Origin of the sequence: Streptomyces sp. NPDC002680, assembly GCF_042889145.1 — a bacterium.
Lineage (GTDB): Bacteria > Actinomycetota > Actinomycetes > Streptomycetales > Streptomycetaceae > Streptomyces > Streptomyces adonidis.
Genome location: NZ_JBIAQP010000021.1, coordinates 1 through 57671 on the forward strand (window position 1 = coordinate 1; position 57671 = coordinate 57671).

Consider the following 57671-nt stretch of genomic DNA (forward strand, 5'->3'; position numbering starts at 1 on the left):
CTGACTATCCAGCCCGTCCGGCGTTTGAGGACAAAGGGGGGTCTGGGGGCGCAGCCCCCAGAAGGATGGGAACGGGTAGGGGCGGCGGGGGCGAAACAAACCCGCCCCCAGCCCCACCCCTCAGGACGGCCCAGCCAACCGCAACGTCTTGACCCCACCCCCGGTGAGCAGCTCGACCACACGCTCACCGGCAGGCTTACGGACAGTGACATCACAGTCGGGACAGGTGAACGAGTAGAAGGTCGTCCGACTGCTGGCCCCGATGGCCAGCCGCAGCGCACTGGCGGTCAGCTCGAAATTCCCACGACAGTCCGGGCAGGCGGCCCGGAACACCACGGGCGCCACTCTCCTCATCCCCGCGAAGGCAGCCGCAACCGTCATGTCCCGCACACCTGACATCGGAGACTCGCTCAACGCTCCTGCTCCCGTCCGCCGTACAGCCCGTCCTGAACCCCGTGCACCCCGACGACACCCTGCGGCGGTACGTCGTACGCCGCCAGCGCCTCCTGGGCCGCCCGCCGGGCACTGTCCGCGAGCCCCTGCGGCGAGACGATGCGCCCGTCCCGCCCCAGCCGCAGCGCCAGCCGCCGCAGCGACGCCGGATCGGGGGTGCGCAAAGTGATACGCAGCCCGCCGTCGGGAAGCTCATCGGCACTGTCGTGCGGGTAGTACTCCGCGACCCAGCGCCCGCCGGGCCCGACCTCGACGACCACCTCCGGGTCCTCGGCGGCGGGCTGCACCAGTCCCTCCGACAGGTCCCGCAGTTCTATCTCGGGCGGCACGGACGGCTCGTCCAGGATCTCGATCTCGGCGACCCGGTCCAGCCGGAAGGTACGGCGCGCCTCGGAGCGCCGGCACCAGGCCTCGACGTACGTGTGCCCGACACTGACCAGCCGGATCGGGTCGATCTCCCGCTCGGTGACCTCGTCGCGCGCGGGCGAGTAGTAGCGGATCCGCAGCCGACGGCGCTCGGAGATCGCCCGGTCGACGTCCGCGAAGACCCCGCCCTCCGACTCGAAGGTCACCGACAGCCGGGTGCTGGCCCCGGCGGCCTCACCGGCGGCCGTCTCCACCTTGGCGGTGGCCCGCAGCAGCGCCTGCCGGTCGCCCTCGCGCAGCCCGGGCAGCGTGGACACCGCGCGGGCGGCGACCAGCAGCGCGGTCGCCTCGTCGGCGGCCAGCCGCAGCGGTTCGGCGGCCTCCTCCCCGAGGGCGGCGGGGTTGTGCCACCAGATCCGCTCGCCGTCGGTGTCGATGTCGAGCAGGTCGCCACCCCGGAAGCTGGTGCCGCACATGGGCAGCACGTCCAAGTCGGAGACCAGCTCGTCCTCGGTGATCCCGAACGCGCGGGCGACATCGCCGACGCGCGCGCCGGGCCGCTCACGCAGATAGGTCACCAGGGACAGCATCCGCCGCGTCTGGTCGATGGCGTTCACGGGCCTGGCCGGTTTGCCTGCCACTTGCTTGTGCTCCCCCTCAGCCCTTGGCCACGGCGCGCAGCCGGTCGACCACATCGGCCCGCAGCTCCGCCGGCTCCAGGACCACCACGTCCGGCCCGAACTCCACCAGCCAGGCGTCCAGCCCGTGCCCGTACGGAATCTCCAACTCGTCCCAGCCGTCGCCGAGTTCCCGGACCTGGGCCGCCTTCGCCCGGAGGGGGTAACCGGCGCCCGTCCGCAGCCGGATCAGCGCGGACCGGTCGGCGGTCTCCCCCGCCCAGCTGGCGACGGTCTCGCGGACCGTGACGACATCGGGCACCTCGGCGGTGAACTTCGCGCCCCGGCTGCGGACCTTGCCGGTGATCCGCGACAGCCGGAACACGCGTTCGGCGCTCCGGTCGCGGTCCCAGCCCGCCAGATACCAGTGGCCGCGCCAGCACTCCAGCGCCCACGGCTCCACATGACGGGGCTCCGGGCGGGCTGCGGTGGCCTTGCGGTAGTCGAAGAGGACCGGGCGGCGGTCCCGGCAGGCCAGCATCAGCGGCTCGAAGGCCGCCTCGTGCACCGGAATACGCGGCTCGAGGGCGCCATGGGCCTCGTACGGGTCGACATCCTCGGGCAGTCCGGCCGCGCGCAGCTTCTGCAGCGCGCCACTGGCCGCACCGGCCAGCCTCGCCTGCTGCCAGACCTTCGCGGCCAGGCCCAGGGCGGCGGCCTCCTCGGCGTCGAGGGTGATGGGCGGCAGCCGGTTGCTGTCACGCCCGGCGCGGTAGCCGACCTCGCCGTCGAGATTCTCCACCGTCTCGATCACGAGCCCGAGTTCGCGCAGATCGTCCTTGTCCCGCTCGAACATCCGGTTGAAGGAGTCGTCGCTGCCCGCCTCAAGGTAGGCCTCGATGGAGTCACGCAGCTCGCGTTTGCTCAGCGGCCTGCGCGTCCCGAGCAGACACAGCGCCAGATTCATCAGCCGCTCTGCCTTGGCAATCGCCATCGACGCCCTTCGCCTTCCCTATGGTGCTTACGACGGATGACCGTACCGCTCCGAAGTGGCGCGGCAAAAGCCGAGGGTCCATGCCCGGACAGGCATGGACCCCAGATGATCAAGTCCGGTCGAACCTCGTACCTGTGTCGTACGACGATCCGACCTGATCCCGATCCCATTCGACTGTCGTACGACGATCGGACCGGAGGACGGTCAGACCGCGATCAGGTCCACCACGAAGATCAGCGTCTCGCCCGGCTTGATCGCCGGCGTCGGGCTCTGGTTGCCGTAGGCGAGGTGGGCCGGGATGGTCAGCTCGCGACGGCCGCCGACCTTCATGCCCTGGACACCCTGGTCCCAGCCCTTGATGACCCGGCCGCCACCCAGCGGGAACTTGAACGGGTTGCCCCGGTTCCAGCTGGCGTCGAACTCCTCGCCCGTGCTGAAGGCGACGCCCACGTAGTGGACCGTGACGTTCTGACCCGCCACCGCCTCGGCGCCGTCGCCCTCCCAGATGTCCTTGATCTGGAGGTCCGCCGGCGGCTCGCCCTCGGGGAAGTCGATCTCGGGCTTCTCGATGCTCACGTCTCTGGCTCCTGCTGGTGAATGAACAAAGGCAACACGGACAGTCTTTCATCCCCGGCGGGCAGACGCCCGCGCCAGGCCGACTCCCCTGTACAAGTCCCCTCAAGGGCTCACATCTTCGCGAGGATGTCCACGGAGAACACCAGCACCGAGTCCTTCTCGATACCGCTGCCCTGCGGCGGGTTGTCGCCGTAGCCCAGGGCCGGCGGGATGGAGATCATCACGCGGCTGCCGACCTTCTTGCCCGTCAGCCCCTGCGCCCACCCCTTGACGACCTGCGACAGCCCGAACGAGACCAACTGCCCGTTCTTGTACGACGAGTCGAACTCCTTGCCCGTGTCCCACAGCACGCCCTTGTACTGCACGAGGACCGAATCGGTCTCCTTGACCACCTCGCCATCGCCCTCGATGACATAGTTCGCCACCAGCTTCGTGGGCGCGGTCGCCTTCGGGACCTCGATCGAGGGAGCCTCACCGTCGGTGTTCGTACCGACCTTCGGCAGAGCCGCGTCGTCCTGGGCGACGACCTTGCCCTTCGCCGAACTCTTCGCGTTGAACGTGTCCTTGACGTCCACCACGAACACCAGCGTGTCGGTGCCCTTGATACCCGCCTGCGAGTTGCCGGACGTGCCGTAACCCCAGGTCGGCGGGACGGCCATCTCGACCCGGCTACCGGCCTTCTTGCCCGTCAGCGCATACCGCCAGCCGTCGATGATGCTGCCCTGCGCGAGCTGGATGACCAGCGCGGTCCCCCGGTCGTACGAATTGTCGAAGACCTTCGCCGAATCCCAGATCTGGCCCAGGTAGTCCGCCACGACGTAGTCGTTCTCCACGACCGTCTTGCCGTTGCCCGCGATCAGCGTCTTCACCGCGAGGTCCTTCGACGGCTCACCGCTGCCCTTGGCCACGGTCGGCTTCTCACCGAACTTCGCCCCCGCGGTGACCGCCGGCAGCGGACCGTCGACGATCTTCGGCGCCGGCGCGGTGGACGAACCCGAGTCCGAGGCCGAAGGGGACGGGCTGTCACTGGCCTTGCTCGAGTCGGACTCGTCGTCACCGCATCCGGCGAGCGTGACAAGTCCGGCAGGTACGGCAAGGAGAACTGAGCGTCGGCGCACGGTGAAAGCCTCGTATCGGTGTCGATCTTGTGTTGCTGGCGTGCGCGCAACTCTACGGCGTGCGAAGGGCGCCGTACGGGAAACGTACGGCGCCCGCGTTGCGTTCCGGAAACATACCCGGCCGCAAATCTCACATATCGGAGACCGATCCACCGGCGACTCACATACCGGCGATCAGCTTCTCCACCCGGTCGTCGACACTGCGGAACGGGTCCTTGCACAACACCGTGCGCTGCGCCTGGTCGTTGAGCTTCAGATGCACCCAGTCGACCGTGAAATCACGGCGCTGCTCCTGAGCCCGCCGAATGAAGTCACCGCGCAGCCGCGCACGAGTGGTCTGCGGCGGAACCGACTTGCCCTCGAAGATCTTCAAGTCGTTGCAGATCCGCGCGGCTTGGTTCTTCCTCTCCAGCAGGTAGTAAAGACCCCGCCTGCGGTGAATGTCGTGATAGGCGAGGTCTATCTGAGCGACGCGCGGATGCGACATCGTCATATTGTGCTTCGCCCGGTACCGCTCGATGAGCTGGTACTTCATCACCCAGTCGATCTCGGTGCCGATCCGGTCCAGATCCTCGGCCTCGATCGAGTCGAGCACCCGGCCCCACAGCTCCAGCACCTGCTCGACCGTGCCCGTACGGATACCCCGTCGCTCGACGAAGTCCACGGCCTTCTCGTAGTACTCGCGCTGCACATCCAGCGCCGAGGCCTCCCGGCCGCTGGCCAGCCGCACCTTGCGACGGCCCGTGATGTCATGGCTGACCTCGCGGATCGCCCGGATCGGGTTCTCCAGGGTCAGGTCCCGCATCACCGTGCCCGCCTCGATCATGCGCAGCACGAGGTCGGTGGCACCGACCTTGAGGAGCATCGTCGTCTCGGACATGTTCGAGTCACCGACGATGACATGCAGCCGACGGTAACGCTCGGCGTCCGCGTGCGGTTCGTCACGCGTGTTGATGATCGGCCGGGACCGGGTCGTCGCCGAGGAGACGCCCTCCCAGATGTGCTCGGCCCGCTGACTCACGCAGTAGACAGCACCACGCGGAGTCTGCAGCACCTTGCCCGCACCGCACAGGAGCTGGCGGGTGACGAGGAACGGAATGAGGATGTCCGCGAGCCGGGAGAACTCCCCGTGCCGGGCCACCAGATAGTTCTCGTGGCAACCGTAAGAGTTGCCCGCCGAGTCCGTGTTGTTCTTGAAGAGGTAGACGTCGCCCGCGATTCCTTCCTCGTGCAGGCGTCGTTCGGCGTCCACCAGGAGTCCTTCGAGAATGCGCTCGCCGGCCTTGTCGTGGGTGACGAGTTCCGTCACGTTGTCACATTCCGGCGTTGCGTATTCCGGATGTGATCCCACGTCAAGATAGAGGCGGGCGCCGTTTCGCAGAAAGACGTTGCTGCTCCGGCCCCATGACACGACACGGCGGAAGAGGTACCGAGCCACCTCGTCGGGAGACAGACGCCGCTGTCCCCTGAACGTACACGTGACGCCGTACTCGTTCTCCAGCCCGAAAATGCGGCGGTCCATGACTGAACATTACGCCCGATCCCCCGACCTGAAACGGGATCCGGCAGCACGGTTTGGATCATTTTCCGATGAGACCGCAACCACCGCACCCCCCGCGGGCACCGCCAGCACCCGCCCGGTGACCAGCAGAACCAGCAACGACACGGCCCCCGCACCCCCCGGCACGACGAACCCCCACACCGTTCCGCCCCACTCCACAACCGGTCCCGCCAGGCCCGTCCCCAGCGACGCACCCACCGTGAACGTCGTCACAAGCCAGGAGAAAGCCTCGGTGACCGTCCCCCGCGGCGCATGCCGATCCACCAGCACGAACACACACGCGAGCGCCGGCGCCAGAAACACCCCGGCAAGCACCATCAGCAACGTCATCGCCACCGCACCCGGCATCAGAGTCAACGGCAGATAACTCACCGCCAGCAGCCCCACCAGCACCGTCAGCCGCCGCTCCGCAGGACCGCTCCACTGCCGCGCCCCGTACACCGACCCGCCCAGCAGCGCACCCAGCCCGATGGCCGCCATCAGCCAGCCGTACACCGTGTCACCACCGTTGTCGTCCGCGTACGACACCGACGCGACCGTGATCGACCCCAGCGCGATCCCCACGAACAGGAACGCCCCCAGCATCACCAGCAGCCCCGGCGACCGCAGCGCACCCAGCCAGTGCGCCTCGCGCGGCGCCGAACGCCACGCGCGCGAGGGCGGCGACAACACCACGGACAACGCCCCCAGGACCCCGATCACATTCAGCACCAGCAGCGCGGCCTGCGCCGACCACAGCGACGCGCACAGCGTCACCAGCAACGGCCCCACGGTGAACATGACTTCCTGCGCCACCGCGTCCATCGCGTACGCCGTGTGCACCTGGTCCTCCTTACGGAGGACAGAGGGCCACAGCGCCCGCAGACCGCCCTCCAATGGAGGCGTGAAAAGCCCGGCGACCACCACCGCGGCATACGCGAGCGGCAGCGGATCGGTGCCCGCGAACGCGAACACTCCCATACCGAACGCCGACACGAGCGCGCCCGACAACTGGATCCGCGGCTGCCCGCACAGGTCCACCAGCCGCCCCAGCAGCGGCTGCCCCACGGCGTTCGCCACCCCGTACGCCGCCGCGAGCCCGCCGGCGAGGCTGTACGTACCGCCCTCGGCACGCACGAACAGCACGATCGCGATCGCCGCCGTGGCGTTCGGCAACCGGCCCACCAGGGTGCCCACGAGCAGCCGCACCGCGTGCCGCGCCCTGAGGATCTCCAGGTATCCCGATGCCATGACCAGCCCTTCCCGTCAACCGCGACGCCGGAGGTGTTACGTATAACGTCGCCTGCCATACGTACCATGTGCGCTGTCCGCACGTCCACACGAAGGAGCAGGCCCACGGTGGCACGAGGCAGCACCCGACCCACCAGCCGTGACGTCGCCCAGGCCGCCGGCGTCTCCCAGGCCGCCGTCTCCCTCGTCCTCGGCGACAAATGGCGCGGCCGCGTCTCCGAGACCACCGCCGAACGCGTCCGCGAAGCCGCCCGCGAACTCGGCTACCGCCCCAACCTCGCCGCCCGCAACCTCCGCCTCGGCCACACCCGCACCGTCCTCCTCGTCGTCCCCGCCCTCACCACCGAGTTCTTCGCCGGCGTCTACACCGGAGCCGCCCGCATCGCCGCCGAACACGGCTTCGGCGTGGTCCTCTACCCCTCCCCCGAAGGCATCGGCCCCGCCCGCGACCCCTTCCACTCCGCCCAGGCCGCCCTCGACGGCGTCCTCGCCTCCTCCATGGCCGCCGACGCCCTCACCGCCATCCGCGGCGACCAGCTCCCCCTCGTCATGCTCGACAGCGACCCACAAGGAAGCCTCGGCGCCGCCACCGTCAACCTCGACATCGCCGACGGCGCACGCCAGGTCGCCGACCACCTCCTCGGCCTCGGCCACCGCCACTTCCTCCACCTCGCGGCCGACATCCCCTCCTGGACCTTCGCCGTACGCGCCCACGAACTCGCCACACGCCTCGCCACCGTCCCCGACACGCATGTACGCACCATCCACGCCCCCATCTCCATCGAGGGCGCCCAGCAGGCCACCACAGCCGCTCTGACGGCCCCCGGCCCCCACCCCACCGCCCTCGTCTGCGACGACGACAAACTCGCCGCCGGCGCCTACAAGGCCATCCGCCGCCTCGGCCTGCGCATCCCCGACGACCTCTCCGTCACCGGCCTCGACGACCTCGCCCTCGCCACCGCCATCGACCCCGAACTGACGACCGTACGACTCGACGCCGAACTCTTCGGCGAACGCGGCATGCAAGCCCTCCTCGCCGTCCTCGACGGCCGCACCCCCACCCAGGGCGACATCCCCGTCCAACTCGTCGTACGAGACTCCACAGCACCGCCCCGCAGCCCCTGAACCCCCACCAACGCCCGCACCCCGGCCGCCAAAGGCAACCGGGGTGCGAATCAAGCAAGAAAAAACAAGCGGGCGGCTACTCCTCCTCGACGGCGCTCTCCGCCTCCGTGGTCGCCCCGTCGGCCTCCAGCAACCGACCCAGCTGACGACCGAGAATCCGCTTGAACTTCCGCTTCTGCGGACGCGTACGGTCCAGCACCGCGACCTCCAGCCGCTCCGCCGGAATCTCCCGCTCCGTACCGTTCGTATCGCGCGACAGCGCCTGAACCGCCAACTTCAGCGCCTCGGCCAACGACATGCCGTCCTGATGACGCTGATCCAGATACGTGCTGATCTGCTCGGCGTTACCACCGACCGCCACCGAACCGTGCTCATCGACGATCGACCCGTCATGAGGCAGCCGGTAGATCTGATCACCGTCAGAAGTCTCACCGACCTCCGCAACGACCAACTCCACCTCGTACGGCTTCTCCGCCGCCGAAGAGAAGATCGTGCCCAACGTCTGCGCGTACACGTTCGCCAGACCACGAGCCGTCACATCGGCACGGTCATACGTGTACCCCCGCATATCGGCATACCGCACACCACCGATCCGCAGATTCTCGTACTCGTTGTACTTACCGGCAGCCGCGAAGCCGATCCGGTCATAGATCTCGCTGAACTTGTGCAGCGCACGGGACGGGTTCTCGCCGACGAACACGATGCCGTCGGCATACTGCAGCACAACCAGGCTGCGACCACGCGCGATGCCCTTACGGGCATACTCCGCCCGATCCGCCATCGCCTGCTGGGGTGAGACATAGAACGGAGTCGACACCGGTTATCCGTCCCTTTCTGTCGAATCTGTCGAAGTCACTGGACCACCTGGACAAGAAGAGGCACTACAGCAGCGCGGCACGCGGGCCGTCGGGCTGCTCCAGACGCCGCTCCAGAATCGAACGGGCGATCTCGGCGGACTCCTCGTCCCCGAGCCTGCGGAAACCGTCCTCGGTGATCACCGTGACAATCGGGTAGATCCGGCGCGCGACATCAGGACCACCGGTCGCCGAGTCGTCGTCCGCCGCGTCGTACAACGCCTGGATCACCAGCGTCGTCGCATCCGCCTCACTCAGATCACGGTGGTACAGCTTCTTCATCGCACCACGCGCGAACAGCGACCCCGACCCCGTCGCCGCATAACCGTGCTCCTCGGAACGCCCACCCGTCACGTCGTACGAGAAGATGCGCCCCTTCCCCCGGTCCACGTCGAACCCGGCGAACAGCGGCACCACGGCAAGACCCTGCATGGCCATACCGAGGTTCGAACGAATCATGGTGGACAGCCGGTTCGCCTTGCCCTCCAGCGAGAGCTGCGCACCCTCCACCTTCTCGAAGTGCTCCAACTCCAGCTGGAACAACTTGACCATCTCGACGGCGAGACCGGCGGTGCCGGCGATCCCGACGGCCGAGTACTCATCCGCCGGGAACACCTTCTCGATGTCCCGCTGCGCGATGACGTTCCCCATGGTCGCCCGCCGGTCACCGGCGAGCACGACACCACCCGGGAAGGTGACGGACACGATGGTCGTGCCGTGCGGGGCCTCGATGGCGCCCTGGGTGGGCGGCAGCTGCCGCTTGCCCGGAAGCATCTCCGGCTGATGGTCGGACAAGAAGTCCATGAAGGACGACGACCCAGGCGTCAGGAAGGCAGCCGGTAGACGCCCGGTGCTACGAGTGTTGGCTTCCACGGGGATCCTTCCAAGTAGGCGGCAGCCCGACGAACAGCGTCGGGATCATCTCCCAACTTGCCGATGGCCGAATTGCAGTTGAAGCACAGTACGCCACGGACCCTACCCGTCTCGTGGCAGTGATCCACATGAATGGCAGGAGCTTTCAGGCAGATCACGCAGAGCCCCATTTGAGAGGCGACCATCTCGTCACGCTGGGCTTCGGTGATGCCGTAGTTGCGCTTCAGATGACCCGCGCGCCCCTTCACCGCCTTGCATGGCTTGCATGGCGTCGCGAAGCCGTCGGAGGCAGTGCGATTCCGCGTCCACTCACTGTGCGGTTTGATCTCGCCGCACGTGCGGCAGTACTTGTGGCCTGCGGGCACATCTACTCGCGGCCGAACGTTGCGCCCTTTGGCCACCTGCCGCGCCTGGTGATACGCAGACGCGCATTCCCGGCAGTAGACCTGCAGCCCATCACGCATCGCCTTGTTGCTTGCGAAGGCTGTCCGCAGCTTGTCCTGCTGACACCGCGGACAGCGCTTCACATCTTGCTCTTCTGGCACTCGACGCCCCCGTTAGCCACGAGCCTTCGATTCGAAGGGAAAAGCGGCCTACTGACCACCTTTCTGCACAAATGAGCGCACGAAATCCTCTGCGTTCTCCTCGAGGACATCGTCGATCTCGTCCAGGACGGAGTCCACGTCGTCGCTCAGCTTCTCCTGGCGCTCCTTGAGGTCTTCGGATACCTGTGCCTCAGGTGCCTCCTCGACCTCCTCGGTGCTGCGCGTCGCCTTCTGCTGTCCGCCGCCGGTGTCCTTGGTCGCCATAACCCTCACCCCGCTCGGTTCGACGTTCTTGATCAGACCCTACAAGCAGGGTCCGACATTGGCCCCGCTGTTGCTACAACGTCCGGGAACCACCTCGATGATTCCCGGACGCGACACTTTCCACCCTGCCCGGACACCCCGGCCCGCACACCCGCTCAGCCGCCCGACAAGACCCTGACCAGGTCTTCTGCCGTGCGGCAGCGGTCCAGGAGCTCTTTCACGTGATTACGCGTTCCGCGAAGCGGCTCCAGGGTTGGGACGCGCTGGAGCGAGTCCCGGCCCGGCAGATCGAAGATCACCGAGTCCCAGGAGGCCGCCGCGACGTCGTCCGCGTACTGCTCCAGGCAGCGTCCACGGAAGTACGCCCGCGTGTCCTCCGGAGGCTTCGTACGGGCCCGCTCGACCTCGTCCTCGTCCAGCAGCCGCTTGATGCGGCCACGGGCCACCAGGCGGTTGTAAAGGCCCTTCTCGGCCCGTACGTCCGCGTACTGGAGGTCGACCAGGTGCAGCCGGGCGGCGTCCCAGTCGAGGTCGTCGCGGCGTCGGTAGCCCTCCATGAGTTCTCGTTTGGCGACCCAGTCGAGCTCGCCTGCGAGGCTCATGGGGTCGTTCTCCAGGCGGTTCAGGGTGTCTTCCCAACGGGCCAGGACGTCGACCGTCTGGTCGTCGGCGTCGGACCCGTACCGCTCCTCCACGTACTTGCGCGACAGCTCGAAGTACTCCATCTGGAGCTGTACAGCGGTCAGTGTGCGGCCGCTGCGGAGCGTGACCAGGCGCTTGAGCGTCGGGTCGTGGGACACCTGGTGGAGGGTGCGGACCGGCTGGTCCACTGCCAGGTCGACCGCGATGAAGCCGTCCTCGATCATCGACAGAACCAGAGCCGTCGTGCCCAGCTTCAGGTACGTCGAGATCTCCGACAGGTTCGCGTCGCCGATGATCACGTGGAGGCGACGGTATTTCTCCGCGTCCGCGTGGGGTTCGTCGCGCGTGTTGATGATCGGGCGCTTGAGAGTGGTCTCCAGGCCTACCTCGACCTCGAAGTAGTCCGCCCGCTGGCTCAGCTGGAAGCCGTGTTCGTGGCCGTCCTGGCCGATGCCGACGCGGCCGGCGCCGGTGACGACCTGGCGGGAGACGAAGAACGGCGTGAGGTGGCGCACGATGTCCGAGAAGGGGGTCTCCCGCTTCATCAGGTAGTTCTCGTGCGTGCCGTAGGAGGCGCCCTTGTTGTCGGTGTTGTTCTTGTAGAGGTGGATCGGCTGGGCGCCGGGGAGCTGTGCGGCGCGTTCGGCGGCCTCGGCCATGATGCGTTCGCCGGCCTTGTCCCAGAGGACGGCGTCGCGGGGGTTGGTGACTTCGGGGGAGCTGTATTCGGGGTGTGCGTGGTCGACGTACAGCCGTGCCCCGTTGGTGAGGATGACGTTGGCGAGGCCGATGTCCTCGTCGGTGAGCTGGCTGGAGTCGGCGGCCTCGCGGGCGAGGTCGAAGCCCCGTGCGTCCCGCAGCGGGTTCTCCTCCTCGAAGTCCCAGCGGGCCCGGCGGGCCCGGTGCATCGCCGCCGCGTAGGCGTTGACGATCTGGGACGAGGTGAGCATGGCATTGGCGTTGGGGTGGCCGGGGACGGAGATCCCGTACTCCGTCTCGATGCCCATTACTCGCCGTACGGTCATGCGGCCCTCCTTGCCCGGCGGTGTCCTCGGTCGGGGACGCCGCTCAAGTACCGCTGGCGCTCCGGTGCGTGTGCGGTGCCCGTCCCCGCACTGCGCGACTCGGCGGTACGAAAGAGCCTAGAACGCCTTTGCGCTGGTGGGGAGATCATTTGCGTCATTGCCTTGCTCCGGCTGTGGCCTGAAAAACAGTTGGCTGCGGGTACCCGGTGAGGGCACCCGCAGCCACCCCGTCTTTTACAGGTATTGACCGGTGTTGGCCACCGTGTCGATGGAGCGTCCGGTGTCGGCGCCCTGCTTTCCGGTGATGAGCGTACGGATGTAGACGATCCGTTCGCCCTTCTTTCCGGAGATCCGGGCCCAGTCGTCGGGGTTGGTGGTGTTGGGGAGGTCCTCGTTCTCCTTGAACTCGTCCACGCATGCCTGGAGGAGGTGGGAGACGCGGATGCCCTTCTGCTTGTGGTCGAGGAAGTCCTTGATCGCCATCTTCTTGGCCCGGCCCACGATGTTCTCGATCATGGCGCCGGAGTTGAAGTCCTTGAAGTAGAGGACTTCCTTGTCACCGTTGGCGTAGGTGACCTCCAGGAAGCGGTTCTCCTCGGATTCCGTGTACATGTGTTCGACGGCGGTCTGGATCATGCTCTGGACCGTGGCGCCCTTGTCGCCGCCGTGCTCCCCCACGTCCTCGGGGTGCAGCGGGAGGCGGTCGGTGAGGTACTTCTGGAAGATGTCCTTGGCGGATTCGGCGTCCGGACGTTCGATCTTGATCTTCACGTCGAGGCGGCCGGGGCGCAGGATGGCGGGGTCGATCATGTCCTCGCGGTTGGAGGCGCCGATGACGACCACGTTCTGCAGGCCTTCCACGCCGTCGATCTCGGCGAGGAGCTGGGGGACGATGGTGTTCTCCACGTCCGAGCTGACGCCGGATCCGCGGGTGCGGAAGAGGGATTCCATCTCGTCGAAGAAGACGATGACGGGGGTGCCCTCGCTGGCCTTCTCACGAGCGCGCTGGAAGACGAGGCGGATCTGCCGCTCGGTCTCACCGACGTACTTGTTGAGGAGTTCGGGGCCCTTGATGTTGAGGAAGAAGCTCTTGCCCTGGGCCTGGCCGGTGACCTCGGCGACCTTTTTGGCCAGCGAGTTGGCGACGGCCTTGGCGATGAGCGTCTTTCCACATCCGGGGGGCCCGTAGAGCAGGACACCCTTGGGCGGCCTGAGTTCGTGCTCCTTGAAGAGGTCGGGGTGGAGATACGGGAGTTCGACCGCGTCGCGGATCATCTCGATCTGGTTGCCCAGGCCGCCGATCTGCTCGTAGCCGATGTCCGGTACCTCTTCGAGGACGAGTTCCTCGACCTCGCTCTTCGGTACGACTTCGTAGACGTACCCGGATCGGGGTTCGAGCAGGAGGGCGTCGCCGGGGCGGATGACGACGTCCAGGAGGGGCTCGGCGAGCCGTACCACCCGTTCCTCGTCGGTGTGCCCCTGCACCAGGGCGCGCTCGCCGTCCTCAAGGATCTCCTTGAGGGTGACGATGTCGCCGACGCTCTCGTACTCCATGGCCTCGACCACGTTGAGAGCTTCGTTGAGCATCACTTCCTGGCCGCGTCGTAGCTCTTCGAGCTCGACGCTGGGGCTGACGTTCACGCGGAGTTTGCGGCCTCCGGTGAAGATGTCCGCCGTGCCGTCCTCGTTGGCGACCAGGAAGACACCGAAGCCGGCCGGGGGCTGTGCGAGCCGGTCGACTTCCTCCTTGAGGGCCACGATCTGGTCGCGGGCCTCTCGGAGTGTGTTGGCGAGCCGCTCGTTCTGCGCGGACACGCCGGCCAGGTTGGTCTGCAGCTCGACGATCCGCTCTTCGAGAATCCTCGTGTGTCGCGGAGAGTCGGCGAGCTTGCGCCGCAGGACGGCGATCTCCTGCTCAAGGTAGGCAATCTGCCCGGACGGGTCGTCGGACCCTCGTCCCGGGCGGATGCCGCGGTTCATGTCGTCGTCGTGGGCTGCCACGGTCCTCACCTCCTCCAAGGGGAGCTGGACGCTTCCAGACCCTACCTGGGTGGGTGTCGATTGAAACCCCTAGATCACAAAGACTGTCGAGGTGTGTCCGATCTTCACCCTTGCGCTCTCCCTCACGCCAGGGGAATACCCACAGAACATGATTGGGAAGCGGCCGGAGGTAGGGTCGAAGTGTTCAACACCCGTCAGAGCTGGGCCGACTTGCCGTCGGATTGTCTTGCTCGGGGCAGAAACGGCAGGAGATATGACCGTGCAGGAGGAGGCCGGGGCCGGCGGTGAGGCGTTGGAGGTCTGGATCGATCAGGACCTGTGTACGGGGGACGGAATCTGTGTCCAGTACGCGCCCGAGGTCTTCGAGCTGGACATCGACGGGCTGGCGTACGTGAAGAGCCCCGGGGACGAGTTGTTGCAGGCCCCGGGCGCGACGACGCCGGTTCCGCTGCCGTTGCTGACCGATGTGGTGGACTCCGCGAAGGAGTGTCCGGGCGACTGTATTCACGTACGTCGAGTTTCGGACAGGGTCGAGGTTTTCGGCCCGGACGCGGAGTGATCGTCCGACCACTCCGCGCCACCGTCGACTGATTCTCGTAATGCCTCTGTCTGATTTCTCACACGGTGTTCGCCGTACGTATGTTCCGTGGCCGCCCGCCGGTCGGCGGGAGCGTGTTCACACGCTCTGTGCGCCGGCGGGTGTCGAGCGGAGGAACGCGCCGTTCTTCCACTGCCACTTGGCGCGCTCGTTGACGTCCGGGCAGCATCTGGGGACGTCGAGGGACGAGTAGCCGAGGAGTGTGGCCGTGACGGCGCCGGCACTGACGGTGAGGTCGGTGACGGTGAGGCGGTCCTTGGGGTCGACGAGGGTCGCGACGACGCGGGGCTGCTTGGCGTCGGCGGCCTGGGTGAGGACGTACACGCCGTTGGGCGGGGTGCCGGAGCCGGCGTCGCAGCGTACGGAGGCGACCGTTTCGGGTCTGCCGTCGCCGTCGAGGTCTCCGGTGGCCTTTTCCTGGACGAGGACCGGGAGGGGGCCGCACTGGAGGGGGAAGTCGACGCCGGTGGGGTCGGGGGGTGCCACGGCCGCTGCGGGTTTTCCGGCGGGTCCTGCGGCCTGGGCCGCGGTGGCGGAGTCCGGCTGGAGGGCCGAGGAGAGGGCGACGACTCCGGCGAGGGCGGTGGCCGTGGCGAGCCAGTGGATGGGGCGGGTGTGCGTGTGTGCCAGTTCCGGGACGGCGGAGTGCTGCACTCGGAGTGTCTCCCGTGGAGGGCTGTACCGGTGGGGTGTCCCGCATAGTGCCACACGTCACAGCGCGAGGGAACGGCGGGGTGTGTGGTGGTCGCTGTCAGTACTGGTGCTGTTGGGGCGTCAGCCGGAAAGCGGTGTGGCCGAGTTCCCGGTGTGCTGGGGGAACTCGGCCACGGTGTTGGTGCGTTGACGTGGTCAGCGGCCGTTGCCGCCGTCGGCGTTGGGGCCGGTGTAGTCGTCGCCGTAGGAGCCCTTGGAGGGGCGGCGGCGGCGCATGGGGGGCTCGACTCCGTCGGCGAGGCGGCGGGCGGTGAGCAGGAAGCCGGTGTGGCCGATCATGCGGTGGTCGGGGCGGACGGCGAGGCCTTCGATGTGCCAGTTGCGGACCATCGACTCCCAGGCGCTCGGCTCGTTGAAGCAGCCGATCTCGCGGATGGACTCGACGGTCCGGGCGAGCTGGGTGGTGGTCGCCACGTAGCAGCAGACGATGCCGCCGGGGACGAGGGCCTTGGAGACGGCCTCAAGGCATTCCCAGGGGGCGAGCATGTCGAGGACGACCCGGTCGACCTCGGTGTCGCTGAGGTTGTCCTGGAGGTCGCCGACGGTGAGCTGCCAGGCGGGGTGGGGGCCGCCGAAGTAGCGCTCGACGTTCTGCTGGGCGATCTCGGCGAAGTCCTCGCGGCGCTCGTAGGAGTGCAGCATGCCCTGGTCGCCGATGGCGCGCAGCAGGAAGCTGCTGAGTGAGCCGGAGCCCACGCCCGCTTCCACGACGCGTGCGCCGGGGAAGATGTCGGCGAAGGCGAGGATCTGCCCCGCGTCCTTGGGGTAGACCACGGCGGCGCCGCGGGGCATGGACAGGACGTAGTCGGGGAGCAGGGGGCGCAGCGCGAGGTAGGCAACGTTTCCGGTGGTGCGGACAACGCTGCCCTCGGGTGCGCCGATCAGCTCGTCGTGCGGGAAGGAACCCTTGTGGGTGTGGAAGTTCTTTCCGGCTTCGAGCGTGAACGTGTAGTGGCGGCCCTTGGGGTCGGTCAGCTGTACCTGGTCCCCGACCTTGAAGGGCCCGCGCCTGCGGGCGGCACCGGTCGGTTCGGACATGTGAACAGCCTACTGGTGTTGGCGGGGGCTGCCGACCATCGCGTCGGTGGATGAGTGGCCGGCTCCGGGTGCCTGGCCTGTGACGGGAATCATCTTCACAAAATCCACAATCGGCATGCATGGTTCCGCTTAGAGCTTCGGGGGTGTTCCGGGCCTTGGTGACGAGTCCGTCCTTCTGTACGCAAGTGGGTGATCATGGCCACCTCCGCCGACGGCATCGACGTCTTCCCGTCGCGCCGCACCGCGCGGATGGTGAGGCGTCAGGCGGTGTGGAAGCCGGGCTTCCTGCCGTTCCTGGTCACCGCGGGTCTCGCCTATGTCTTCTCCTCCGCGTTGTACTCCCCCAGGCCGACATTGATGGGCTGGGTGGTGACTGTCCTGTGGACGCTGCCCGTCGTCAGTTCGCTCGTCGGGATCACCGGTGCCGTGCTTACCCGTCGCCGTATCGCGCGTCAGCGGGGCTGGACCAGTGCCGCTCCGGCGCTGCACGACCGGCTCGTGGTGCTCGTGCCGACCATTGGACGGGACGACACGTATCCGGCGCTGGAGCGGTCGGTGCTGTCGTACTGCGCGTTCCTGCCGGGCTGGTTCCCCGCGCTGCGGATCGACGTCCTGACGGAGGAGGGCTGTGAGGCGGCCGAGCGCATCGACGCCCTGGCGGCCCGGAGCCCGTTGATTCGTGTGGTGACCGTGCCGAAGGTCTATCGCACGCCCAATGGCACCCGTTTCAAGGCCCGCGCCAATCACTACGCCCATGAGCTGCGCATCGCCGAGGGCGAGGCCCTGGACGACGTGTGGGTGCTGCACATGGACGACGACACGGGGGTCGGTCCCGACACGGCCGAGCAGGTCGCGCGGTTCATCAACGCCCAGCGGCGCGCGGGTCCCGACGGCAAGCATCTGGCGCAGGGCATGCTGACGTATCCGCGCGAGAACGCGGTCAACCGGCTGACGTGGCTGGCCGACGCGATACGTCCCGCCGACGACATCGCCCGTTTCGCGGTCCTCACCGGCGGCGGTACTCCGTTGGCCGGGCTGCACGGCGAGCTGCTGCTGCTCCGTGCGTCGATCGAGGCGACGATCGGCTGGGACTTCGGCCCGGACTCCATCTGCGAGGACGCTCATCTGGCCCTGGTCTTCGCCAGTCGCTACAAGGGGCGCAGCGACTGGTTCTCCGGCCGCAGTTACGGGGCGTCCCCCGCGACCATGCGGGACTTCCTGAAGCAGCGGGAGCGCTGGTCGTGGGGTCTGGTGGGGCTGGCCTTCAACCGCAGTCTGCCGCGCCGGTCGAGGGCGCTGCTCATGTACAGCGTGACGACGTGGGTGATGGGGCCGTTCCAGCATGTCGGGGTCGTCCTGGCGGTCGGTGCGCTGCTCGGCGATCTCAACACCTCGCCGGTGACGCCGTGGATTCTGCCGCTGTGGGCGGTGACCATGGGGTACGCGGTGTGGATGTACTGGGAGGGCCTGAAGATCAACGCCTCGGTGTCCGCCAATGGCCGTCGGCTGTGGTGGGAGCCGGTGGCGGTGGTCGCCCTGATGCCGTTCTTCGCGCTGTGGGAGGCGGCCGGGTCGTTCCGGGGGCTGTTGCGGTGTCTGCGGGGCGTGGAGAACCAGTTCGTCGTGATCGCGAAGCCGGCCTGAGGGATGCGTACACGTCTTCGGGGTCTGCGTGGCCTCGCTCTTCTCTCCCTCTCCGCCCTTCTGTTCACGAGTGGGTGCGTCTCCCTGGGAGCCGGAGCCCCGGCGGCGGCCACACCGTCCGCATCCGTATCCGTGTCGGCGGCCGAGAACCCGGCTCCGGCGCGGGTCGCCCGGCCCTGGCGGAGCGGGGATCCCCAGCTCGGTGCGCAGGTGCTCTGGTACACGTACCCGGGCGAGACGGACGCGTCCGTGCGGGCCAACTCGCTGCGGCTGGTGAACTACATGGTCGGCAAGGACATGAACGCGGTCTCGGTGACTTTTCCGTTCGCGACCGCCGGGCCGAGGGCGAGCCGGGTCGGTGCCTCGGCCGAGACGCCTTCGGTACGGCATCTGGGGATGCTCCTGGACACTGCGGCGGCGGCCGGGCTGCGGATCACCGTGCGTCCGCTTCTCGATGAGCGGAGCCTGGTGGCGCGGGATCCCCTGGCCTGGCGCGGCTCGCTGGCCCCGGCGGACCGGGCGGCCTGGTTCCGGTCGTACGAGGCCTTCCTGGCGCCGTATCTCAAGGTCGCGGCCCGGCATCACGCGAGCACCTTCGTGGTCGGGGCGGAGCTGACGTCGCTGGAGGACGATCCGCGCTGGCGTTCGCTGATCGCCACCGCGCGGAGGTCGTTCACCGGTGAGCTGTCCTACGACGCCAACTGGGACGACTACGTCTCCCGGCATGTCCCCGTCCCCGTCGAACACCTGGGCGTCGACGCCTACTTCCCCCTCCCCCGGCTCGGCGACGACGCCTCCGTCGCGGAGATCGCGGAGGGCTGGCAGCGCTGGCTGGACCGCAAGAGCACGGGGAAACTGCCCCGGATCGTGCTGAGCGAGGTCGGCATCATCGCCGAGGACGGCGCCTATCGTCATCCGGCCGTCTGGAACGGCGAGGGGAAGCTCAACCCGACGGTGCAGCAACGTTGGTTCGCGGCGGCCTGTCAGGTCGCCCGGGAGCGGGACATGGCGGGCCTGTACTGGTGGAACCTCGACTTCCACGCCGACCCCGCGGCGGGCGCCGACGCCGACTCCCGCGCGTCCTTCATCGGGCGTCCCGCCGAGGCCGTTGTCGCCTCCTGTTTCCGGACCTGGCCGCGATGAACGAGGAGCGCTTGTGGAACGAGTACGGTTCCCGTCCCCGCCCGTCGACGGGAGGGGCTCAAGACGACACGGTGCCTCTCCAGGCCGCCCGGATGCCCCGGAGCGTCGAGGTGGGACCGGTCGCGTTCGGGGGAGCATTCGGCGGTGCTCCCCCTGTGGCCGTGATTCGCTCCCCCTCACCGCCTGTGGCGCCGGATTCCGGGCAGGGGATCGGCGGAAGGCGGTTCTCCGCTGTGGACGGTCTGCGGGGAGTCGCTGTACTGGCCGTTCTGTTGCATGACACGGGCGTGGGCGGGTCGGACTTCTCCTGGGCCGGTGCGGGTGTCGATGTCCTGCTGGTGCTCTCGGGATTCCTCGTGCCCCTGCCCCTGCTCCGTCGGGCGACCGCCACCGGGAGGACCGGCGTGGTCGGCTTCCTGGGTCGTCGGGCGAAGCGGTTGGTGCCCGCGCTGCTGGTGTCGGTCGGGGTGACCCTCGGGGCGTACTGGGCGCTCGGACATGGCGGATGGGCCGAGTGGCTGCGGGGGCGACCGCTGGGTGCCGTCCCTACGCCGGACGCGCCGCTTGCCCCGCTGTGGTTGGTGGACGTAACCGCGCGTTCCGTGGTGGCGTGGTCGCTTCTGCTGGCGGGGCTGTGTCTCCTGGCCCGGCGGCGGCTTGCCCCGGTGGCGCTGGTCGTCGCCCTGCTCGGCGGGGCGGTGACCGTCGCTGCGGCATACGGGGCGCTGCCCGATCCGGGGGTCGTCTCCGGCGTACAGGCGGTCGCGCTGCCGGCCGGTGCTGTTGCCGCGTGCCTCGTTCATCTGGCTGAGCGCGGTGGCCGTGCGGTGTCCCGGCCGGGGGCCGTGCTGCTGGCGGTGACCGGTTTCGCCGCTGCGGGGGCCTTGGGGGTGGCGGCCGTCCTGCGGGGCGGAGGGTCGGGTGGCGGCTGGTCCATGGTCGCGGTCGTCCTGGGTGCTGCTGTGCTGACGGCGGTGCTGTGCGGTGGCCGGGGGCCGTTGGTGCGGCTGCTGTCGGGGGATCTGGTCACGGAGGTCGGCCGGATGTCGTACAGCCTGTTTCTGCTGCATCTGCCCGTGTACTGGCTGCTGCTGCGCGGTCAGCCGGGGCTCGGTCCGCTCGCTCTGTTCCTGGTGGGGGGTGTGGTGACCTGGTTCCTGTCGCTGCTCGTCCACTACCTGCTCGTCGAGCGTCTGGCCGCCCGCCGCTGGCGTCGGCTCTAGTTCGGGCGGGCCATCGCCTTGACGAAGGCGCGTTCCACGTCGGCCGCCGACAGGACTCCGTAGATCTCGCCGGACTCCTCCACGACCAGGTATTCGGTGGCGGGGGTCGCGCGCAGGGCGTCGAGGAGTTCCTCGCCGGAGAGTTCCGCCGAGACACGCATGCCGTCGGTGAGGTCCTGGGCGAGGCCGCTGACGGAGACCCAGGGGCGGCGGTGTTCGGGTACGCCGACGATCGCGGCCTCTCGGACGAGGGAGAGGGGTTCGCCGTCGGGGTCGACGACGACCAGGGCGCGGGCGCCGGCGTCGTTGGCGCGGCGCAGGGCCTCGGAGAGCGGGGTGTTGGTCTCGACGGGGACCGCGCGGCGGGTGAGGTTGCGGGCGCGGAGTTCCGGGAGGTGTTCGCGCAGGCGGGCCATGCGGAGGCTGTTGCCTGCGCCGGTCCAGATGATCGCGGCGAGGATGGCGGCGAGCAGGGCGTCGGTGACGGTGTCCATGCCGACGCTGTCCTCGGCGCTGGAGCCGAGGGCGCCGGACTGGGTGAGCAGCGGGAGTCCGATGAGGACGGAGACGGCGAGGGCGCGGCCGACCCAGGCGGCGGCGATCGTACCGCTCATGGGTTTGCCGGTGATCTTCCAGACGACGGCGCGAAGCATCCGGCCGCCGTCGAGGGGCAGGCCGGGCAGGAGGTTGAAGGCGGCGACGATGAGGTTGGAGATCATCAGGCCGGCCAGCAGGACGCCGGGGACGGTGCCGGATTCGACGGTCTGGAGGGCGAGGTAGAAGACGCCCGCGAGGATCAGGGAGAGCAGCGGGCCGACGAAGGCGAGGACGAACTCGCGGCCGGGGGTCTCGGACTCCTTCTCGATCTCGGAGACGCCGCCGAAGAACTGGAGCTGGATGCGGCGTACCGGGAGTTTGTAGCGGAGGGCGGCGACGGTGTGGGCGAGTTCGTGGACGAGGACGGAGGCGTAGAAGGCGACCGCGAAGAAGAGGGCGACGAGGTAGCGCAGGGCGCCGAGTTCGGGTAGTACGCGGTCGAGCTGGCCGCCGAAGACCCAGGTGATGAGGGCGGCGACGAGGAACCAGCTGGGGGCGACGTAGACGGGTACGCCGAAGGGGCGTCCCATGAGGAGTCCGCCGCCGGGTTCCTTCTTGGGCTTCTGGGGGGCGCGGGACTTGCCGAGGCGGGGGGTGGCGCGGTTGCGGCCGGTGGTGTCGGCGGGCGCGTCCGGCCCGGTGGGTTCCTCGGTCGGTTTCGCGGGTTCCGTGGGCTTGTCGTTCCGCTCGTCGTTCGGCTCGTTGTCCCGCTCGTTCAGGGCGGGCTCCGTCGTGGTGTCGGCGGTCGCGGGTTCGGGGTGTGCGGGGTCGGCGGTCGAGGCCGTCCGCCCGGTGTGGCGGTCGGTCGACTGGTCGTTGCCGGAGCGCGGCTGCCCGCTCCCGCCGCTCTCGTCCACTGTGTCCCCTTGTCGGATGCGTCTCCCTTTTCCGCTCCGGGGCGGAAGGGTCTCGGGTCGATGGTATGCGGCCGTCGCGATGTGTTCCGCCCCGGCACCCCCTGTGTTCGCCAGGCTGTGCCGGTGTGGTCGTGGCGGTGGGTGGGTCACTGTCAGTGGTGGGCCGTAAGGTCGTCGTCATGGAAATCAGCACTGAGGGCGCCGCCGAGTCCGTCTCGCCGGTCGTGCTGCCCTCCGCGCCGTCTTCGCTGTCGCCCTCGCGGGCCAGTGACTTCATGCAGTGTCCGTTGCTGTACCGGTTCCGGGTGATCGACCGGTTGCCGGAGAAGCCGAGTGAGGCGGCGACGAGAGGCACGCTGGTGCACGCCGTTCTCGAGCGGCTGTTCGACGCACCGGCGGCGGAGCGGACGGCACCCCGGGCGAAGTCGCTGATCCCGGGCCAGTGGGACCGGCTGCGGGAGTCGCGCCCTGAGGTGGTTGAGCTGTTCGCGGACGATCCGGACGGGGAGCGGCTGACGCGCTGGCTGGGCGAGGCGGAGCAGTTGGTGGAGCGCTGGTTCGGGCTGGAGGATCCGACGCGGCTGGAGCCCGCCGAGCGTGAGCTGTTCGTCGAGGCGGAGCTGGATTCGGGGCTGAAGCTGCGGGGGATCATCGACCGGGTCGATGTGGCGCCCACGGGTGAGGTGCGGATCGTCGACTACAAGACGGGGAAGGCGCCGCGTCCGGAGTATTCGGAGGGTGCGCTGTTCCAGATGAAGTTCTATGCGCTGGTCGTGTGGCGGTTGAAGAACGTGGTGCCTCGGCGGTTGCAGCTGGTGTATCTCGGCAGTGGGGATGTGGTGACGTACGACCCTGTGGTGGCCGATCTTGAGCGGGTGGAGCGGAAGCTGCATTCCTTGTGGGAGGCGATTCGGGAGGCGACGGAGTCCGGGGTCTGGCGGCCTCGGCCGACGAAGCTGTGCGGTTGGTGTGATCATCAGGCCGTGTGTCCGGAGTTTGGGGGGACTCCCCCGCCCTATCCGTTGCCTGTGCGGGTGGCTCCGCCGGTTGCGCCGTAGTTGTCTGCGGGCCCGGTGGGGGCTTGTCGCGCAGTTCCCCGCGCCCCTATCGGGGCGCGTCACACCACAGGGCAGAATAGGGATGGGCTAGCGAAGGAGAACTACGTGGCCGTCCGCGTTCTACTGGTCGACGACCAGCCGCTGCTGCGTACCGGGTTCCGGATGATTCTGGAGGCCGAGCAGGACATCGCGGTCGTCGGCGAGGCCGGAGACGGTCTTCAGGCGATCGACCAGGTGCGGGCCCTGCAGCCCGATGTGGTTCTGATGGACATTCGCATGCCGCGGATGGATGGGGTCGAGGCGACTCGGCAGATCACGGGTCCTGGGCGGGACGGGCCGGCGAAGGTGCTGGTGCTGACGACCTTCGATCTCGACGAGTACGTGGTGGAGGCGCTGCGGGCCGGTGCCAGTGGCTTCCTCCTGAAGGACGCGCCGGCGAACGAGCTGGTGCAGGCGATCCGCGTGGTGGCCGCGGGTGAGGCGATGCTCGCGCCGAGCATCACGCGCCGGCTGCTCGACAAGTACGCGGGGCATCTCCCGTCGGGTGACGAGCCCGTGCCGGACACCCTGCACACGCTGACCGAGCGTGAGGTCGAGGTGCTGAAGCTGGTGGCACGGGGACTGTCGAACGCGGAGATCGCCGCCGATCTCTTCGTCAGCGAGACGACCGTGAAGACGCATGTCGGGCATGTGCTGACCAAGCTGGGGCTGCGCGACCGGGTGCAGGCCGCGGTGTACGCGTACGAGAGCGGGCTGGTGCGTCCCGGCGCGCAGTAGCCGGACGGGTTTGTACGACGACGAGGGCGCCCCTTCCTGGAGTGGAAGGGGCGCCCTCGTCGTCGTATCGGCCGGGTCAGCCCTTGTTGATCTCCCAGAAGCGGAAGACGGTCGAGGCGTCGAGGCAGTACTCCAGGCCGTAGACGTTCTCGCGGGTGACGGCGTACTGCTTGGCCTGCCAGATCGGGATGACCGGGACCTGCTGGGCGACGATGTCCTGGAGTTCGGCGAAGTCGGCGTCGGTGGCGGAGCGGTCGCTCTCGGCTGCGGTGCCGGGGATGAGCGTGCCGGTGATGGTGCTGTTGGTGTAGTTGTTGCCGAGGACGTTGCCCTCGCCGAAGAAGGGGGCGGTGAAGTTGTCGGCGTCGGGGTAGTCCGGCACCCAGCCCTTCACGTACACGCCGTACTTGCCGGCCTCGATGTCCTTCTCGTACTGCGCGAAGGGGACGGACTGGACGGTCGCCTCGAAGAGGCCGCTGGCGTTGAGCTGCTTGGCGATGGCCTTGAACTCGTCGTCGGTGGCGGGGCCGTAGCGGGACGGGGTCGACCAGAGGGTCAGCTTGACCTTCTCGGTGATGCCGTCCTCCTGGAGGGCCGCCTGGGCCTTGGCCTTGGAGGGGCGGGCGCCGTAGGTGTCGAAGAAGGCGGTGTTGTGACCGGCTATGCCGGCCGGGATGATCGAGTAGAGCGGGGTCGCGGTGTCCTCGTAGACCTCGTCGACGAGGGCCTCGCGGTCGAGGAGGTAGGCGATGGCCTTGCGGACGCCGAGCTTTCCGGCGACCGGGTCGTTCATGTTGAAGACGAGGTGCTGGACCTCGGCGCTGGTGCCCTCGACGATGTCGATGCCCTCGTCGCCGCTGTCCTTCTCGATGTCGGCGATGTCGCCGGCCTTGAGGCCTCGGTAGGCGATGTCGACCTTGCCGTCGAGGAGGGCGTCCTTCAGCTTGGTCTGGTCGCCGTGGAAGAACTTGAGGGTGACGCCGGAGTTCTTGACCTCGGCGGTGCCCTTGTAGTTCGGGTTGACGGAGAAGACCGCGCTGTCGTCGCCGAACGAGTCGAGCTTGTAGGGGCCGGAGCCGACGGCCTCGCCGTCGGTGCGCAGGCCGTCCTCGTCGTACTGGGTGTGGTCGACGATCGAGCCGGCCCCGGAGGCGATCTTGCTGGGGAAGGTGGCGTCGGGCACCTTGAGGTTGAAGACGACGGTCTTCTCGTCGGGGGTGTCCACCGAGTCGAGCATCGGGAACATGATCGCCGGGCCGGCGTCGTCGTTGATCTTCAGCATGCGGTCGAAGGAGAACTTGACGTCCTCCGAGGTGAGCGAGTCACCGTTGCTGAACTTCAGGCCGTCGCGCAGGGTGCACTTGTACACCTTGGTCTGCGCGTCGCTGAAAGCGCACTCCTTGGCGGCCTCGGGCTGCGGCTCCGTGCCCCCGTTGGGGAAGCTGAGCAGCGACTGGAAGACGTTGTTGAACAACAGCCAGGAGCCCGGGTCGTAGCCGGAGGCGGGGTCGGTGGCCAGGACGTCGTCGGACATCCCCATCACCACGGTGGAGCCGTCGGCCCCCGAGTCGCCGTTCTCCGAGCCGCAGCCGGTGAGGAGGCCGGAGGCCAGCCCCGCCACGATGGGCAGGACCGGCCACTGGTTGCGCAGGTTCACGTGGATGTGCCTTGTCGTCGGGTCTTGGGTACCCGGGACCGTCCCAGCCCCGGGTCGGGATTCATGCGTCGGACGGGTGTGCTGGTCAGTTGCTCACACCGCTGCCGAGCTCCCACAGCTGAAGCGTCGAGGAGGAGTTGAGGGCCCACTCGGCGCCGGTGATGCCGTCGCGTGCGGCGATGTACTGGTTGCCCTGCCACAGCGGCAGTACGGGTACGTCGTCGGCGACGATGTCCTGGATGTCCGTGAGGCTCGTGGAGGCGGTGAGGCGGTCGGCCTCACGGCGGGACTCCGGGATCAGGGTGGTGCGGATCCTGCTGTTGGCGTACGGCAGGTTGAGGAAGTTGTCCTTGTCGAGGAACGGGGCGAGGTAGTTGTCCGCGTCGGGGAAGTCCGGGAACCAGCCCATGCCGTAGACGTCGTACTGGAGTTCCTTCTCGGCCGGGCGGAAGGTGGCCCAGGGGGCGCCCTTGATGCTGACCTTGAAGAGTCCGCTGGCGTTGAGCTGCTTCTGCAGTTCCTCGAACTCCTGCTTGGTGGCCGAGCCGTAGTGGTCGGTCGTGTAGTGCAGGGTCAGTTTCACCGGGGTGGTGATTCCGGCGTTCTCCATCAGGGTTTTCGCCTTGATGCCGCTCGGCTCGCCGTACTTGTTGAAGAAGGAGTTCGAGTGGCCGGTGATGGTGGCCGGGACCAGCGAGTAGAGCGGCTGGGCCTCGTCGCCGTACACCTTCGAGACGAGTTCGGCGCGGTTGATGATCTGCGCCATCGCCTGGCGGACGGCTTTGGTCTTCACCGTCGGCGCGTTGGTGTTGAAGGCGAGGTAGCGGATTTCGAGGCCGGGCATCTGGACGAGGTCGATGTCGCCGGTCGAGTCGTCGTCGAGCTTTCTGATCTGCTCGGGGGACATCGTGCGGGTCATCAGGTCGATGTCGCCCTTGGAGAGCGCGGTGCCCATCGCGGTGGCGTCGGCGAAGGAACGCAGTTCGACCTTGTCGTTCTTCGGCGTCAACTGGCCCTGGTAATTGGGGTTCTTGGTGAAGACGGCGCTGACGAGCTCGTCGTTCTTGACCTCGGAGTGGAGCGTGTACGGGCCGGAGCCGTCGACGTCGAAGCCGTCGCGCAGCTTGTCCTTGTCGTAGTCGTCCGGGTTGACGATGCCCGCGACCGGGGTGGACAGCTTGAACGGGAAGGTGGCGTCGGCGGTCTTGAGGTGGAAGATGACCTCGCGGTCGCCCTGGGTCTCGACGGTGTCGATCGTGGACAGCAGGGCGAACACACCGCTGTCGGCCTGGATCCGCATGGCCCGGTCGATCGAGAACTTCACGTCGGACGCGGTGACTTTGTCGCCGTTGGAGAACTTGAGGCCCTTGCGCAGGGTGCAGGCGTACCGCTCGTTGCCGGTGTCGGTGAACGCGCACTTCTCGGCGGCCTCGGGCACCGGTTCGCCGTCGCCGCGCGGCTGGACCATGAGGGTCTGCACGGTCTGGCGCAGGATGTTCCAGGTGCCGACGTCGTAGGCGTAGGCCGGGTCGATCGGTGCCGGGGCTGCCTTCGTGGCGGTGAACCGGTCCGTGGTGCCGACGACGATCGCGTCGCCGCCGCTGCCTCCGCCATTGGCCGCGCCGCAGGCGGCGAGCACCGGAGCCAGCAGGCCGATGACGGCCGGCAGCACCAAAGTCTTGCGGTTCATGCGCGGGTTTCTCCAGGCTGTCGATCCCAGGAGCCCGGCATGCGTGGGGTGGTGCGCGCGGGGTTCGGGATTACGGCGATGTTCTCGCAACGAGGTTAGTCCGGACCGTGGAGGGGCCCGCAGGCAGCCGGAGTTGGGGGCCGATCACGCTGTGGAGCCGGGTGTGGACGCACCGGAAAACCGGCGACGGAAGGATTCCGCGCAGGCTCCCCCCAATCGGGACACAAGGACTTCCCCTGAGCCCCGAAAAGGGGTACGTGTACACGACATGTGTGCACTGTCGAGCCCTTGTCGGGTGGCGAACCTCACACCCTTTTGCGCGATGGGCGCATAGACGAATTCCACCGCGTAATTCTCATGTGATGGCCTGCATGTTCATCCGGGCGCTTTCCCGCATTCGATCAGGCACGCTCGGTAAACAGGTCAGCGCATTTCCGTCATCAGGCCGTGCAGAAAGGGCAGGTCGACTTCTTCCAGGGACGTCACGATCGTGCGGCGCGCGCCCGGGGCGATGGGCGCGACGGACGGCACGGCCACGACATGGCAGCCGGCGGCCTCGGCGGCGGCGACCCCGGTCGCCGTGTCCTCGACGACGGCGCATCTCGCCGGTTCGGCGCCGAGTCCGGCGGCGGCGATCAGATAGGGGTCGGGGAACGGCTTCGTACGCTCCACCTCGTCCCCCGCGATGCTCAGGGCGAAGTGCTGGGGGCCCAGGGAGGCCAGGACGCGGTCGATGATGCGGCGGTGGGAGGCGGAGACGAGGGCGGTCGGGATCTCGTGCGCGGAGAGTTCGGCGAGGAGTCGGGCGGCGCCCGGCATCAGGGGCAGGGCGCGGCCGATACGGTCCTCGAAGCCGTCGTTGAGCAGGACGGACAGTTCGGGGAGGGTGATGTCGGCGCCGGTGGCCTCGATGAGGAAGCCGGCGCTGCGGGTCATCGGGCCGCCGACCACGACGTGCCGCCAGGAGTCGTCGAGGGTGTGGCCGAGGCCGGCGAAGATCTCGACCTCGACGTCCCACCAGAAGCCCTCGGTGTCCACCAGGGTGCCGTCCATGTCGAGGAGTACGGCCTGCAGTGCTGAGCCTTCGGCCGTACGGGTTCCGAGCGCGGGGACCGTGCTGGTCATCCTGGCGCACCTCCTTGAGGGACGATCAGGCCGGTTGCCCCTGAGTGCACAGAGGGCAACCGGCCTGCGATGGACCGACCAGTGTACGTCTTGTCCGATCAGCGCGCGTTAAAGAGCTTCAGCGTGCGTTGAAGTACTTCGCCTCGGGGTGGTGGATGACGATGGCGTCGGTGGACTGCTCGGGGTGGAGCTGGAACTCCTCGGAGAGCTGGACGCCGATGCGCTCGGGCTGGAGGAGGTCGGCGATCTTGGCGCGGTCCTCCAGGTCGGGGCAGGCGCCGTAGCCGAGGGAGAAGCGGGCGCCCCGGTACTTGAGGGCGAACATGTCCTCGACGTCGGCCGGGTCCTCGCCGGCGAAGCCGAGTTCGGAGCGGACGCGCGCGTGCCAGTACTCGGCGAGGGCCTCGGCCAGCTGGACGGAGAGGCCGTGCAGTTCGAGGTAGTCGCGGTAGGAGTTCGACTCGAAGAGCTTGGCGGTCTCCTCGCCGATCCGGGAGCCGACGGTGACGACCTGGAGGCCGACGACGTCGATCTCGCCGGACTCCTCCGGGCGGAAGAAGTCGGCCAGGCAGAGCCGGCGGCCACGGCGCTGGCGCGGGAACGTGAAGCGCGTACGTTCGTTGCCCCGGTCGTCGAGGATGATCAGGTCGTCGTCCTTGGAGACGCACGGGAAGTAGCCGTAGACGACGGCCGCCTCCAGCAGGGACTCCGTCTGGAGCTTGTCCAGGAGGCCGCGCAGCCGGGGGCGGCCCTCGGTCTCGGCCAGCTCCTCGTAGGTCGGCCCGTCGCCGGTGCGGGCCTGCTTGAGGCCCCACTGGCCCTTGAAGAGGGCGCCCTCGTCGAGCCAGCTCGCGTACTCCTTGAGCTGGATGCCCTTGATGACGCGGGTGCCCTGGAAGGGCGGGGTGGGGATCGGGTTGTCGATGGCCACGTCGGAGCGGACGTGGCCCTCCTCGGGGCGTTCCTCGGTCTGTACGGCGGCGGGGCGGACGCGGCGCTGCTTCAGCTCGGGCAGCTTGGCGCCGGGGACGCCCCGCTTGACGCCGATCAGGGCGTCCATGAGGCGCAGGCCCTCGAAGGCGTCGCGGGCGTAGCGGACCTCGCCCTCGTAGATCTCGTGGAGGTCCTGTTCGACGTACGCCCTGGTCAGGGCGGCGCCGCCGAGGATGACCGGGTAGTCGGCGGCCAGCTTGCGCTGGTTCAGCTCCTGGAGGTTCTCCTTCATGATCACGGTCGACTTCACGAGGAGCCCTGACATGCCGATGACGTCGGCCCGGTGTTCCTGCGCGGCTTCGAGGATCGCGGAGACCGGCTGCTTGATGCCGATGTTGACGACGGTGTAGCCGTTGTTGGTGAGGATGATGTCGACGAGGTTCTTGCCGATGTCGTGGACGTCGCCGCGGACGGTGGCGAGCACGATGGTGCCCTTGCCCTCGTCGTCGGTCTTCTCCATGTGGGGTTCGAGGTGGGCGACGGCCGTCTTCATGACCTCGGCGGACTGGAGGACGAACGGCAGCTGCATCTGGCCGGAGCCGAAGAGTTCACCGACGACCTTCATGCCCTCCAGGAGGGTGTCGTTGACGATGTCGAGGGCGGGGCGGGTCTCCAGGGCCTCGTCGAGGTCGGCCTCCAGGCCGTTCTTCTCGCCGTCGATGATGCGGCGCTGGAGCCGCTCGTCCAGGGGCAGGGCGGCGAGTTCCTCGGCCTTGCCCGCCTTGAGGGACTTGGTGGTGGCGCCCTCGAACAGGGCCATCAGCTTCTGGAGGGGGTCGTAGCCCTCGGCGCGCCGGTCGTAGACCAGGTCGAGGGCCGTCTGCACCTCCTCCTCGCTGAAGCGGGCGATGGGGAGGATCTTCGACGCGTGCACGATCGCCGAGTCAAGGCCCGCCTTGACGCATTCGTCGAGGAAGACCGAGTTCAGCAGCATGCGGGCGGCCGGGTTGAGGCCGAAGGAGATGTTGGACAGCCCGAGGGTGGTCTGGACGTCCGGGTGGCGGCGCTTCAGCTCGCGGATCGCCTCGATCGTCGCGATGCCGTCCTTGCGGGACTCCTCCTGGCCGGTACAGATCGTGAAGGTCAGGGTGTCGATGAGGATGTCCGACTCGTGGATGCCCCAGTTGCCGGTGAGGTCGTCGATCAGCCGTTCGGCGATGGCGACCTTGTGCTCCGGGGTGCGGGCCTGGCCCTCCTCGTCGATGGTCAGCGCGATCAGCGCGGCGCCGTGCTCCTGGGCCAGCTTGGTGACCTTGGCGAAGCGGGACTCGGGGCCGTCGCCGTCCTCGTAGTTGACCGAGTTGATGACCGCACGGCCGCCGAGCTTCTCCAGGCCCGCCTTGATGACGTCGACCTCGGTGGAGTCCAGGACGATCGGCAGGGTGGAGGCGGTGGCGAAGCGGCCGGCCAGTTCCTCCATGTCGGCGACGCCGTCGCGGCCCACGTAGTCCACACAGAGGTCGAGCATGTGCGCGCCCTCGCGGATCTGCTCGCGGGCCATCTCGACGCAGTCGTCCCAGCGGGCGTCCAGCATGGCCTCGCGGAACTTCTTCGACCCGTTGGCGTTGGTGCGCTCGCCGATCGCCATGTAGGCGGTGTCCTGGCGGAACGGGACGGTCTGGTAGAGGGAGGCGGCGCCGGGCTCGGGGCGCGGGTCGCGCGCGGTCGGCGTGATGTCGCGGACGCGCTCGACGACCTGGCGCAGATGCTCGGGGGTGGTGCCGCAGCAGCCGCCGATGAGGGAGAGGCCGTACTCGCGTACGAAGTTCTCCTGGGCGTCGGCCAGCTCCGGCGCGCTCAGCGGGTAGTGGGCGCCGTCCCTGGTCAGGACGGGCAGGCCGGCGTTGGGCATGCAGGACAGCTGGACGCGGGAGTGCCGGGCGAGATAGCGCAGGTGTTCGCTCATCTCGGCGGGGCCGGTCGCGCAGTTCAGGCCGATCATGTCGATGCCGAGGGGCTCCAGCGCGGTCAGCGCGGCGCCGATCTCGGAGCCGAGGAGCATCGTGCCGGTCGTCTCGACCGTCACCGAGACGATCAGCGGGACGTCGTACCCGGCGATCTCCATCGCGCGGCGGGCCGCGAGGACGGAGGCCTTGGTCTGCAGGAGGTCCTGGGTGGTCTCCACGAGCAGGGCGTCGGCGCCGCCGGCCAGGAGGCCCTCGGCGTTCTGCTGGTAGGCGTCGCGGATGGCCGTGAAGGTGGTGTGGCCGAGGGTCGGCAGCTTGGTGCCGGGGCCGATCGAGCCGAGGACCCAGCGCTGGCGGCCGTCGCGGGCGGCGAACTCGTCGGCCGTCTCGCGGGCGATGCGGGCGCCGGCCTCGGACAGCTCGGCGGTGCGTTCGGGGATGTCGTACTCGCCCAGCGCGGTGAGGTTCGCGCCGAAGGTGTTGGTCTCCACGCAGTCGACGCCCGCTTCGAAGTACGCGGTGTGCACCGAGCGGACGATGTCCGGGCGGGTGACGTTGAGGACCTCGTTGCAGCCTTCCAGTTGCTGGAAGTCCTCCAACGTCGGGTCCTGCGCCTGCAGCATGGTGCCCATCGCACCGTCGGCCACCACCACTCGGGTGGCGAGCGCGTCCCGGAGGGCGGACGCACGGGTCCTGCTGTCGGTGGAAGGGGTGGGCGACGAGGCGGCCATGTAAGGGCTCCCTGGAGTGCGACGGCTGTCGGCTTTGCGTCTTCCCCGGGAAGACGCACGCGGCCAGGGTAGCCCGGTGCGGGGCCGTATGGTCAGGGCGTCCACGGGACGGACGTACGTGGCGCGCGTGTCGTGGCCGGAACCAGCGGGCGCGTGCGGGCCGTATACGAGACATCCACCCGGATGTACGCGGATGTAACAGGTGACGACCAGCCATTGGCAGTCGGTCGACATGGACCGGTAGTGTTCGACATTGCCGAACGGCGGCAGCGAACGCCGGTGTGCCGGCGGTCGAAGGGGACGGAGGCAGGACGGCGATGGCACGGAACATCCAGTCGCTCGAACGGGCGGCGGCGATGCTGCGGCTCCTCGCGGGCGGCGAGCGTCGGCTCGGCCTCTCGGACATCGCCTCGTCCCTCGGCCTCGCCAAGGGCACCGCCCACGGCATCCTGCGCACCCTCCAGCAGGAGGGCTTCGTCGAGCAGGAGGCCGCGTCCGGGCGCTATCAGCTGGGCGCCGAGCTGCTGCGCCTGGGGACCACCTATCTGGACGTCCACGAGCTGCGCGCGCGTGCCCTGGTGTGGACCGACGACCTGGCCCGCTCCAGCGGCGAGAGCGTCCACCTGGGGGTTCTGCACCAGCACGGCGTGCTGGTCGTGCACCACGTCTTCCGCCCCGACGACAGCCGGCAGGTGCTGGAGGTCGGGGCCATGCAGCCGCTGCACTCCACGGCCCTGGGCAAGGTCCTGTCGGCCTTCGACCCGGTCGCGCACAGCGAGGTCCTGGAGTCCGAGCGCAAGTCGTTCACCGACCGGACGATCAGCGATCTGGAGGGCTTCGAGGGCGTCCTGGACCTCACCCGCGCGCGCGGGTACGCGGCCGACGTCGAGGAGACCTGGGAGGGCGTCGCGTCCATCGCCGCCCCCATCCACGACCGGCGGCGGATGCCCGTCGGCGCGGTCGGTGTCACCGGGGCCGTGGAACGGCTCTGCCGGGAGGGCGAGCTGCGCCCGGAACTGATCGCCGCGGTGCGGGACTGCGCCCGCGCGGTGTCCCGGGACCTGGGTGCCGGGCGGTTCTGAACCTTCGTACAAAAACTGAACTTTCCTACGAAAACGGCCGGGACATCTTGGATGTTCCGGCCGTTTTCGTCCTTCCGCGTGTGCGCGGAGTGTGCGGGCGGACGCAGGTCGCGACCGACTCAAGATCGATAGCTCACAGCAATCAATAACGATCGTGTTTTCGATAACAGAGCTCTTGACGCGCCCGTAACCCCGGAGCAAGACTCCCGTCCATCGGTCGACATTGTCGAACACCGACCGGCAATAGGCGTTAGAGTGTGACAACGCCAAGGGCCGGCAGTTCCCCCCTGGACGAAGGACAAAGGAGTCGCGGGTGTCCAGCTCCGACATCTTCATCGGCGAGACCATCGGTACCGCCGTACTCATCCTGCTCGGCGGCGGCGTCTGTGCCGCCGTCACGCTGAAGGCCTCCAAGGCCCGCAACGCCGGCTGGCTCGCCATCACCTTCGGGTGGGGTTTCGCCGTACTGACGGCCGTCTACACCTCGGCGCCCCTCTCCGGCGCCCACCTCAACCCGGCCGTGACTCTCGCGCTCGCGCTCAAGAAGAACGGCATCGCCTGGAGCGACGTCCCGATCTACTGGGGCGGGCAGCTGCTCGGCGCCATGATCGGCGCGGCTCTGGTCTGGGTCGCCTACTACGGCCAGTTCCACGCGCACCTCACCGACAGAGAGATCGTCGGCGGTCCGGGCGCTCAGTCCACGAGGACCAAGGCCGTCGAGGCGCAGGAGAAGGGCGCGGGCCCCGTGCTCGGCATCTTCTCCACCGGTCCCGAGATCCGTGTCGCCTGGCAGAACATCGCCACCGAGGTCATCGGCACCGTCGTGCTGGTGCTCGCCGTCCTCACGCAGGGTCTCAACGGCGACGGCAAGGGTCTCGGCACCCTCGGCGCCCTGATCACCGCCCTCGTCGTGGTCTCCATCGGTCTGTCCCTGGGTGGCCCGACCGGCTACGCGATCAACCCGGCCCGTGACCTCGGCCCGCGTATCGTGCACGCCCTCCTGCCCCTGCCCAACAAGGGCGGCTCCGACTGGTCCTACGCCTGGATCCCGGTGGCCGGTCCGCTGATCGGCGGCGCCATCGCTGCGGGCATCTACAACGTCGCTTTTGCTTAGAGCAGCCGACACAGCCTTGAGCAGCTAGAGCAGTCTTGAGCGGCAACGCCGTAAGACAGCCCCTCACCGACGGAACCCACGGACCTTTCAGGAGCACACAGTGACCGACGCGCACACCGCCGGACCCTTCATCGCAGCGATCGACCAGGGCACCACCTCCAGCCGCTGCATCGTCTTCGACCGGGACGGCCGGATCGTCTCCGTCGACCAGAAGGAGCACGAGCAGATCTTCCCGAAGCCGGGCTGGGTCGAGCACAACGCCAACGAGATCTGGACCAACGTCGAGGAGGTCGTCGCCGGAGCCATCTCGAAGGCCGGCATCACCCGCGACGACATCAAGGCCATCGGCATCACCAACCAGCGCGAGACGACGCTGCTGTGGGACAAGAACACCGGTGAGCCCGTCCACAACGCCATCGTCTGGCAGGACACCCGTACCGACGCGCTCTGCAAGGAGCTGGGCCGCAATGTCGGGCAGGATCGTTTCCGCCGTGAGACCGGTCTGCCGCTGGCCTCGTACTTCGCCGGCCCCAAGGCCCGCTGGCTGCTCGACAACGTCGAGGGTCTGCGTGAGCGCGCCGAGGCCGGGGACATCCTCTTCGGCACCATGGACTCCTGGGTCATCTGGAACCTGACGGGCGGTGTGAACGGCGGTCACCACGTCACCGACGTCACCAACGCCTCCCGCACCCTCCTGATGAACCTGCACACCCTGGAGTGGGACCCGAAGATCGCCGAGTCGATCGGCGTCCCGCTGTCGATGCTCCCGGAGATCCGCTCCTCCGCCGAGGTCTACGGCGAGGTCACCGGCGGCAAGCTGGGCGACCTGCTCGGCGGCATCCCGGTCGCCTCGGCGCTCGGCGACCAGCAGGCGGCCCTGTTCGGCCAGACCTGTTTCGCCGAGGGCGAGGCCAAGTCGACGTACGGCACCGGCACGTTCATGCTGATGAACACCGGCGACAAGATCATCAACTCGTACAGCGGCCTGCTGACCACCGTCGGCTACCGCATCGGCAACGACGCCCCGGTCTACGCCCTGGAGGGCTCGATCGCGGTCACCGGTTCGCTGGTGCAGTGGATGCGCGACCAGATGGGCCTGATCTCCACCGCCGCCGAGATCGAGACGCTCGCGTCGTCGGTCGAGGACAACGGCGGCGCCTACTTCGTACCGGCCTTCTCCGGCCTCTTCGCCCCGTACTGGCGCTCCGACGCCCGCGGTGTGATCGCCGGCCTGACCCGGTACGTCACCAAGGCGCACCTCGCGCGTGCCGTGCTGGAGGCCACCGCCTGGCAGACCCGTGAGATCACCGACGCCATGACCAAGGACTCCGGCGTCGAGCTGGCGGCCCTCAAGGTCGACGGCGGCATGACCTCCAACAACCTGCTGATGCAGACCCTCTCGGACTTCCTGGACGCCCCCGTGGTCCGTCCCATGGTCGCCGAGACGACCTGCCTCGGTGCCGCCTACGCCGCCGGCCTCGCCGTCGGCTTCTGGACCAGCACCGACGACCTGCGCGCCAACTGGCGCCGGGCCGCCGAGTGGACCCCCAACATGGACGCGGAGAAGCGCGACCGTGAGTACAAGAGCTGGCTCAAGGCCGTGGAGCGGTCCATGGGCTGGCTCGAAGACGACTCTGTCGAGGAGTAAGAACCCGAAATGACCAGTCAGTCCACCCTGCAGTCCGTGCCTGCCCTCGGTAAGCACCCGGCCTCCGGCTCGAACCCGAGCCGCGCCGAGACCCGGGAGCAGCTTTCCAAGGCGACGTACGACCTTCTCGTGATCGGCGGTGGCATCCTCGGCATCTCGACGGCCTGGCATGCCGCGCAGTCCGGGCTGCGGGTGGCCCTGGTCGACGCCGGCGACTTCGCCGGCGCCACCTCCTCCGCCTCCTCCAAGCTGCTCCACGGCGGTCTGCGCTACTTGCAGACCGGCGCGGTGAAGCTGGTGGCGGAGAACCACTTCGAGCGCCGTGCGGTGTCCAAGCAGGTGGCCCCCCACCTGGCGAACCCGCTCACGTTCTACCTCCCCGTGTACAAGGGCGGGCCGCACGGCGCGGCGAAGCTCGGGGCGGGCGTCTTCGCCTACTCCATGCTGTCGGCGTTCGGTGACGGCGTCGGGCACCTGCTGTCTCCGGCCAAGGCCGCGCAGGACGTGCCCGAGCTGCGCACCGAGAACCTCAAGGCCGTGGCCGTGTACGGCGACGGTCAGATGAACGACGCGCGCATGGCGCTGATGACGGTCCGCGCGGCCGTCGAGGCGGGCGCGGCCGTCCTCAACCACGCCGAGGTGTCCGGGCTGCGCTTCACCAACGGCCGGGTCACCGGCGCCGATCTGCGCGACCGGCTCTCCGGTGACGAGTTCGGCGTCAACGCCCGGCTCGTGCTCAACGCGACCGGCCCCTGGGTCGACCACCTGCGCAGGATGGAGGACGCCGGCGCGGCGCCCTCGATACGGCTGTCGAAGGGCGCGCACCTGGTCCTGAAGCGGACCTCTCCGTGGAAGGCCGCGCTGGCCACGCCGATCGACAAGTACCGCATCACGTTCGCCCTCCCCTGGGAGGACATGCTCCTGCTCGGTACGACCGACGAGGAGTTCGAGGGCGACCCGGCGGACGTCGCGGTCACCGAGAAGGACACGGCGCAGATCCTCGACGAGGCCGCGTTCTCCGTACGGGACCAGCAGCTGTCCCGTGACCTGATCACGTACTCCTTCGCGGGCCTGCGGGTGCTGCCTGGCGGCCCCGGTGACACGGCGAAGGCCAAGCGGGAGACGGTCGTCACCGAGGGCAAGGGCGGCATGCTGTCCGTCTCGGGCGGCAAGTGGACGACGTTCCGGCACATCGGCCGTACGGTCATGCAGAAGCTGGAGACCCTGCCGGGCGCTCCGCTGGGTGACGGGTTCGAGCCGATCTCGGAGCTGCCGAAGCGGATGCCGCTGCCGGGGGTCGCGAACCCTCGTGCGGTTGCGCACCGGCTGCTGGTGGACGGGCCTGCGCCCGGTCCGCGGATGGCTGCGGACACGGCTCGGCATCTTGCCACGCACTATGGGTCGTTGGCGTTCGACATCGCTCGTCTCGCCAATGAGAACCCCGAGTTGGGTGAGCGGGTGCATGCGGATGCGCCGGAGATCTGGGCTCAGGTTGTTTATGCGCGGGACAATGAGTGGGCCGAGACTGCGGATGACGTTCTGCGTCGTCGGACTACGCTGACTATTCGGGGCTTGGCTACGGATGAGGTGCGGGCCAAGGTGCAGGAACTGCTTGACAAGAAGTAGCGGTACGGCGTGAAAGGGGCGGCTCCTTGTTGACGGAGCCGCCCCTTTGCGTTTGTGGTTCGGCTGCGGGTGGGTGGGGGCTGGTCGCGCAGTTCCCCGCGCCCCTAAAAGCCTTCCGTCAGCGCCCTTATGGCGTTCGGGTTGGTCAACTCCTCGCGGCGTACGATCAGTTCGCGGCCGATCAGTAGTGCGCGGCGGGATGCCTCCACCGGGTCCGGCAATGTCGTGAGGTCCGTCAGGTGGGCGAAGCCGATGATTCTGCGGATGATTTCTGTGCCTGCGTAGCCCACTGACTCTGTCCAGATCCTGCGTAGGAAGCGGTCCAAGTAGGCGTCGTCGAAGAACGTGTCGACCCTTGTGGGCCACAGGCGGCGGAATTCCGCCTCGAACGCCGTCCAGGACAGGGCGAGTTGGTCGCCGTGGTCGGACAGTGTGCCGAGCGCCCGGGCCCGTTCCTCCGAGACCAGTACGTTGGCCCAGTACAGGCCCAGGTCGTAGCCGATCGGGCCTACGAAGGAGAACTCGGGATCGAAGACCCGTACCACCGGGGTGCCTTCGCGTTCGCCGACCATGACGCTGCCTGTGTGGAGGTCGCCGTGGAGGAGGGCCTGGGCGCTTGTCATGAAGGTGTGGCGGAGGTCGGCGACCTCGGTGCGGAGCGTCGTGTCCGCGCGGAACTCTGCCGCCAGGTCGGTCAAGTCCTCGTGCCAGTGGTTGTGTTCGTGCTCGATGTACGGCTCGGAGAGGACCACGTCCTCGGTGATCTTGCAGAGCTCCGGGCTCACCGAGGCGGCGAGGAGTGCCTTGCGGTCCGCCGATGCCATGCCGAAGTCGCTTGTCGCGAACGTCAGTTGGGCGACGAACTCGCCGATGCGGGCTGAGGTGTGGGGGCCGTAGGACGCGCCCTCGTTGAGGAGGGTGCGCAGGACCTCCAGGTCCGACATGTCCTCCATGACGAGGGCGTAGTTCTCGGGGTCGTAGCCGTGGATCGCCGGGATCTTGTCCGGCGCCACTTTCGCGACCTGTTCGTACGCTCTCGCCTCGGCGTCCGCTCGCTCCGGGCTCATCGGCCAGGACGGGCCCGCCACGCGGACCCAGGGCAGGGCCTGCTTGACGGCCAGGCTGCGGGTGCCGTCGGCGGACCTCGCGAGGAACACGCGGTTCATGTTGCCGTCGGAGACCTCACGGACCTGGATGTCCGCCGGGTCGGGCCAGTGGCCGCGCTCGTGCAGATACGCGGCGATGTCGGCCGGCTCCAGGATGCGGTAGCCCATCGTGAACTTCCTTATGCGGTGCGGCGCTTGGACAGGGTGAAGCTGAAGACCAGGGCGAGGATCAGGACGGCGCCCTCGACCACGTCCTGCGTGTAGTACGGCAGGCCCTTGATGGTCAGGCCCGTGGTGATGATGCCGATCAGGACCGCGCCCAGGGCGGTGCCCCACACGTTCGGGCGGCCACGGCCGAGGACGGACGTACCGACCAGGGCTACGGCCACCGCTTCGAGGAGCTGGGACGTACCGGCGGACACATCGCCCTGGCCGATGCGCGCCGCCAGGATCAGGCCGCCGATCGAGGCCAGGACGCCGGAAAGGACGTACGCCAGAGCCCGGTACGCGCCCACGCGGATGCCCGCCAGGCGGGACGCCTCGGGGTTGGCGCCGATCGCGTACAGCACGCGGCCCCAGCGGGTGCGGGCCAGGAAGACCCAGGCGATGACGGTGAGGGCGCCGAAGATCACCACGGAGACGGGGATGCCGAGGATCGTGCCCCGGTCGATGCGCAGGAAGCCCTCGGTGAACCTGCCGGGGGCCGTCGTACCGTCGGACTGGGTCATGCCCGGGGTGATCGACTGGCCGTCGACGAGGATGAGTTTGGTGCCCTGGATGACGAACATCGTGCCCAGCGTGGCCAGCATGTCGGGGATCTTCATCACCACGATGAGCAGGGCGTTGAGGAGACCGGCCAGGGCGCCCGCCACGATCACCGCGATGATCGCGACCACGCCCACCTGGTTGTACGTGACCATCGTCTTCGCGGCGACGGTCACACCGAGCCCGGCCACCGCGCCGACGGACATGTCCATTCCGCCGACGGCCATGGTGAGCGTGACCCCGAGGCCCAGAATCGCGGCCACGGAGACATAGCGGAGGGTGTCGAGGAGCGTCGCGGAGTCCCGGAACGACGGCTCGCTCAGCGCAAAGTACGTGAAGAGCGTGACGGTGACGAAGATGAAGCCGTACTTGATGACCGCGTTCTGGATACGGGGGCCTGCGGCGGCGAGCGTGGACGGGGTCGCCGTCTTTGCCGGGGCGGCGCTCTGGGTGGTGGTCATGGGGTGCTTCCTGGGGTGGCGGGGGCGGTAGGGCCGGCGTGGGGATGGGCGGCGGGTTGGGCGGTTGTTCGGCTGCGGGCCGGTGGGTGCTGGTCGCGCAGTTCCCCGCGCCCCTTTGGGGGCGCGATTCCGCGCCCGCCAGCCCCGCCGGGCAACGTCACTCCGCTACCCGTCACCCGCAGAGCGCCCCGCATCAGACCGACGCCGAGATGGTCTGGATGACTCGGTCGCGTTCCGCGTCCTCGCCATACGCGTCGAGATGGATCTCACCTGCCGCCAGGACGACGACCCGGTCGGCGACCTCCAGCACCTCGTCCACATCGGCGGACAGGACCAGGACCGCCGCCCCCTCCGCCGCCAACGCCCGGGCGCGCCGGCCGATGTCCCGCCGCGCCCCGATGTCCACCCCTCGGAACGGCTCGTCCAGGATGAGGACGCGAGGCCGTTCGGCCAGCCAGCGGCCGACGACGACCTTCTGCTGATTGCCGCCGGAGAGTTCCTCGACGGTGGAGTGCTCGTCCCGGGCGACGACACCCAGCGCCTCGATCGTGTCGCGGCCGAGTGCGTCCTCCTTCGAGCGGTTCACCAGCCCGGCCGTGGACAGGGACTTGAGGAACGGGAGGGAGATGTTCTGGGCCAGCGACCAGCCGGGGACCAGGGCGTCCGCGTGCCGGTCCTCGGGGACCAGGTGGACGCCGGCCCGGATCGCGTCGGCGGGGCGGCGCGGCTCGTACGCCTTGCCGTCGAGTTCCACGGCTCCCGTGGTGAAGGGTTCCGCGCCGAAGAGGCCGCGGGCCAGCTCCGTCTTGCCCGCGCCCAACAGGCCGACGACGCCGGTGACTTCGCCCGCTCGCAGGTCCAGGTCCTGGGGTGTACGTCCGTCCAGGAGCCGTACGCCACGCAGGGAGAGGAGGATCTCGCCCTGCTCTCCCGCCCGCTGCGGACGCGCGGTGGTCGCCTCCTGGGCCTGGGCGAGCATGGCGCGCAGGGCGCTGTCCCAGTCGAAGGGCTTGACCTGGTCCTCGGTGAGACGGCCGTCTCGCAGGACGACCAGTCGGTCGGCCAGGGCGTCGATCTCGCCGAGGCGGTGGGAGACGTACAGGACCGCGATGCCGTCGTCGCGCATCCTCTCGACCAGCGCGAAGAGGCGTTCCGCCTCGGCGGCGGAGAGTGCCGACGTCGGCTCGTCGAGGATGAGGAGTCTCGGGCGGGTGGCCAGGGCGCGGGCCAGGATCAGCAACTGGCGGTCGGAGATGCCGAGTTCGGTGACGTCCCGCTTGAGCAGGGCGTCGCTCCAGCCGAGGTCCAGGGCCGACTGGATCTCGCGGGCGCGGGCCAGCACGCGGCGCCCGTTCAGGAACGGGTTGCCGCGTGCCTGGGCCAGTTCCTCGAAGACCAGGTTCTCGGCGACCGTGAGGCCGGGCACGATGCCCTCGCCGATCCGCTGGTGCACCGTCTGGATGCCCAACTGCCGGGCGGCGAGCGGGGATTGGAGGGCGGCCGGGGAGCCGTTCACCGTCACCTCGCCGCCGTGGTCCGTATGGACCCCCGACAGGATCTTGATGAGCGTGGACTTGCCGGCCCCGTTCGCACCGAGCAGCGCGACGACGCTGCCCGGTGCGATGTCCAGCGAGACGGACTCCAGGACCGTCTTGCCGCCGAAGGCCATGCTCACGTCCCGCAGCACGACCGCGGGCGAAGCCTCCGAAGGGTCGGACGCCTCAGCGGGCGTCTCAGTGGGCGACATTGGCGATCCAGTCCGCCGTGCTGACCTGGGAGAGGTTCAGGGCGGGCAGCGCGGCGCGCAGCTGGTCCATGTTCTGGATGTTCTTGCTCTTCAGGAAGTCCTGGGTGATGGCGACGGCCGGGAACTCGACCGAGGCCTTGTTCAGCTGGCCGGCCAGCTCCAGCGCCGTCGTACGGACGACCGCGGCACCGACGGCGGACGGGTCGGTGCCCGCCGTGGCGACCCACGGGCTGTCGGCTGCGGTCATGTTCTGGATGTCGGCGTTGGAGACGTCCGCGCCGAACACCTTCACCTTGTCCTGGAGCTTCTTGTTCTGCACGGCGAGGACGGTGCCCTTGGCCAGCTCGTCGTAGGGGGCGAAGATGCCCGTCACGTCCGAGTGCTGGGTGAGGGCGGCGGAGACCAGGGGAACGTTGTCAGTGGCCGTGGAGTCCGTGACCTTGCCGACCTTGAAGGCCTGCTTCCAGCCGTTGGCGTCGACCGTCGACTTCCAGACACTGTCGCGCTTGTCGAGGGCCGCGTAGCCGGCGACGTTGACGTAGCCGACCTTGGCGTTCTTGCCGAGTTCCTTGCCCATCACGTCGAGGACGGCCTGGGCCATGCTCGCGTCGTCCTGCTTGGTGCTGATGACGCCCTTGGTGGCGGTCTCCACGTCGTAGACGACGACCTTGATGCCCTTCTTGACGGCCTTGTCGATCTCCGGCTGGATCGTCGAGGGGAAGCCGTGGTCGACGATGATCGCCTGCGCGCCGGAGTTGATCGCCGAGGACAGGTCGGTGGCCTGCTTGGCGTTGTCGGCCTGGGCGTCGTACACGGTCAGGTCGATGCCGAGGGCCTTGGCCTGCGCCTTCGCGCCGTTGCCCCACTGCTCGAAGTAGTCGCCGGCGCCGCTCTGGCGGACCAGCGCGACCTTGACGGTGCCCTTGTTGAAGGGGGCGGGCTTCGTGCCGGTGGCGGCGGACGCGGAGGCGGCGGTGTCGCCGGTGTCCTCGGAGGCGTTCGTCGACTGCGAGCAGCCCGCGAGGAACAGCGCCGAGACGGAGGCCAGCGAGAGCGCGGCGAGAGGCAGACGGGTGCGGGACATGCGGAACTCCAGGGGCAAGGGCAGTACGGGAGGGATCGAGCGAAAGGTGGCGATGGCCGGAGGGCGAAGGCACGGGAGTGTCCGGCCCCGAGCGCGACGGGGCCGCGTGGGGCGGGATGCGCGCCACGGCCGAGGGCGTCTCGGGTACTCCGGGTCAGGTCAGCGACAGCGGGCTGTGGTCGACCGGAGCAAGTCCACGTACAGCCGCCGCACGAGCAGCAGCGTCTTCATAGGGAGATCATGAGAACGTTTCCAGCCATCCGTCAAAGCCTTGGACACTGGATCTCAGCATGTGGAACGCCGGATTCGTCACACTCTGCCGACCCGCCGTCGGGAGTTACCATCACGGAACCGGCACCCGACCCGGGACAGTGAGGCTTCCGATGATGACGACACCTCGTGCGACAGCGGTACGACGCTGTACCGGCGCGCCGTGTCGCGGCTGTCGCGACTGACGACCGGCCCGGCCCCCTCCTGCTCTCCGGTCTCCGGCCGCTCCTCCTCCCCCCGCCTTCGTTCTCGTTCGCGTTCCACTCCCCCCTTCCAGCCACCTGGAGTTGCTCCCATGACCCTGCTGACGACCTGGCCCGAGTCCGGCCCGGAGACCGTCGTGCGCCGTACGTCCGACCCGGCCGAGATCGCCGCCGCGCTTGCCCCGATCGGTGTGCGCTACGAGCAGTGGCCGATCCGCGAGGACGTTCCCGCGGACGCCGACAGCGACACCGTGTTCGCCGCGTACGGCCCGGAGATCGACAAGCTGAACGCCGAGGAGGGCTTCACCACGGTCGACGTCCTCGGCCTGCACCCCAGTGACGACCCGGAGTTCCCGGCGAAGGCGAAGGCGGCCCGCGAGAAGTTCCTCCAGGAGCACACGCACGACGACGATGACGAGGTCCGTTTCTTCGTCTCCGGGTCCGGCATCTTCTATCTGCACGTGAACGGCGAAGTCCACGCCGTGTACTGCGAGAAGGGCGACCTGCTGGGCGTGCCGCGCGGCACCACGCACTGGTTCGACATGGGCACCAGCCCCGCGTTCACCGCGATCCGCTTCTTCCACGAGGAGGACGGCTGGATCGGCAGCTTCACCGGCTCGACCATCGCGTCCCGGTTCCCGGACTACGACACGATCGACGCCGGGTACCAGCAGGACAAGGCCGCCGCGTGACGTTGCGCTGCGCCGTGGACGACATAGACGCCGTGGTGCTCGACATCGAGGGCACCACGAGCGCCACGGGGTTCGTCGTCGACGTGCTGTATCCGTACTCACGCTCTCGTTTCGGAGCACTGCTCTCGGAGCGGAGCGGTGATCCGGAGGTGGCGCGGGCGGTCGCTCAGGTGCGCGAGCTGATCGGCGAACCGGACGCCGACGCCGTGCTCGTCGAGAAGACCCTCAACAGCTGGCTCGACGAGGACCGCAAGGCCACGCCCCTCAAGACCCTCCAGGGCGTCATCTGGTCCGAGGGCTTCGCGCGCGGCGACCTCGTCTCGCACTTCTACGACGACGTCCTCCCCGCGTTGCGCGCCTGGCACGCGGCGGGACTTCGGCTGTACGTCTACTCCTCGGGGTCGGTCGCCGCGCAGCGCGCGTGGTGCGCGTCCACCCCGGAGGGCGACCTGCTGCCGCTCGTCTCGGGCCTGTACGACACCGAGAACGCGGGGCCCAAGCAGGAGCCGGAGTCGTACCGCCGTATCGCGGAGGCGACCGGCACCGCCGACCCGAGCCGTCTCCTCTTCCTCTCCGACCGGCCGGGCGAGCTGGACGCGGCGCTCACCGCCGGGTGGCGGGCCGTCGGGATCCGGCGGCCTGGGGAGCCGTACTACGAGCAGGGCGTCGGCGACCACCCCGAGGCGGGGGCGTTCGACGAGATCAGCATCAGCACAAGGAGCACGTCGTGACCATTACCTCCCTCGACCTGGAGGAGGCCGGCGCGGTACTCGCCGCCGAGTCCGCCCGGTTCGCCTCCTTCGGCTGGATGCGGGGCACGTCCGGGAACCTGTCGGTGGTGCTGTCCCGTGACCCGCTGCTGCTAGCGGTGACCGCGAGCGGCCACGACAAGGGCGAACTGACGCCCGCGGACGTGGTGTTGGTGGACGGACAGGGTACGGCCGTGCAGGGCGGGAAGCCGTCTGCGGAGGCAGAGCTGCACGCGCGCGTGGCCGCGCTGACGGGCGCGGGGGCCGTCGTGCACGTCCACACGGTCGCGTCCGTGGCGATGGGCCGCCGCGAGCCGGGCGGGATCGTCTTCAAGGACGTCGAGATGCTCAAGGGTGTGGGCCAGCCCGCGCACGACGTCGAGGTGACCCTGCCGGTCATCACCAACAGCCAGGACATGAAGGTGCTCGGGGATCGCCTGGAGGCGGCTCGTGACCCTCGGATGCCGGCTGTCGTGGTCGCTGGTCACGGGCTGTACGTGTGGGGGGACAACGCCCGTCAGGCTCGGCACCACACCGAAGTCGTGGAGTGGCTGCTGGAGTTGGAGCTCAGCGCTCCGCGGGACGGGCGGTAGCCGGACCGCGGGCCGGTGGGGGCTGGTCGCGCAGTTCCCCGCGCCCCTTAGGGGCGCGGGGCTACTCGCTACTTCAAGAGGTCGCCCGGGAGTTCACCCGCCGAGACCTCCAACACGCCCCGCTCCGTGACCAGCCCCGCCACCAGCCGACCCGGTGTCACGTCGAACGCCGGGTTGTGGCCGCGCGACTCGGCGGGAGCCGTCCGTACGCCCGCCCACTCCAACACCTCGGCCTCGCCCCGGAGTTCGATGTGGATGTCGTCGCCGGTGACCGTGGCCAGGTCGACCGTGGTCGTGGGGGCCGCCACCAGGAACGGGATTCCGGCGTCGGCGCAGGCCAGTGCGACCCCGACCGTGCCGACCTTGTTGGCGGTGTCGCCGTTGGCCGCGATCCGGTCGGCGCCGACGATCGCCGCGTCGACCTCGCCACGCAGGATGGTGCCGGCGGCGGCCCCGTCCGCCTGGACGTAGTGCGGGATGCCCTCCTGGACCAGCTCCCAGGCGGTCAGGCGCGAGCCCTGGAGCAGCGGGCGCGTCTCGTCGGCGTACACGACCTCCAACCGGCCGCGTGCGTGCAGTTCGCGGATGACGCCAAGTGCCGTGCCCCATCCGGCCGTTGCGAGCGCGCCGGTGTTGCAGTGGGTGAGGATGCGCAGCGGGCGGTCCCCGACGCTCGCGGCGAGACGCTTGAGGAGCCAGTCGGCGCCGTGCGCGCCCATCGCCCGGTTGGCCTCGACGTCCTCGCGCTGGACGGCGGCGGCCTCTTCGAGCACCGCCTCCAGGCCCTCGTCGAAGCGGGTCATGACCCGGTCCACGCACACCATGAGGTTGACGGCGGTCGGCCGCGCCTCGCGGATCCGGGCCACGGCCGCCCGGACCTGCTCCTCGGTCCAGCCCTCGCGCTCGCCCTCGATCAGCGCCAGCGCGACCCCGTACGCGCCCGCCGCGCCGATCGCGGGGGCGCCGCGTACGACGAGCCGCTGGATCGCGTCCACCAGGGTGTCCACATCGCGGACGTCCATCGTCTCGTTGCGGTGCGGGAGCAGGGTCTGGTCGATGAGCGCGAGGCTGTTTCCGGTCCAGCCGACGGCGCGCAGTTCCTGGGACATGGCGGGACGCTCCTGAGGTTCCGATCGGTGCGCGACACCGTACATGACCTTGGAGAACCACAGTTCGAGACAGCTGGGCGGGTGGCCGAATTCCGGTGTTACAGTCCAGCACCCGCACCCGTAAGGCCCATGTGAAGGAGGACACGTGCTGCTCACCACGCGCCGTTTCCTCGACCACGGCCGGTGCGCGAGCGACGGCTGTCGACGCTGACCCGTCCCCCTCGGCGTCCCCCGTTCCGTCCCTCCTCCCCCACGCTCCCTCCCCGTGCTCAGCGCAGAGCGCGGGCTGTGCCGTACGTCCCTCCGGAAGGTCCCCGATGACTCGCAGATCCCGTCGTCCGCTCCCGCTCGTCGCCATGACCGCGCTGCTCGTCGCCGGTGCCACCGCCTGCAACGCCGCCGCGAAGGACGACGCGTCCTCCGACAGCAGCGCCGCGGACGCCAAGTCGTTCACGCTCGTCACACCGGACGCCGTCGGGCAGAACGAGTTCCTGAAGCTGGCCGTGACCGGGGTCAAGGCCGCCGCGAAGGCGCACAACGGGACCGAGAAGGTGTTCGAGTCGACGGACACGGCCTCCCAGCAGCAGAACGTGCAGGCGGCCGTGGACGCGGCGCCGGACGTCGTCGTGCTGGTCGGCTTCGAGTTCGCGGACCTGGTCGCGCAGCAGGCCGAGGCGCACCCCAAGCAGCAGTTCCTGATGATCGACGCGTGCACGACGAAGGCGTTCGACAACGTCAGCTGCGGTGTCTTCCGTGAGCACGAGGGAGTCTTCCTCGCGGGCGCCGAGGCGGGGCTGCTGACCAAGAGCGGCAAGGTCGGCGCGGTGGACGTGCTGGACACGCCCGTGTTCCGCCGCTTCAGCGACCCGTTCGCGGCCGGTGCCCAGCATGTGGCGCCGAAGACCAAGACCGGTACGCGCTTCGTAGGCGGCCAGTCCCCGTTCGACGACTCGGCGCGCGCCAAGGAGCAGGCGAACGATCTGCTGTCCGACGGCTACGACCAGCTGATGGCGGCTGCGGCGGCCGGCAACTACGGCGTGTTCGAGGCGGCCAAGGCGAAGGGCGCGTTCGCGTACGGCGTCGACGTCAACCAGTGCCCCTCGGCGCCCGGGACGGTCGTCGACAATGTGATCAAGCGCACGGACGTCGCCGTGGAGAAGGGCGTCGAGCAGGTCCTCGCCGGTCAGACGGGCACGACCACCTCGTACGGCCTGAAGGAGGGCGGCATCAGCCTCACGGGTCTGGAGAAGGGCGTCGACTCGTCCCAGTGCGTGATCGCGAAGCACCCCGACGTCCTGAAGAAGGTCACGGCGCTGCGCGACCAGATCGTGTCCGGAGAGCTGACGGTCGATGACCCCGCCGCCGCCAGCTGACGTGCGGGAGGTGGCGGTCGAGCTCCGGGGAATCACCAAGCGGTTCCCCGGCACGCTCGCCAACGACGCCGTCGACCTGACCGTCCGGCGCGGCGAGATCCATGCCCTGATGGGCGAGAACGGCGCCGGCAAGTCGACGCTGATGTCGGTCCTGTACGGGATGGAGCGCCCGGACGCCGGTTCGGTGCACGTCGACGGGCGCGAGGTCTCCTTCTCCGATCCCGGTGACGCGATGGCCGCCGGGCTCGGCATGGTCCACCAGAGCTTCAAGCTGTTCGACTCGCTGACGGTCGCCGAGAACGTGGTGTACGCCGCCGAGCCGCGCCGTTTCGGCCTGGTGGACCGGGCGGCAGCGCGCCGCCGCGTGTGTGAACTGGCCGAGGAGCACGGGCTCGCGGTCGATCCGGACGCCCGGGTCGGCGAGCTGCCCGTGGGGCTGCGCCAGCGCGTGGAGATCCTGAAGCTGCTGCACCGGGGCGCCCGGACGCTCATCCTCGACGAGCCGACCGCCGTCCTGACGCCGGCCGAGGCGGACGCCCTGTTCGCGGTCCTCAAGTCCCTTGCCGCACAGGGCCGTACGGTCATCCTGGTCACGCACAAGCTGCGCGAGGTCCTCGAAGGCAGCGACAACGTCACGGTGTTGCGGGACGGCCGGGTCGTCGCCCGACTGATCACCGCCGAGACGTCCGCCGACGAGATCGCCGCCGCGATGACCGGCCGCGCCGTCGAACTCGACCGCGTTCACGCTTCCGGTACCCCGGGAGACGTGGTCCTGGACGTCACCGGCTTCGCCACGGACGGCGTACGGGACGTCCAACTCGCCGTCCGCGCAGGGGAGATCGTCGGAATCGCGGGCGTCGCGGGCAACGGCCAGAGCGAGTTGGTGGAGGCACTGGCCGGACTACGGCCGGTGACCGCAGGGCGGGTCTCGCTGCTCGGCGACGACATCACCCACGCCTCGGCGACCGAACGCCGCGCCAAGGGCCTCGCGTACGTCCCCGAGGACCGCCACGCCGTCGGTACGGCACCTGCCGCGTCGGTCGCGGACAACCTGGCGATGGGCCACCACCGTACGTCGTTGTCCTCGCGCGGACTGCTGCCGCCAGCGGTCGTACGGGGCCACGCGCGGCGCCTGATCGAGCGCTTCGGCATCAAGGCGTCCTCGCCGGAGGTGCCCGCGTCCTCGCTCTCCGGCGGCAACCTGCAGAAGCTGCTCATCGGACGTGAACTCGCCCACGACGCCCCGCTGTTGCTCGTCGAGCAGCCCACGCGCGGGGTCGACATCGGCGCCGTCCAGAACATCCACGACCAGTTGATCGCCTACCGCGACGCCGGCCACGCCGTCCTGCTCGTCTCGGCCGAGCTGAGCGAGATCCGGGGCCTCGCGGACCGGGTCCTGGTGATGTACGAGGGCCGCGTGACGGCGTCGTACGACAAGGCCGAGGCGGACGAGCGGACGCTGGGCCTCGCGATGGCCGGCGGCGCCGATCACTCGGCCCCGGTGGCCGCGGTGGAGGTCGGAGACTGACATGGAACAGACACCCCGAATATCGCCAACACCCCATATAGCGCGAGTACTTCGCTCCCCCGTCGCCTTCTCGGTGCTCGCCGGGGTCGTCATCGGCGCCCTGTTCCTCGTCGGGACGGGCGCCGATCCGGTCGCCGCGTACGGCGCGGTGCTCAGCGGTTCGCTCGGCGCCGACGGCATCGGGTCGACGCTCACGACACTCACGAGCGTGCTGGGCCTTGCACTCGCGCTGGCCGTGCCGTTGCGCGCCGGGCTCATCAACCTGGGCGGGGACGGGCAGTTGGTGCTCGGCGGGATGGCGGCGGCCGTGACGGGACTGTACTCACCGCTGCCCGCGCCGCTCACCGTCGTCCTCGCGCTGCTCGCGGGCATGGCCGCCGGCGCCGGATACGCGGCCCTGGCCGCCCTGTGCGAGAACCGGTTCGGCGTACCGCTGCTGGTGAGCAGTCTGCTGCTCAGCTACCCGGCGGCGTCCTTCGCCTCCTACCTGGCCCGCTACCCGCTCAAGGAACCCGGCTCCAGCCTCCCCCAGACCCGGCAACTCCCGGACGGGGTCGCGCTGGCCACGTTCGGTTCGTCGACCGTGACGGTCGGGCTGCTGCTGGTCGTCCTGGCCGCCGCCGCGTACTGGTTCACCGACCAACGCACCGCGTTCGGCTACGAGATGCGGATGACCGGCCTCAACTCCCGTTTCTCCGCGTACGCGGGCGTCGAGCGCAAGGGCCTGACGCTCAGGCTGATGGCGGTGTCGGGCGCGCTGGCCGGACTCGTGGGAGCCATAGGGGTGTTGAGCTTCCCGTACCGCTTCCTGGACGGCTCGCTCACCGCGCCCGGCTACACCTGGACGGGTCTGACGGCGGCCCTGCTGGCTGCCGCCGCTCCCGTCGGCACGGTCCTCGCGTCCTTCTTCTTCGCCATGCTGCAAGTGGGCGGCCTGTCGATGGAGCGGACCACCGAGGTGCCGCGCGAGCTGACCCAGGTGCTCCAGGCGATCGTGATCGTGTTCCTGGCGGCCCGGCTGCGTTTCCCGCGCCTGTTCCGGAAAGGCGACAACAAGCCGACCGACAAACCCGTACAGCAAAGCCCGCAAGGGGAGTTGGTCTGATGTTCTTCGACTCCGATCTCCTCATGTCGGCGCTCCGCGCGCTGACGCCCATCCTGCTGGCCGCGCTCGGCGGGGCCATCTGCGAACGGGCGGGCGTCTTCAACATCGGCCTCGAAGGCATGATGCTGATGGGCTGCTTCACCGCCGTGGCCACGAGCTGGTTCACCGGCAGCCCCTGGCTCGGCGTCCTGGCGGCGGCCCTCGCCTCCGCCGCGTACTCCCTGATCCTGGCGGTGGGCGCGGTAAACCTGCGCGGGGATGCGGTTGTTCTGGGAATCGCCCTGAATCTCCTGGCAGTTGGCCTGACCAGCTTCCTCCTCCGTACCGTCTTCGGTGTGCAGGGCACCTTTGACGATCCGTCACTGGCCGGGCTGCCGTTGGTCGGTGGCTTCTCGCCGCTCGCGTATCTGGCGTGGGCGGCGGTCGGCGTGGCCGCGCTGATGCTGTCCCGGCATGTGTGGGGGCTCAGGCTGCGCGGGGTCGGCGAGGCACCGGACGCGGCGGCCACGCTCGGCGTGAGCCCGGTCAAGTACCAGTACGCGGCCGTGCTCGTGTCCGGTGTACTGTGCGGGCTCGCGGGGGCCCAACTCGCCCTGGGCAACGTCACGTTGTTCTCCGAGAACATGACGGCGGGGCGCGGCTGGATCGCCGTGGTCGCGGTGATGCTCGGCCGTGCGCTGCCGCTCGGTGTGCTGCTGGCGGCGCTGCTGTTCGGCCTCGCGGAGGCGGCCGGCTTCCGGCTCCAGGGCCTCGGCCTGCCGCAGCAGGCGACCGATGCCGCGCCGTACGTCGTCACACTCGGCGCCCTGTTCCTGACGACGGCCCGCCGCCGTCGCCGTACGCCTTCCACGTCCCCCTCCACCGCCACTTCTCCCGGAGCCGTTTCATGACGCAGGACCTGTTGCCCGTCACCCGAATACCCCGCACGGGGCTGCCGCCGCGCGCTCTGGTCGTCGGCGACCCGCTGCGCGCCGCTCTCGTCGGCGCCAAGCTGGAGGGCGCGCAGGAGGTGTCGTACCACCGCGAATACCGTGTGTTCAGCGGGAGTTGGAAGGGCGTGCCGGTGCTGGTCGCCTCGCACGGGGTGGGCGCCCCGGGTGCGATCCTGCTGTTCCAGGAGCTGGCGGACGCCGGTGTTCGGACCTTCCTGCGGTTCGGTACGGCCGGTGCGATGCGGCCGGGGATCGGCGACGGCGACCTCGTCATCGCCGAGGCGGCCGTCCGGGACGACGGTGTCACCCAGCAGTTGCTGCCCCCGGAGTACCCGGCGGTGTCCTCCCCCGAGGCGGTGCTCGCGCTCCAGCGGGCGGCGCGCGAGGCGGGCGCCCCGCATCACCGGGGCATCGTGTGGACGCGGGCCGCCTTCCAGCCCGGTCTGCTCCCCCTCTTCTCCTACGAGGGCGCCGGACTCGCCGCCATCGAGATGGAGTTGAGCGCACTCCTGGTGACCGCCTCGCTGCGCGGACTGGTCGCGGGCGGAGTGGTCGTCATCGACGGGGCGAACGCCGACGAACTCGTCGACGAGACCGTCACCGGCGGCTACAACCCGCACCGCGAGGTCGTGGCGGAGGGCGTCGAACGCGGCGCGGTCGTGTCGCTGGAGGCGCTGCGCCTGCTGGCGGAGGACGAGGCCGAGAACGAGGACAAGGAGCCCCTCGCATGAGCGAGTCGATCGACCTGCTGGTGCACGGCGGCGATGTCCTGACCGTGGACGAGGCCGGGACCGTCGTACCGGCCGGGGCTGTGGCCGTCCGGGACGGCGAGATAGTCGCCGTCGGTCCGGCCGAGGAGCTGACAACCCGGTTCACAGCCGACGAGTCCCTTGACGCCTCGAACTGCCTGGTCCTCCCCGGCCTGGTCAACACGCACACCCACCTCGCCATGACGTTCCTGCGCGGCCGGGCCGACGACGTCACCCTCCAGGGGTTCCTGGAGCGCGTGCTGAAGTGGGAGGCCCAGCTGCTCTCGCCGAAGAACGTGGCGGCGGCGGTCAGGGTCGCGGTCGCCGAGAGCGTGCGCGCCGGAGTGACCTCCGCGCTCGACATGTACTGGTTCCACGAGGCGGCCGAGCAGGCGGCCCGCGAGGCGGGCTGGCGGCTGCACACCGGCCCCACCTTCATGGACGTACCGCAGCCGCCCGACGGCATCGCCTACGAGGACCGGCTGGCCTGGGCCCGCCAGGACCTGGAGGCACGCGGAACACCGCGCCCCGGCAACCGCCCGATCCTCTTCGCCCACTCCACCTACACCCTCGCCCCCGACCAGCTCGTCGAGATCGCCGCCCTGGCAAGGGAGTTCGGCGCGCTGCTGCACATCCACGCCGCCGAGAACGCGACCGAGGTCGCCACGGTCGAGGTGAAGTACGGCAAGCGCCCGGTGGAGCTGCTCGACTCGCTCGGGCTGCTCGGCCCCGACCTGCTGCTGGCCCACGCCGTGGACCTGACCGGCCCGGAGATCGCGGCACTGGCCCGCACCGGCACGTCCGTCGCCCACTGTCCCGTCTCGAACCTCAAGCTCGGCTGCGGTATCGCGCCCGTGCCCCGGCTGCTCAGCGCAGGCGTGACGGTCGGCCTCGGCACGGACGGGGCCGTCAGCTCGAACACCCTGGACGTGCTCGGCGCGGTCCGGCAGGCGGCCCTCGTGCACAAGGCGGACGGCGACCCCACGGCCGTCGGTGCCGAACAGGCCGTACGCATGGCGACCGTCGAGGGCGCGAAGGCGCTGGGCCTGGGCGACCGGCTGGGCTCTCTGGAGGCGGGCAAGCGGGCCGACCTGATCGTGCTCGACCTGAACGCCCCGCATCTGCGGCCCCGGCACGACCCCTGGTCGACGCTCGCCTACGCGGCGCACTCGGCGGACGTCCGGGACACCGTCGTGGACGGCAGGGTGCTGATGCGGAACCGGACGCTGACCACGCTCGACGAGGCCGCGGCCCTCGCCGACCTGGAAGCACTGGCCTGACACCCGACCCGGCAGCCCGCAGGTACGGTTCCGGCCACCCTTGGGGGATCCTCGTACGGGCTGACATCGCATTTTGTGTCCCGTTCAGCCCACTGAACCCCCATAATGACCTGAGACATCGGATGTCTGAACAGGTCTGAACGGCAGGGAGGCCCGCCATGGCAGTCACCGACGAGGCGATCGAGAAGATCAAGGGAATGATCGTCTCCGGGTCGCTGCGCCCCGGCGACCGACTGCCCAAGGAGAGCGAGCTGGCCGCCGAACTCGGCCTGTCCCGCAACTCCCTGCGCGAGGCGGTGCGCGCCCTGTCGCTCATCCGGATTCTCGATGTACGGCAGGGCGACGGCACCTATGTCACCAGCCTCGACCCCCAACTCCTCCTCGAAGCACTGAGCTTCGTCGTCGACTTCCACCGCGACGACACGGTCCTGGAGTTCCTCGCCGTGCGCCGCATCCTGGAGCCGGCCGCGACCGCGATGGCGGCGCAGCGCATCAGCGAGCAGCAACTGGACGCGCTCTCCGCCCAGCTGGACCGGCTGGGCGGTGCGCCGTCGGTGGAGGAACTGGTCGCCGCCGACCTGGAGTTCCACCGGGGGATCGTGCAGAGTTCCGGCAACTCGGTGCTCTGTTCCCTCCTCGACGGTCTGTCCGGGCCCACCACCCGGGCCCGGATCTGGCGCGGGCTGACCCAGGAGGACGCGGTCAGCCGTACGCTGCACGAGCACCGGGCGATCCTGGGCGCCCTGCGCGACCGGGACGCGGAGGCGGCGCGGTCGTGGGCGACGGTGCACATCGCGAGCGTGGAGCAGTGGCTGAGGTCGACCCTTTAGAGGTACCTCCAGGCGTACCCCTGAACGCACCCCGAACGCTCGGATGAATGTGAGGGGTGGTGCGGGGTGGCTCAGGGGTGGTGTTTCCGGGCGTCCATCGGGGCAGTGATCCGTTCACTCCCCCGTGCAAGGGGGCTGCGGGCGCCCCCGCCACACGCCGTAAGGTTGGGTGGTCAAACGAGGGCACGTCGGAAGGAGGCGCTGGGTGATCGAGCTGGAGGGGGTTCCCGAGCTGATCGACCCAGTCATGGTGGCCGCGTTCGAGGGTTGGAACGACGCCGGCGACGCCGCTTCCAGTGCGGTCGCGCATCTGGACCGGGAGTGGAAGGGCGAGGTGTTCGCGGCACTCGACGCCGAGGACTACTACGACTTCCAGGTCAACCGCCCCACCGTGTGGCTGGACAACGGCGTCCGCAAGATCACCTGGCCGACGACCAGGCTGTCCGTGGTCAGGGTCGGCGGCGACAAGCCCCGTGACCTGGTCCTGGTCCGGGGCATCGAGCCGTCGATGCGCTGGCGCTCGTTCTGCAACGAGCTGCTGGGCTTCGCGCACGAGCTGGGTGTGGAGCTGGTGGTGATCCTGGGCGCACTGCTCGGCGACACCCCGCACACGCGTCCGGTTCCGGTCAGCGGGGTCACGTCCGACGCGGATCTGGCCCAGCGGATGGACCTGGAGGAGACCAAGTACGAGGGCCCCACGGGGATCGTCGGCATCCTCCAGGAGGCGTGCACACACGCGGGCGTCCCGGCGGTCTCACTCTGGGCAGCGGTCCCGCACTACGTCTCCCAGCCGCCCAACCCGAAGGCGACGCTGGCCCTCCTGAACCGCCTGGAGGACCTGATCGACGTCCGCATCCCGCTGGGCGAGCTGCCCGAGGACGCGCGCGCCTGGCAGGTGGGCGTGGACCAGCTGGCCGCCGAGGACAGCGAGGTCGCGGAGTACGTGCAGACGCTGGAGGAGGCCCGGGACACCGCCGAGCTGCCCGAGGCGACGGGCGAGGCGATCGCGCGCGAGTTCGAACGCTATCTGCGCCGCCGCGACGGCACCGGCCCCGGCCCGGCCCCCGGCGGCCACGCCACGGCGGACGGCACCGACAGCGCGTCGTACCTCCGCGACAACCCGGGCCCCCGCCCGAAACCGCAGCCGCCGAAACCGCCCCAGCTGCCGAGCACGGACGACGAGGACCCCCCGGAGGAGTGATCTTCCCGGACGAGAAGGGCCGGTGCGCACCACGCGCACCGGCCCTTCTGTCATGCACGGGAGCCCGTCAGCGGTCGACGGCGACCACGGCGTACGTCGTCTCGGGCGTCGGCGTCGTCGAGAACCGGGCGTTGGGCAGATACAGCCGGTTCCGGTACGCGGCCACGGTGGTCGGCACATCGAAGTCCGGGTCGGTGATGCGCCGTTGGAAGACCCCGCTGCTCCCGTCCGGGGCGAGCGTGAACACGTCGATCGCGTTCTGCCGGTTCTGTACGACGTACAGCGTGCGCCCGATCAGCAGCAGACCGTCGCCGTTGGTGAGCGGGGCCGCGTCGCCGAGCGCGACAAGCTTGGTGACCCCGGTGCGCGGGTCCACCCGGTGCAGCCCGCCGACCCCCGACTGGACGACGAGCAGCGCCTTTCCGTCGGGCGTGGCGGTGATCCCGTTGGCGTTGACGACCTCGCCGGGCACCTGGCTCCAGGCACCGCTCAGGGTGATCCGTACGACGTCGTCGGCGCCCGGCAGAGCGCCGCCCCGGCCGAGCGGAAGGACGTACAGAGCCGGCTGGAAGGAGTCGGTGAAGATCGCCGCACGCTTGGTCAGGAACACGTCGTTGGCGAAGGTGGGCGTCGCCGTGGTGAGGGTGTACGAGGCGAGGACGGCGCCGGTACGGGTGTCCACGACCCGGGCGCCCTGGCCGCGGGCGGAGACGAACAGCCGTCCCTGGCCGTCGAGTTTGAGCCCGACGGACGGGGTGCCGGGCCCGGCCGAGATGATCTCGCCGGCCCCGGTGCGCAGATCGGCCCGGTAGATCGAGCCGTCGCCGAGCGAGCCGAGATAGGCGTAGGGGCCCGCGCCGGTGGCTATGCCTTCCGGGCGGAAACCGTTCGGCAGGGGTATCAGGGTCGGCAGGGTCTTCGGGGAGGCGGCGGCCGGTGAGGCGACCAGGGCGGCGGAGACGGTGGCGGCTCCCGCGACGAGGAGTCCGCGGCGGCTGACTTGGCGTGCGAAGGAACCGTGTGTGGGTGCCACGGGGTTTCCTTCCAGGAAGGGACCGGCAGTTGGCCGGTCCTGCGGGTCAACTGACTCCGCCACCACATCACATGTCGACTCGCGCCACAGCCTGTCACAGTGGGTCGACAGCACCTCGACAGCAAGGAACCACTGAACCACCCCTGTTTGGCACCCGCATGGACCGAAGGGAGCGGTTTGCGATGACCGACCAGGTACAGCCGGGATTCTTCTGTCGGGGGACCGAGCGGGAGCTGATCGTCGTCGCCCGCCCCGAGGCCCGGCTGCGCGCCCGGCCGGACGGCGTACGTTCGGCCGCCGACGTCGATGTGTCGGCCCTCGGCAGGTTCCTCGACGCCGAACAGCTCGTCCTGGAGCCGCTGTTCGGCAGCGAGGAGCGCCTCCGACAGGCGGACCTCGCGTTGTTCTACCGGGTGCGGGGCGGTGAGCGGCGCGTTCGTGAACTGCGGGCCGGGATCGCCGAGTTGCCGGGTGTCGACACGGCGTATGTGAAACCGGGCGCCTTGCCGGCCGCGTCACGGGCGACCGGAGCGAGCGCGGCGGAGGGCGCGACCGTGACCCCCGACCTCACCGGGCGTCAGGGCTACCTCAAGCCCTCGCCCGAGGGTGTGGACGCCCACTGGGCCTGGGAGCGGCCCGGCGGCACGGGCCGGGGCGTCACGGTGATCGACGTGGGAGGCGCCTGGCAGCTCGGTCACGAGGGGCTCGCCGCCAAGCTGGCGGGCGTGGTCGCCGGGACCCCGTTGGCCGACCTGGCCTGGCGCAACCACGGCACGTCCGTGATCGGCGTACTCGGTGCCGACCGCGACGGACACGGCATCACCGGGATCGTCCCGGAGGCGGTGACGGCCGCCGCGTCCGTCCAGGGGCTCGGCACCGCCGCCGCGATCCACGCCGCCGCCGAACGGCTCGGCCCCGGGGACCTCGTCCTGGTCGGACTGCACCGGCCGGGACCACGGTTCGGCTTCGAGCCCCGCGACGACCAGCGGGGCTGTATCGCCCTCGAATGGTGGCCGGACGACCACGCCGCCGTCCGCCACGCCACCGCCCGGGGCGTCCTCGTCGTGGCCGCCGCGGGCAACGGCGCCGAGTCGCTGGACGACGGTGTGTACGAGCGCCGCCCGGACGGGTTCCCGGAGTGGTGGCGCAACCCGTTCAACGTGCCCAACCCGTGCTCCGGCGCGGTCCTGGTCGGCGCCGGAGCCCCGCCGCCCGGCACCCACGGCCGCGATCACGGCCCCGACCGGTCCCGGCTGGCGTTCTCCAACCACGGGGCCCGCGTGGACGCACAGGGCTGGGGAGCCGAGGTCACGACCGCCGGCGGCTTACGGGACCTGCCGGGCGACCTCCGGGGCGGCCCCGAGGAGATCGCCTGGTACACGGACAGGTTCTGCG

General features: G+C 69.3%; 49 protein-coding genes (1 of these 49 running past the window's edge). 23 read left to right on the forward strand and 26 right to left on the reverse strand.

Annotation, left to right across the window (positions count from 1 at the left end; genetic code table 11):
- Positions 1–120 precede the first annotated feature (120 nt).
- From ACFYXF_RS41160 to ACFYXF_RS41190, 7 genes are all read right to left on the reverse strand, one after another.
- The gene (locus ACFYXF_RS41160; RefSeq protein ID WP_389357456.1) at positions 121–414 is read right to left on the reverse strand and encodes a hypothetical protein; all 294 of its coding nucleotides are present in this window, start codon (positions 412–414) and stop codon (positions 121–123) included.
- The gene (locus ACFYXF_RS41165) at positions 411–1460 is read right to left on the reverse strand and encodes a helix-turn-helix transcriptional regulator (protein WP_389357458.1); all 1050 of its coding nucleotides are present in this window, start codon (positions 1458–1460) and stop codon (positions 411–413) included. The genes ACFYXF_RS41160 and ACFYXF_RS41165 overlap by 4 nt, the downstream gene beginning before the upstream one ends.
- A gap of 16 nt (positions 1461–1476) precedes the next feature.
- Entirely contained in the window at positions 1477–2430 is a 954-nt protein-coding gene (locus ACFYXF_RS41170; RefSeq protein WP_389357460.1) for a helix-turn-helix transcriptional regulator, read from the reverse strand.
- Positions 2431–2634: 204 nt separating this feature from the next.
- Entirely contained in the window at positions 2635–3006 is a 372-nt protein-coding gene (locus ACFYXF_RS41175) for an FKBP-type peptidyl-prolyl cis-trans isomerase (RefSeq protein WP_369037007.1), read from the reverse strand.
- Positions 3007–3116: 110 nt separating this feature from the next.
- On the reverse strand, positions 3117–4124 hold the full coding sequence (locus ACFYXF_RS41180; RefSeq protein ID WP_389357463.1) for an FKBP-type peptidyl-prolyl cis-trans isomerase: 1008 nt from the start codon (positions 4122–4124) through the stop codon (positions 3117–3119).
- A 160-nt stretch (positions 4125–4284) separates the two neighbouring features.
- Positions 4285–5646 carry a Pup--protein ligase gene (gene pafA, locus ACFYXF_RS41185; RefSeq protein WP_369037005.1) on the reverse strand — a complete coding sequence of 454 codons (1362 nt, stop codon included), beginning with the start codon at positions 5644–5646 and terminating at the stop codon, positions 4285–4287.
- A gap of 9 nt (positions 5647–5655) precedes the next feature.
- Positions 5656–6915, reverse strand: coding sequence for an MFS transporter (locus ACFYXF_RS41190; protein WP_389357465.1), 1260 nt, complete (start codon positions 6913–6915; stop codon positions 5656–5658).
- A gap of 108 nt (positions 6916–7023) precedes the next feature.
- On the opposite strand from ACFYXF_RS41190, the gene ACFYXF_RS41195 reads away from it, so the two are divergent.
- A complete protein-coding gene (locus ACFYXF_RS41195; protein WP_389357467.1) occupies positions 7024–8040 on the forward strand; it encodes a LacI family DNA-binding transcriptional regulator in 1017 nt (338 codons plus the stop codon).
- 76 nt (positions 8041–8116) lie between these two features.
- On the opposite strand, the gene prcA is transcribed toward ACFYXF_RS41195, so the two are convergent.
- From prcA to arc, 6 genes are all read right to left on the reverse strand, one after another.
- Positions 8117–8857, reverse strand: coding sequence for a proteasome subunit alpha (gene prcA, locus ACFYXF_RS41200; protein ID WP_369037002.1), 741 nt, complete (start codon positions 8855–8857; stop codon positions 8117–8119).
- A 64-nt stretch (positions 8858–8921) separates the two neighbouring features.
- Entirely contained in the window at positions 8922–9767 is an 846-nt protein-coding gene (gene prcB / locus ACFYXF_RS41205; protein WP_389357470.1) for a proteasome subunit beta, read from the reverse strand.
- Positions 9719–10312 carry an endonuclease VII domain-containing protein gene (locus tag ACFYXF_RS41210; protein ID WP_389357472.1) on the reverse strand — a complete coding sequence of 198 codons (594 nt, stop codon included), beginning with the start codon at positions 10310–10312 and terminating at the stop codon, positions 9719–9721. Before ACFYXF_RS41210 ends, prcB begins: the two co-directional genes overlap by 49 nt.
- Before the next feature lie 48 nt (positions 10313–10360).
- The gene (locus tag ACFYXF_RS41215; protein WP_161064777.1) at positions 10361–10576 is read right to left on the reverse strand and encodes a ubiquitin-like protein Pup; all 216 of its coding nucleotides are present in this window, start codon (positions 10574–10576) and stop codon (positions 10361–10363) included.
- A 155-nt stretch (positions 10577–10731) separates the two neighbouring features.
- Positions 10732–12243, reverse strand: coding sequence for a depupylase/deamidase Dop (gene dop, locus ACFYXF_RS41220; protein ID WP_389357475.1), 1512 nt, complete (start codon positions 12241–12243; stop codon positions 10732–10734).
- A 234-nt stretch (positions 12244–12477) separates the two neighbouring features.
- Positions 12478–14244 carry a proteasome ATPase gene (gene arc / locus ACFYXF_RS41225; RefSeq protein WP_105974648.1) on the reverse strand — a complete coding sequence of 589 codons (1767 nt, stop codon included), beginning with the start codon at positions 14242–14244 and terminating at the stop codon, positions 12478–12480.
- Positions 14245–14497: 253 nt separating this feature from the next.
- Between arc and ACFYXF_RS41230 the strand changes: the two genes are divergently transcribed.
- Positions 14498–14803 (forward strand): ferredoxin, encoded by a 306-nt coding sequence (locus tag ACFYXF_RS41230; RefSeq protein ID WP_389357477.1) that lies wholly within the window; start codon positions 14498–14500, stop codon positions 14801–14803.
- A gap of 117 nt (positions 14804–14920) precedes the next feature.
- Here the strand turns inward: ACFYXF_RS41230 and ACFYXF_RS41235 are convergent, their stop codons facing one another.
- A complete protein-coding gene (locus ACFYXF_RS41235) occupies positions 14921–15496 on the reverse strand; it encodes a hypothetical protein (protein WP_389357479.1) in 576 nt (191 codons plus the stop codon).
- Between the two features lie 195 nt (positions 15497–15691).
- On the reverse strand, positions 15692–16594 hold the full coding sequence (locus tag ACFYXF_RS41240; RefSeq protein ID WP_389357481.1) for a tRNA (adenine-N1)-methyltransferase: 903 nt from the start codon (positions 16592–16594) through the stop codon (positions 15692–15694).
- 195 nt (positions 16595–16789) lie between these two features.
- Between ACFYXF_RS41240 and ACFYXF_RS41245 the strand changes: the two genes are divergently transcribed.
- The 3 genes from ACFYXF_RS41245 to ACFYXF_RS41255 all read left to right on the forward strand — a co-directional run bounded on the left by ACFYXF_RS41245 (position 16790) and on the right by ACFYXF_RS41255 (position 20604).
- Positions 16790–18238, forward strand: coding sequence for a glycosyltransferase family 2 protein (locus ACFYXF_RS41245; RefSeq protein WP_389357483.1), 1449 nt, complete (start codon positions 16790–16792; stop codon positions 18236–18238).
- A gap of 3 nt (positions 18239–18241) precedes the next feature.
- On the forward strand, positions 18242–19381 hold the full coding sequence (locus tag ACFYXF_RS41250; protein WP_389357485.1) for a glycoside hydrolase family 113: 1140 nt from the start codon (positions 18242–18244) through the stop codon (positions 19379–19381).
- Between the two features lie 92 nt (positions 19382–19473).
- Positions 19474–20604 (forward strand): acyltransferase family protein, encoded by a 1131-nt coding sequence (locus ACFYXF_RS41255; protein WP_389357832.1) that lies wholly within the window; start codon positions 19474–19476, stop codon positions 20602–20604.
- Here ACFYXF_RS41255 and ACFYXF_RS41260 read toward each other — a convergent pair.
- On the reverse strand, positions 20601–22058 hold the full coding sequence (locus ACFYXF_RS41260) for a site-2 protease family protein (protein WP_389357487.1): 1458 nt from the start codon (positions 22056–22058) through the stop codon (positions 20601–20603). The two genes, ACFYXF_RS41255 and ACFYXF_RS41260, sit on opposite strands and share 4 nt — an antisense overlap.
- Before the next feature lie 179 nt (positions 22059–22237).
- On the opposite strand from ACFYXF_RS41260, the gene ACFYXF_RS41265 reads away from it, so the two are divergent.
- On the forward strand, positions 22238–23116 hold the full coding sequence (locus tag ACFYXF_RS41265) for a RecB family exonuclease (RefSeq protein WP_389357489.1): 879 nt from the start codon (positions 22238–22240) through the stop codon (positions 23114–23116).
- A 105-nt stretch (positions 23117–23221) separates the two neighbouring features.
- Positions 23222–23893 (forward strand): response regulator transcription factor, encoded by a 672-nt coding sequence (locus ACFYXF_RS41270; protein ID WP_105974642.1) that lies wholly within the window; start codon positions 23222–23224, stop codon positions 23891–23893.
- A gap of 76 nt (positions 23894–23969) precedes the next feature.
- Here ACFYXF_RS41270 and ACFYXF_RS41275 read toward each other — a convergent pair whose 3' ends face one another.
- The 4 genes from ACFYXF_RS41275 to metH form a co-directional block, all read right to left on the reverse strand.
- Positions 23970–25550 carry an ABC transporter substrate-binding protein gene (locus ACFYXF_RS41275; RefSeq protein ID WP_389357491.1) on the reverse strand — a complete coding sequence of 527 codons (1581 nt, stop codon included), beginning with the start codon at positions 25548–25550 and terminating at the stop codon, positions 23970–23972.
- Between the two features lie 85 nt (positions 25551–25635).
- Entirely contained in the window at positions 25636–27240 is a 1605-nt protein-coding gene (locus tag ACFYXF_RS41280; protein WP_389357493.1) for an ABC transporter substrate-binding protein, read from the reverse strand.
- Positions 27241–27663: 423 nt separating this feature from the next.
- Positions 27664–28365, reverse strand: a complete 702-nt coding sequence (locus ACFYXF_RS41285; RefSeq protein WP_389357495.1) for an HAD family hydrolase — start codon at positions 28363–28365, stop codon at positions 27664–27666.
- A 118-nt stretch (positions 28366–28483) separates the two neighbouring features.
- Positions 28484–31996 carry a methionine synthase gene (gene metH, locus ACFYXF_RS41290; protein WP_389357497.1) on the reverse strand — a complete coding sequence of 1171 codons (3513 nt, stop codon included), beginning with the start codon at positions 31994–31996 and terminating at the stop codon, positions 28484–28486.
- A 317-nt stretch (positions 31997–32313) separates the two neighbouring features.
- On the opposite strand from metH, the gene ACFYXF_RS41295 reads away from it, so the two are divergent.
- The 4 genes from ACFYXF_RS41295 (at position 32314) to ACFYXF_RS41310 (ending at position 37466) form a co-directional block, all read left to right on the forward strand.
- Complete coding sequence (locus ACFYXF_RS41295) at positions 32314–33078, forward strand: IclR family transcriptional regulator (protein WP_389357499.1); 765 nt, start codon at positions 32314–32316, stop codon at positions 33076–33078.
- A gap of 313 nt (positions 33079–33391) precedes the next feature.
- Positions 33392–34192 (forward strand): MIP/aquaporin family protein, encoded by an 801-nt coding sequence (locus ACFYXF_RS41300; protein WP_389357501.1) that lies wholly within the window; start codon positions 33392–33394, stop codon positions 34190–34192.
- A gap of 100 nt (positions 34193–34292) precedes the next feature.
- Positions 34293–35840 carry a glycerol kinase GlpK gene (gene glpK, locus ACFYXF_RS41305; protein ID WP_389357503.1) on the forward strand — a complete coding sequence of 516 codons (1548 nt, stop codon included), beginning with the start codon at positions 34293–34295 and terminating at the stop codon, positions 35838–35840.
- A gap of 9 nt (positions 35841–35849) precedes the next feature.
- The gene (locus tag ACFYXF_RS41310; protein ID WP_389357505.1) at positions 35850–37466 is read left to right on the forward strand and encodes an FAD-dependent oxidoreductase; all 1617 of its coding nucleotides are present in this window, start codon (positions 35850–35852) and stop codon (positions 37464–37466) included.
- Between the two features lie 104 nt (positions 37467–37570).
- Here the strand turns inward: ACFYXF_RS41310 and mtnK are convergent, their stop codons facing one another.
- From mtnK to ACFYXF_RS41330, 4 genes are all read right to left on the reverse strand, one after another.
- Positions 37571–38740: an S-methyl-5-thioribose kinase gene (gene mtnK, locus ACFYXF_RS41315; protein WP_389357507.1), complete on the reverse strand. Its 1170-nt coding sequence runs from the start codon at positions 38738–38740 to the stop codon at positions 37571–37573.
- 11 nt (positions 38741–38751) lie between these two features.
- Entirely contained in the window at positions 38752–39798 is a 1047-nt protein-coding gene (locus ACFYXF_RS41320; RefSeq protein WP_389357509.1) for an ABC transporter permease, read from the reverse strand.
- A 193-nt stretch (positions 39799–39991) separates the two neighbouring features.
- Positions 39992–41545, reverse strand: a complete 1554-nt coding sequence (locus ACFYXF_RS41325) for a sugar ABC transporter ATP-binding protein (protein WP_389357511.1) — start codon at positions 41543–41545, stop codon at positions 39992–39994.
- The gene (locus ACFYXF_RS41330; protein WP_389357513.1) at positions 41532–42629 is read right to left on the reverse strand and encodes a substrate-binding domain-containing protein; all 1098 of its coding nucleotides are present in this window, start codon (positions 42627–42629) and stop codon (positions 41532–41534) included. Before ACFYXF_RS41330 ends, ACFYXF_RS41325 begins: the two co-directional genes overlap by 14 nt.
- A 565-nt stretch (positions 42630–43194) precedes the next feature.
- Here ACFYXF_RS41330 and ACFYXF_RS41335 point away from each other — a divergent pair.
- From ACFYXF_RS41335 to mtnB, 3 genes are read left to right on the forward strand one after another with little or no spacing between them, the layout of a single operon-like run.
- Positions 43195–43794, forward strand: coding sequence for an acireductone dioxygenase (locus ACFYXF_RS41335; RefSeq protein ID WP_389357515.1), 600 nt, complete (start codon positions 43195–43197; stop codon positions 43792–43794).
- On the forward strand, positions 43791–44525 hold the full coding sequence (gene mtnC, locus ACFYXF_RS41340) for an acireductone synthase (protein WP_389357517.1): 735 nt from the start codon (positions 43791–43793) through the stop codon (positions 44523–44525). The genes ACFYXF_RS41335 and mtnC overlap by 4 nt, the downstream gene beginning before the upstream one ends.
- A complete protein-coding gene (gene mtnB / locus ACFYXF_RS41345; RefSeq protein ID WP_389357519.1) occupies positions 44522–45136 on the forward strand; it encodes a methylthioribulose 1-phosphate dehydratase in 615 nt (204 codons plus the stop codon). The genes mtnC and mtnB overlap by 4 nt, the downstream gene beginning before the upstream one ends.
- 68 nt (positions 45137–45204) lie before the next feature.
- Here the strand turns inward: mtnB and mtnA are convergent, their stop codons facing one another.
- The gene (mtnA, locus tag ACFYXF_RS41350; protein ID WP_389357521.1) at positions 45205–46245 is read right to left on the reverse strand and encodes an S-methyl-5-thioribose-1-phosphate isomerase; all 1041 of its coding nucleotides are present in this window, start codon (positions 46243–46245) and stop codon (positions 45205–45207) included.
- Positions 46246–46562: 317 nt separating this feature from the next.
- Between mtnA and ACFYXF_RS41355 the strand changes: the two genes are divergently transcribed.
- The 8 genes from ACFYXF_RS41355 (at position 46563) to ACFYXF_RS41390 (ending at position 55243) form a co-directional block, all read left to right on the forward strand.
- Entirely contained in the window at positions 46563–47618 is a 1056-nt protein-coding gene (locus ACFYXF_RS41355) for a BMP family ABC transporter substrate-binding protein (RefSeq protein WP_389357523.1), read from the forward strand.
- Positions 47596–49146: an ABC transporter ATP-binding protein gene (locus ACFYXF_RS41360; protein ID WP_389357525.1), complete on the forward strand. Its 1551-nt coding sequence runs from the start codon at positions 47596–47598 to the stop codon at positions 49144–49146. Before ACFYXF_RS41355 ends, ACFYXF_RS41360 begins: the two co-directional genes overlap by 23 nt.
- Position 49147: 1 nt before the next feature.
- A complete protein-coding gene (locus tag ACFYXF_RS41365) occupies positions 49148–50251 on the forward strand; it encodes an ABC transporter permease (RefSeq protein ID WP_389357527.1) in 1104 nt (367 codons plus the stop codon).
- Positions 50251–51141, forward strand: coding sequence for an ABC transporter permease (locus tag ACFYXF_RS41370; RefSeq protein ID WP_389357529.1), 891 nt, complete (start codon positions 50251–50253; stop codon positions 51139–51141). The genes ACFYXF_RS41365 and ACFYXF_RS41370 overlap by 1 nt, the downstream gene beginning before the upstream one ends.
- Positions 51138–51914, forward strand: coding sequence for a nucleoside phosphorylase (locus ACFYXF_RS41375; RefSeq protein ID WP_389357531.1), 777 nt, complete (start codon positions 51138–51140; stop codon positions 51912–51914). The genes ACFYXF_RS41370 and ACFYXF_RS41375 overlap by 4 nt, the downstream gene beginning before the upstream one ends.
- Positions 51911–53212 (forward strand): amidohydrolase, encoded by a 1302-nt coding sequence (locus ACFYXF_RS41380; RefSeq protein ID WP_389357533.1) that lies wholly within the window; start codon positions 51911–51913, stop codon positions 53210–53212. Before ACFYXF_RS41375 ends, ACFYXF_RS41380 begins: the two co-directional genes overlap by 4 nt.
- Positions 53213–53370: 158 nt before the next feature.
- On the forward strand, positions 53371–54042 hold the full coding sequence (locus ACFYXF_RS41385; RefSeq protein WP_389357535.1) for a FadR/GntR family transcriptional regulator: 672 nt from the start codon (positions 53371–53373) through the stop codon (positions 54040–54042).
- A gap of 205 nt (positions 54043–54247) precedes the next feature.
- Entirely contained in the window at positions 54248–55243 is a 996-nt protein-coding gene (locus ACFYXF_RS41390) for a PAC2 family protein (RefSeq protein WP_389357537.1), read from the forward strand.
- A gap of 67 nt (positions 55244–55310) precedes the next feature.
- Here the strand turns inward: ACFYXF_RS41390 and ACFYXF_RS41395 are convergent, their stop codons facing one another.
- Positions 55311–56276, reverse strand: a complete 966-nt coding sequence (locus ACFYXF_RS41395; RefSeq protein WP_389357539.1) for an SMP-30/gluconolactonase/LRE family protein — start codon at positions 56274–56276, stop codon at positions 55311–55313.
- Positions 56277–56458: 182 nt separating this feature from the next.
- Between ACFYXF_RS41395 and ACFYXF_RS41400 the strand changes: the two genes are divergently transcribed.
- Positions 56459–57671, forward strand: the 5' portion of a protein-coding gene (locus ACFYXF_RS41400) for a S8 family serine peptidase (RefSeq protein WP_389357541.1). 440 nt of this gene lie beyond the right edge of the window; 1213 of the gene's 1653 nt are visible here — the first part of the coding sequence; its start codon is at positions 56459–56461; its stop codon lies beyond the right edge, outside the window.

Bases quoted from the DNA above. Each gene is read 5' to 3' on its own strand.
- ACFYXF_RS41170 (WP_389357460.1), bottom strand. From the start codon at position 2,430: ATGGCGATTGCCAAGGCAGAGCGGCTGATGAATCTGGCGCTGTGTCTG.
- pafA (WP_369037005.1), bottom strand. From the start codon at position 5,646: ATGGACCGCCGCATTTTCGGGCTGGAGAACGAGTACGGCGTCACGTGT.
- ACFYXF_RS41190 (WP_389357465.1), bottom strand. From the start codon at position 6,915: ATGGCATCGGGATACCTGGAGATCCTCAGGGCGCGGCACGCGGTGCGG.
- ACFYXF_RS41215 (WP_161064777.1), bottom strand. From the start codon at position 10,576: ATGGCGACCAAGGACACCGGCGGCGGACAGCAGAAGGCGACGCGCAGC.
- dop (WP_389357475.1), bottom strand. From the start codon at position 12,243: ATGACCGTACGGCGAGTAATGGGCATCGAGACGGAGTACGGGATCTCC.
- ACFYXF_RS41230 (WP_389357477.1), top strand. From the start codon at position 14,498: ATGACCGTGCAGGAGGAGGCCGGGGCCGGCGGTGAGGCGTTGGAGGTC.
- ACFYXF_RS41240 (WP_389357481.1), bottom strand. From the start codon at position 16,594: ATGTCCGAACCGACCGGTGCCGCCCGCAGGCGCGGGCCCTTCAAGGTC.
- ACFYXF_RS41245 (WP_389357483.1), top strand. From the start codon at position 16,790: ATGGCCACCTCCGCCGACGGCATCGACGTCTTCCCGTCGCGCCGCACC.
- ACFYXF_RS41250 (WP_389357485.1), top strand. From the start codon at position 18,242: ATGCGTACACGTCTTCGGGGTCTGCGTGGCCTCGCTCTTCTCTCCCTC.
- ACFYXF_RS41255 (WP_389357832.1), top strand. From the start codon at position 19,474: ATGCCCCGGAGCGTCGAGGTGGGACCGGTCGCGTTCGGGGGAGCATTC.
- ACFYXF_RS41265 (WP_389357489.1), top strand. From the start codon at position 22,238: ATGGAAATCAGCACTGAGGGCGCCGCCGAGTCCGTCTCGCCGGTCGTG.
- ACFYXF_RS41280 (WP_389357493.1), bottom strand. From the start codon at position 27,240: ATGAACCGCAAGACTTTGGTGCTGCCGGCCGTCATCGGCCTGCTGGCT.
- ACFYXF_RS41285 (WP_389357495.1), bottom strand. From the start codon at position 28,365: ATGACCAGCACGGTCCCCGCGCTCGGAACCCGTACGGCCGAAGGCTCA.
- metH (WP_389357497.1), bottom strand. From the start codon at position 31,996: ATGGCCGCCTCGTCGCCCACCCCTTCCACCGACAGCAGGACCCGTGCG.
- ACFYXF_RS41295 (WP_389357499.1), top strand. From the start codon at position 32,314: ATGGCACGGAACATCCAGTCGCTCGAACGGGCGGCGGCGATGCTGCGG.
- ACFYXF_RS41310 (WP_389357505.1), top strand. From the start codon at position 35,850: ATGACCAGTCAGTCCACCCTGCAGTCCGTGCCTGCCCTCGGTAAGCAC.
- mtnK (WP_389357507.1), bottom strand. From the start codon at position 38,740: ATGGGCTACCGCATCCTGGAGCCGGCCGACATCGCCGCGTATCTGCAC.
- ACFYXF_RS41320 (WP_389357509.1), bottom strand. From the start codon at position 39,798: ATGACCACCACCCAGAGCGCCGCCCCGGCAAAGACGGCGACCCCGTCC.
- ACFYXF_RS41325 (WP_389357511.1), bottom strand. From the start codon at position 41,545: ATGTCGCCCACTGAGACGCCCGCTGAGGCGTCCGACCCTTCGGAGGCT.
- ACFYXF_RS41330 (WP_389357513.1), bottom strand. From the start codon at position 42,629: ATGTCCCGCACCCGTCTGCCTCTCGCCGCGCTCTCGCTGGCCTCCGTC.
- ACFYXF_RS41335 (WP_389357515.1), top strand. From the start codon at position 43,195: ATGACCCTGCTGACGACCTGGCCCGAGTCCGGCCCGGAGACCGTCGTG.
- mtnA (WP_389357521.1), bottom strand. From the start codon at position 46,245: ATGTCCCAGGAACTGCGCGCCGTCGGCTGGACCGGAAACAGCCTCGCG.
- ACFYXF_RS41355 (WP_389357523.1), top strand. From the start codon at position 46,563: ATGACTCGCAGATCCCGTCGTCCGCTCCCGCTCGTCGCCATGACCGCG.
- ACFYXF_RS41360 (WP_389357525.1), top strand. From the start codon at position 47,596: ATGACCCCGCCGCCGCCAGCTGACGTGCGGGAGGTGGCGGTCGAGCTC.
- ACFYXF_RS41365 (WP_389357527.1), top strand. From the start codon at position 49,148: ATGGAACAGACACCCCGAATATCGCCAACACCCCATATAGCGCGAGTA.
- ACFYXF_RS41370 (WP_389357529.1), top strand. From the start codon at position 50,251: ATGTTCTTCGACTCCGATCTCCTCATGTCGGCGCTCCGCGCGCTGACG.
- ACFYXF_RS41375 (WP_389357531.1), top strand. From the start codon at position 51,138: ATGACGCAGGACCTGTTGCCCGTCACCCGAATACCCCGCACGGGGCTG.
- ACFYXF_RS41380 (WP_389357533.1), top strand. From the start codon at position 51,911: ATGAGCGAGTCGATCGACCTGCTGGTGCACGGCGGCGATGTCCTGACC.
- ACFYXF_RS41385 (WP_389357535.1), top strand. From the start codon at position 53,371: ATGGCAGTCACCGACGAGGCGATCGAGAAGATCAAGGGAATGATCGTC.